Annotated in this window: 49 protein-coding genes, 1 tRNA gene and 1 pseudogene (2 of these 51 only partly in view); 17 read left to right on the plus strand and 34 right to left on the minus strand. The window is 62.4% G+C overall.

Translation table 11 applies throughout. The features are described from left to right. From LIX93_RS12575 to LIX93_RS12605, 7 genes are all read left to right on the plus strand, one after another. A protein-coding gene (locus LIX93_RS12575; RefSeq protein WP_226504356.1) for an alpha/beta fold hydrolase crosses the window boundary here: on the plus strand, positions 1-532 show its 3' portion. 194 nt of this gene lie to the left of the window's left edge; the window shows 532 of its 726 coding nt (coding positions 195-726); the start codon falls outside the window, past its left edge; its stop codon occupies positions 530-532. Next, the gene (gene bioC, locus LIX93_RS12580; RefSeq protein ID WP_226504357.1) at positions 525-1,376 is read left to right on the plus strand and encodes a malonyl-ACP O-methyltransferase BioC; all 852 of its coding nucleotides are present in this window, start codon (positions 525-527) and stop codon (positions 1,374-1,376) included. The genes LIX93_RS12575 and bioC overlap by 8 nt, the downstream gene beginning before the upstream one ends. After that, positions 1,373-2,056, plus strand: coding sequence for a dethiobiotin synthase (bioD, locus tag LIX93_RS12585; RefSeq protein ID WP_226504358.1), 684 nt, complete (start codon positions 1,373-1,375; stop codon positions 2,054-2,056). Before bioC ends, bioD begins: the two co-directional genes overlap by 4 nt. A gap of 107 nt (positions 2,057-2,163) precedes the next feature. Further along, positions 2,164-2,457 (plus strand): pyrroloquinoline quinone biosynthesis protein PqqE, encoded by a 294-nt coding sequence (locus LIX93_RS12590; RefSeq protein ID WP_226504359.1) that lies wholly within the window; start codon positions 2,164-2,166, stop codon positions 2,455-2,457. Positions 2,458-2,776: 319 nt separating this feature from the next. Next, complete coding sequence (locus LIX93_RS12595; protein WP_226504360.1) at positions 2,777-4,582, plus strand: phenylacyl-CoA dehydrogenase; 1,806 nt, start codon at positions 2,777-2,779, stop codon at positions 4,580-4,582. A 229-nt stretch (positions 4,583-4,811) separates the two neighbouring features. Then, a complete protein-coding gene (locus tag LIX93_RS12600; RefSeq protein WP_226504361.1) occupies positions 4,812-6,098 on the plus strand; it encodes a GGDEF domain-containing protein in 1,287 nt (428 codons plus the stop codon). A 92-nt stretch (positions 6,099-6,190) separates the two neighbouring features. Beyond that, positions 6,191-7,969, plus strand: coding sequence for an acyl-CoA dehydrogenase C-terminal domain-containing protein (locus LIX93_RS12605; protein WP_226504362.1), 1,779 nt, complete (start codon positions 6,191-6,193; stop codon positions 7,967-7,969). A 215-nt stretch (positions 7,970-8,184) separates the two neighbouring features. Here LIX93_RS12605 and LIX93_RS12610 read toward each other — a convergent pair whose 3' ends face one another. Next, positions 8,185-8,343, minus strand: coding sequence for a YqaE/Pmp3 family membrane protein (locus LIX93_RS12610; RefSeq protein ID WP_226504363.1), 159 nt, complete (start codon positions 8,341-8,343; stop codon positions 8,185-8,187). A 320-nt stretch (positions 8,344-8,663) separates the two neighbouring features. Continuing rightward, the gene (locus LIX93_RS12615; protein WP_226504364.1) at positions 8,664-9,116 is read right to left on the minus strand and encodes a hypothetical protein; all 453 of its coding nucleotides are present in this window, start codon (positions 9,114-9,116) and stop codon (positions 8,664-8,666) included. Between the two features lie 308 nt (positions 9,117-9,424). Here LIX93_RS12615 and LIX93_RS12620 point away from each other — a divergent pair, with 308 nt between their 5' ends. Then, complete coding sequence (locus tag LIX93_RS12620) at positions 9,425-10,303, plus strand: LysR substrate-binding domain-containing protein (protein ID WP_226504365.1); 879 nt, start codon at positions 9,425-9,427, stop codon at positions 10,301-10,303. A 101-nt stretch (positions 10,304-10,404) separates the two neighbouring features. Here the strand turns inward: LIX93_RS12620 and LIX93_RS12625 are convergent, their stop codons facing one another. The 24 genes from LIX93_RS12625 to LIX93_RS12740 all read right to left on the minus strand — a co-directional run bounded on the left by LIX93_RS12625 (position 10,405) and on the right by LIX93_RS12740 (position 37,766). Next, positions 10,405-12,249 carry a prolyl oligopeptidase family serine peptidase gene (locus LIX93_RS12625; protein WP_226504366.1) on the minus strand — a complete coding sequence of 615 codons (1,845 nt, stop codon included), beginning with the start codon at positions 12,247-12,249 and terminating at the stop codon, positions 10,405-10,407. Then, the gene (gene pqqE / locus LIX93_RS12630; RefSeq protein WP_226504468.1) at positions 12,215-13,363 is read right to left on the minus strand and encodes a pyrroloquinoline quinone biosynthesis protein PqqE; all 1,149 of its coding nucleotides are present in this window, start codon (positions 13,361-13,363) and stop codon (positions 12,215-12,217) included. The genes LIX93_RS12625 and pqqE overlap by 35 nt, the downstream gene beginning before the upstream one ends. A gap of 7 nt (positions 13,364-13,370) precedes the next feature. Further along, complete coding sequence (pqqD, locus tag LIX93_RS12635) at positions 13,371-13,646, minus strand: pyrroloquinoline quinone biosynthesis peptide chaperone PqqD (RefSeq protein WP_226504367.1); 276 nt, start codon at positions 13,644-13,646, stop codon at positions 13,371-13,373. After that, positions 13,643-14,395 (minus strand): pyrroloquinoline-quinone synthase PqqC, encoded by a 753-nt coding sequence (pqqC, locus tag LIX93_RS12640; RefSeq protein ID WP_226504368.1) that lies wholly within the window; start codon positions 14,393-14,395, stop codon positions 13,643-13,645. Before pqqC ends, pqqD begins: the two co-directional genes overlap by 4 nt. A gap of 144 nt (positions 14,396-14,539) precedes the next feature. Continuing rightward, entirely contained in the window at positions 14,540-15,451 is a 912-nt protein-coding gene (gene pqqB / locus LIX93_RS12645) for a pyrroloquinoline quinone biosynthesis protein PqqB (protein WP_226504369.1), read from the minus strand. Between the two features lie 70 nt (positions 15,452-15,521). Continuing rightward, entirely contained in the window at positions 15,522-15,593 is a 72-nt protein-coding gene (pqqA, locus tag LIX93_RS12650; protein ID WP_008365141.1) for a pyrroloquinoline quinone precursor peptide PqqA, read from the minus strand. 237 nt (positions 15,594-15,830) lie between these two features. Next, positions 15,831-18,335 carry a pyrroloquinoline quinone biosynthesis protein PqqF gene (gene pqqF, locus LIX93_RS12655; protein WP_226504370.1) on the minus strand — a complete coding sequence of 835 codons (2,505 nt, stop codon included), beginning with the start codon at positions 18,333-18,335 and terminating at the stop codon, positions 15,831-15,833. 118 nt (positions 18,336-18,453) lie between these two features. After that, positions 18,454-19,533, minus strand: coding sequence for a polysaccharide biosynthesis/export family protein (locus LIX93_RS12660; protein WP_226504371.1), 1,080 nt, complete (start codon positions 19,531-19,533; stop codon positions 18,454-18,456). Positions 19,534-19,608: 75 nt separating this feature from the next. Beyond that, positions 19,609-20,820: a glycosyltransferase family 4 protein gene (locus LIX93_RS12665; RefSeq protein ID WP_226504372.1), complete on the minus strand. Its 1,212-nt coding sequence runs from the start codon at positions 20,818-20,820 to the stop codon at positions 19,609-19,611. Beyond that, positions 20,798-21,931: a glycosyltransferase family 1 protein gene (locus LIX93_RS12670; RefSeq protein WP_226504373.1), complete on the minus strand. Its 1,134-nt coding sequence runs from the start codon at positions 21,929-21,931 to the stop codon at positions 20,798-20,800. The genes LIX93_RS12665 and LIX93_RS12670 overlap by 23 nt, the downstream gene beginning before the upstream one ends. A gap of 76 nt (positions 21,932-22,007) precedes the next feature. Further along, positions 22,008-23,081, minus strand: coding sequence for a hypothetical protein (locus LIX93_RS12675; RefSeq protein WP_226504374.1), 1,074 nt, complete (start codon positions 23,079-23,081; stop codon positions 22,008-22,010). 91 nt (positions 23,082-23,172) lie between these two features. Next, positions 23,173-24,417, minus strand: a complete 1,245-nt coding sequence (locus LIX93_RS12680) for a glycosyltransferase family 4 protein (RefSeq protein WP_226504375.1) — start codon at positions 24,415-24,417, stop codon at positions 23,173-23,175. Further along, positions 24,414-25,418, minus strand: coding sequence for a glycosyltransferase (locus LIX93_RS12685; protein WP_226504376.1), 1,005 nt, complete (start codon positions 25,416-25,418; stop codon positions 24,414-24,416). The genes LIX93_RS12680 and LIX93_RS12685 overlap by 4 nt, the downstream gene beginning before the upstream one ends. Positions 25,419-25,458: 40 nt before the next feature. Further along, positions 25,459-25,974, minus strand: a complete 516-nt coding sequence (gene rfaH, locus LIX93_RS12690; protein ID WP_226504377.1) for a transcription/translation regulatory transformer protein RfaH — start codon at positions 25,972-25,974, stop codon at positions 25,459-25,461. Continuing rightward, positions 25,971-26,753 carry a WbqC family protein gene (locus LIX93_RS12695; protein WP_226504378.1) on the minus strand — a complete coding sequence of 261 codons (783 nt, stop codon included), beginning with the start codon at positions 26,751-26,753 and terminating at the stop codon, positions 25,971-25,973. Before LIX93_RS12695 ends, rfaH begins: the two co-directional genes overlap by 4 nt. Before the next feature lie 34 nt (positions 26,754-26,787). After that, positions 26,788-29,004, minus strand: coding sequence for a polysaccharide biosynthesis tyrosine autokinase (locus LIX93_RS12700; protein WP_226504379.1), 2,217 nt, complete (start codon positions 29,002-29,004; stop codon positions 26,788-26,790). Beyond that, complete coding sequence (locus LIX93_RS12705) at positions 29,001-29,444, minus strand: low molecular weight protein-tyrosine-phosphatase (RefSeq protein WP_226504380.1); 444 nt, start codon at positions 29,442-29,444, stop codon at positions 29,001-29,003. The genes LIX93_RS12700 and LIX93_RS12705 overlap by 4 nt, the downstream gene beginning before the upstream one ends. 5 nt (positions 29,445-29,449) lie before the next feature. Beyond that, entirely contained in the window at positions 29,450-30,379 is a 930-nt protein-coding gene (locus LIX93_RS12710) for a glycosyltransferase family A protein (protein WP_226504381.1), read from the minus strand. Continuing rightward, positions 30,376-31,899, minus strand: coding sequence for an oligosaccharide flippase family protein (locus LIX93_RS12715; RefSeq protein ID WP_226504382.1), 1,524 nt, complete (start codon positions 31,897-31,899; stop codon positions 30,376-30,378). Before LIX93_RS12715 ends, LIX93_RS12710 begins: the two co-directional genes overlap by 4 nt. Positions 31,900-31,921: 22 nt before the next feature. Beyond that, positions 31,922-33,034: a DegT/DnrJ/EryC1/StrS family aminotransferase gene (locus LIX93_RS12720; protein WP_226504383.1), complete on the minus strand. Its 1,113-nt coding sequence runs from the start codon at positions 33,032-33,034 to the stop codon at positions 31,922-31,924. Between the two features lie 63 nt (positions 33,035-33,097). Beyond that, a complete protein-coding gene (locus tag LIX93_RS12725; RefSeq protein ID WP_226504384.1) occupies positions 33,098-33,868 on the minus strand; it encodes a hypothetical protein in 771 nt (256 codons plus the stop codon). Between the two features lie 690 nt (positions 33,869-34,558). Beyond that, positions 34,559-35,359, minus strand: a complete 801-nt coding sequence (locus tag LIX93_RS12730; RefSeq protein ID WP_226504385.1) for a carbon-nitrogen hydrolase family protein — start codon at positions 35,357-35,359, stop codon at positions 34,559-34,561. A gap of 78 nt (positions 35,360-35,437) precedes the next feature. Next, on the minus strand, positions 35,438-37,135 hold the full coding sequence (locus tag LIX93_RS12735) for an NAD(P)/FAD-dependent oxidoreductase (RefSeq protein WP_226504386.1): 1,698 nt from the start codon (positions 37,133-37,135) through the stop codon (positions 35,438-35,440). A gap of 178 nt (positions 37,136-37,313) precedes the next feature. Further along, positions 37,314-37,766 (minus strand): Lrp/AsnC family transcriptional regulator, encoded by a 453-nt coding sequence (locus LIX93_RS12740; protein ID WP_226504387.1) that lies wholly within the window; start codon positions 37,764-37,766, stop codon positions 37,314-37,316. Positions 37,767-38,048: 282 nt separating this feature from the next. Between LIX93_RS12740 and LIX93_RS12745 the strand changes: the two genes are divergently transcribed. The 5 genes from LIX93_RS12745 to LIX93_RS12765 are packed head-to-tail and all read left to right on the plus strand — an operon-like array spanning position 38,049 to position 43,992. Beyond that, a complete protein-coding gene (locus LIX93_RS12745; RefSeq protein ID WP_226504388.1) occupies positions 38,049-39,500 on the plus strand; it encodes a UbiA family prenyltransferase in 1,452 nt (483 codons plus the stop codon). Further along, a complete protein-coding gene (locus LIX93_RS12750; protein WP_226504389.1) occupies positions 39,497-40,813 on the plus strand; it encodes an FAD-binding oxidoreductase in 1,317 nt (438 codons plus the stop codon). The genes LIX93_RS12745 and LIX93_RS12750 overlap by 4 nt, the downstream gene beginning before the upstream one ends. Continuing rightward, positions 40,810-41,550, plus strand: coding sequence for an SDR family oxidoreductase (locus LIX93_RS12755; protein WP_226504390.1), 741 nt, complete (start codon positions 40,810-40,812; stop codon positions 41,548-41,550). Before LIX93_RS12750 ends, LIX93_RS12755 begins: the two co-directional genes overlap by 4 nt. Beyond that, complete coding sequence (locus LIX93_RS12760; protein WP_226504391.1) at positions 41,547-42,509, plus strand: lysylphosphatidylglycerol synthase transmembrane domain-containing protein; 963 nt, start codon at positions 41,547-41,549, stop codon at positions 42,507-42,509. Before LIX93_RS12755 ends, LIX93_RS12760 begins: the two co-directional genes overlap by 4 nt. A gap of 25 nt (positions 42,510-42,534) precedes the next feature. Continuing rightward, entirely contained in the window at positions 42,535-43,992 is a 1,458-nt protein-coding gene (locus tag LIX93_RS12765) for a DUF2723 domain-containing protein (RefSeq protein ID WP_226504392.1), read from the plus strand. 170 nt (positions 43,993-44,162) lie between these two features. Here the strand turns inward: LIX93_RS12765 and LIX93_RS12770 are convergent, their stop codons facing one another. After that, the gene (locus LIX93_RS12770; protein WP_226504469.1) at positions 44,163-45,125 is read right to left on the minus strand and encodes a DMT family transporter; all 963 of its coding nucleotides are present in this window, start codon (positions 45,123-45,125) and stop codon (positions 44,163-44,165) included. A 164-nt stretch (positions 45,126-45,289) separates the two neighbouring features. Between LIX93_RS12770 and LIX93_RS12775 the strand changes: the two genes are divergently transcribed. Continuing rightward, complete coding sequence (locus LIX93_RS12775; RefSeq protein WP_226504393.1) at positions 45,290-46,165, plus strand: LysR family transcriptional regulator; 876 nt, start codon at positions 45,290-45,292, stop codon at positions 46,163-46,165. Between the two features lie 219 nt (positions 46,166-46,384). Here LIX93_RS12775 and LIX93_RS12780 read toward each other — a convergent pair. The 5 genes and pseudogenes from LIX93_RS12780 to rpsU form a co-directional block, all read right to left on the minus strand. Beyond that, a tRNA-Ile gene (locus LIX93_RS12780) sits at positions 46,385-46,458 on the minus strand. A gap of 15 nt (positions 46,459-46,473) precedes the next feature. Further along, a pseudogene (locus LIX93_RS12785) lies at positions 46,474-49,428 on the minus strand (EAL domain-containing protein); the annotation flags it as partial. A gap of 267 nt (positions 49,429-49,695) precedes the next feature. Then, positions 49,696-51,546, minus strand: coding sequence for an RNA polymerase sigma factor RpoD (gene rpoD / locus LIX93_RS12790; RefSeq protein WP_226504394.1), 1,851 nt, complete (start codon positions 51,544-51,546; stop codon positions 49,696-49,698). Positions 51,547-51,613: 67 nt separating this feature from the next. Further along, on the minus strand, positions 51,614-53,632 hold the full coding sequence (gene dnaG, locus LIX93_RS12795; RefSeq protein ID WP_226504395.1) for a DNA primase: 2,019 nt from the start codon (positions 53,630-53,632) through the stop codon (positions 51,614-51,616). Between the two features lie 367 nt (positions 53,633-53,999). After that, positions 54,000-54,215, minus strand: coding sequence for a 30S ribosomal protein S21 (gene rpsU / locus LIX93_RS12800; protein ID WP_002551877.1), 216 nt, complete (start codon positions 54,213-54,215; stop codon positions 54,000-54,002). A gap of 200 nt (positions 54,216-54,415) precedes the next feature. Here rpsU and tsaD point away from each other — a divergent pair, with 200 nt between their 5' ends. Next, a complete protein-coding gene (gene tsaD / locus LIX93_RS12805; protein ID WP_226504396.1) occupies positions 54,416-55,450 on the plus strand; it encodes a tRNA (adenosine(37)-N6)-threonylcarbamoyltransferase complex transferase subunit TsaD in 1,035 nt (344 codons plus the stop codon). A 135-nt stretch (positions 55,451-55,585) separates the two neighbouring features. Here the strand turns inward: tsaD and plsY are convergent, their stop codons facing one another. Next, on the minus strand, positions 55,586-56,155 hold the full coding sequence (plsY, locus tag LIX93_RS12810; RefSeq protein ID WP_226504397.1) for a glycerol-3-phosphate 1-O-acyltransferase PlsY: 570 nt from the start codon (positions 56,153-56,155) through the stop codon (positions 55,586-55,588). A gap of 74 nt (positions 56,156-56,229) precedes the next feature. Between plsY and folB the strand changes: the two genes are divergently transcribed. Both folB and folK read left to right on the plus strand, forming a co-directional pair. Beyond that, positions 56,230-56,583: a dihydroneopterin aldolase gene (folB, locus tag LIX93_RS12815; protein WP_226504398.1), complete on the plus strand. Its 354-nt coding sequence runs from the start codon at positions 56,230-56,232 to the stop codon at positions 56,581-56,583. Further along, positions 56,574-57,089, plus strand: a complete 516-nt coding sequence (gene folK, locus LIX93_RS12820) for a 2-amino-4-hydroxy-6-hydroxymethyldihydropteridine diphosphokinase (RefSeq protein WP_226504399.1) — start codon at positions 56,574-56,576, stop codon at positions 57,087-57,089. The genes folB and folK overlap by 10 nt, the downstream gene beginning before the upstream one ends. Positions 57,090-57,163: 74 nt before the next feature. On the opposite strand, the gene LIX93_RS12825 is transcribed toward folK, so the two are convergent. Next, positions 57,164-57,671 carry the final stretch of a multifunctional CCA addition/repair protein gene (locus tag LIX93_RS12825; RefSeq protein WP_226504400.1) on the minus strand. The gene runs 641 nt beyond the window's last position, so the window shows 508 of its 1,149 coding nt (coding positions 642-1,149); the start codon falls outside the window, past its right edge — the gene reads right to left on this strand; the stop codon is at positions 57,164-57,166.

The raw sequence follows: 57,671 nt of genomic DNA on the forward strand, positions 1-57,671 counted from the left end.
CGGCTGGTCGCTGGGCGGCATGCTCGCCGCCGAGCTGGCGGCGCGCCGTGGCGAGCGTTGCTGCGGGCTGCTGACGTTGGCCAGCAACGCCTGCTTTGTCGCCCGTGAAGATTGGCCCCACGCCATGAGCGGCGAGCTGTTCGAGGCGTTCTTGGCGGGCTGTCAGGAGTCGCCTCTGCAAACGCTCAAGCGCTTCAGCCTGCTGTGTGCCCAAGGCGCCGTGGACGATCCGCGCGGGCTGTCCAGGCTGTTGAGTGCCGCTGCACCGTCGGCGGCACTGGAGCCAGGGCTGCAAGTCCTCGCTCGGTTGGACACCCGCGCCGCCTTGCAGGCCTATCGTGGGCCGCAATTTCACCTGTTTGCCGGCGCCGATGCGCTGGTGCCGGCCGAAGTCGCCGGGGAGTTGCTGGCGCTGTTGCCCGACGTCGAAATCGGCCTGATCGAACAGGCCAGCCACGCGTTCGTGGTGGAAGACCCCCACGGTGTCGCGGGCGCTATTCAAGCTTTTTTACATGAGTCCGGTGATGACTGATTTGAGTGTGAGCGACGTCAACAGGGTGCAGTTGCCCGTGCCGGTGGACAGCCTGCCGGACAAACGCCAGGTGGCGGCGTCGTTTTCTCGCGCGGCGGCCAGCTATGACAGCGTCGCGCAGTTGCAACGTGATGTCGGCCAGGCCTTGCTGGCGCGTCTGCCAGCCACCCTTAGCGTAGATCGGTGGATCGATCTGGGCAGCGGCACCGGGCACTTCAGCCGGGTGCTGGCCGAGCGCTTCCCCCAGGCCGAGGGTGTGGCGGTGGATATTGCCGAAGGCATGTTGCGCCATGCGCGGGCCCTCGGTGGGGCGCAGCAGTACATCGTTGGTGATGCCGAGCAGCTGCCCCTGGCAGATGCCAGCGGCGACCTGCTGTTTTCGAGCCTGGCGGTGCAGTGGTGCGGCGACTTCGCTGCGGTGCTGGCCGAGGCCTCGCGCGTGTTGCGCCCAGGAGGCGTGATGGCGTTCGCCAGCCTGTGTGACGGTACGCTGTTCGAGCTGCGCGACAGTTGGCGCGCCGTGGATTCCAGTGTGCACGTCAATCGCTTCCGGCCGCTGACGCGCTACCAGCAGTTGTGCGCCGAGAGCGGCCTGCAGGTGTTGACGTTGGAGGCTGTGCCTCACGTGCTGCACTATGGCGACGTGCGCGACCTGACCCACGAGCTCAAGGCCCTCGGCGCGCACAATATCAACCCGGGTCGCCCTGGCGGGTTGACGGGTCGCCAGCGCATCAAAGGGCTGATCGATGCCTACGAAGGTTTGCGCCAGCCGGCCGGGCTGCCGGCGACCTATCAAGTGATCTATGGGGTGATGCACAAGCCGGCTTCGGGAGTTCGTTCATGACGGCTGCGTTTTTTATCGCCGGTACCGATACCGACGTCGGCAAGACCACGGTGGCCGCCGGCCTGTTGCACGCCGCCAGGCTCAACGGCCTCAGCACCTTGGGCGCCAAACCTGTGGCCTCGGGCTGCGACGTCACACCCAAGGGCCTGCGCAACAGCGACGCCCTGGCCCTGATTGCTGAAAGCTCGGTCAAGCTGCCCTACGAGCAGGTCAATCCCTTCGCCTTCGAGCCGGCCATCGCTCCTCATCTGGCCGCACGGGAAGCGGGCGTGGCCCTGGGTGTGCAAGGGTTGCTGGCGCCGATGCGGCATATTCTGGCCCAGCAAGCGGACTTCACCTTGATCGAAGGCGCGGGTGGCTGGCGGGTGCCGTTGTCGGACCAGGCCAATCTGTCCGATCTGGCCATGGCGCTCAAATTGCCGGTGATTCTGGTGGTGGGCGTGCGGTTGGGCTGTATCAGCCACGCGCTGCTGAGCGCCGAGGCCATCGCGCGGGACGGCTTGCATCTGGCGGGGTGGGTGGCCAATGTCATTGATTCCAAGACCTCCAGGCTAGAGGAGAACCTCGCGACTCTGGCCGAGCGTCTGCCCGCACCGTGCCTGGGGCGGGTGCCGCGCATCAGGGGCATATCGGCGGAGTTGGTAGCGGGGTATATCGAGCTGGACTTGCTGGATCTTTAGTCAGGTTTGCGGGTTGCGTCACAGACCGTCAGTCTTATTGGCGGGATTTTATTGGCGGTAGGTGGTTTACTAGTGTCTATTAGCCATCCACCCAGTGGAGTCGCGCCATGGACATCAGCTCCAGTACTTCGTACAGTTCTTACAACTCCGGCCTGTCCGCCATTCAGACAGGTCTGACGCGTCTGGACCAAGCCTCCAGCGATATCGCCAACAGCGCGTCCGCCACCAGCCAGTCGTCGAATTATCAAGCCGAGCGCCTGCGTGGCGTGGATCGTAGCCAGCTGGACCCCGCCAGCGCTGCTGTCGAAATGATCCAGGCGCAGATTCAGGTGCAGGCCGGCACCAAGGTCGAAAAGGCCGCCGATCAAGCGCTCGGGTCGTTGATCGATATATACGCCTGATCCATAGCGGTTTTGCACGTTCGCTAGGTCTATAGGCCTCTTCGCGGGCCATTTCTGCAAAATCGCAATCATCTTTCAGTGCTCATCCAATCCTCGCCGTTTGTCTGAATGTTGCGTCCATTCGAGCGGCGCGATGGCTTTGCCGTGCCCGCGACAACGTGCCTCTTGCCATCCCCCGCCGAGCGACGCTTGACAATCGGGGTAGCCGAAACGTATGTTTCAAACACCTGTTTGACCTGCGCGGAAAATATTCCCTGTCGCGCAGCGCGGCTTTCCTTGAAAAGCCATCACCCAAGTTCATCAGCAGAGGTTTATCGCTATGCCTGACTACAAGGCCCCCTTGCGTGACATTCGTTTCGTCCGTGACGAACTGCTCGGGTACGAAGCGCACTACCAGAGCCTGCCAGGCTGCGAAGACGCCACTCCGGACATGGTCTCGGCCATTCTCGAGGAAGGCGCCAAGTTCTGTGAACAGGTGCTGGGCCCGCTGAACCGCGTGGGTGATACCGAAGGCTGCACCTGGAGCGAATCCGGGGTCAAAACGCCGACCGGCTTCAAGCAAGCCTACGAGCAGTTCGTCGAAGGCGGCTGGCCGAGCCTGGCGCACGACGTTGCCCACGGCGGCCAAGGCCTGCCGGAATCCTTGGGGCTGGCAGTCAGCGAAATGGTCGGCGGCGCCAACTGGTCGTGGGGCATGTACCCCGGCCTGTCCCATGGCGCGATGAACACCATCTCCGCCCACGGCACCCCTGAACAGCAAGAGGCCTACCTGACCAAGCTGGTCTCGGGTGAGTGGACCGGCACCATGTGCCTGACCGAATCCCACTGCGGTACCGACCTGGGCATGCTGCGCACCAAGGCCGAGCCGCAGGCCGATGGGTCCTACAAGATCACCGGCACCAAGATCTTCATCTCTGCCGGTGAACACGACATGGCCGAGAACATCATCCACATCGTGCTGGCGCGCCTGCCCGATGCGCCGGCAGGCACCAAGGGGATCTCGCTGTTCATCGTGCCGAAGATCCTGCCGAGCATCGAAGGCAGCCTGGGCGAACGCAACGCGGTCACCTGTGGCTCCATCGAACACAAGATGGGCATCCACGGCAACGCCACCTGCGTGATGAACTTCGACGCCGCCACCGGTTACTTGATCGGCCCGGCCAACAAGGGCCTGAACTGCATGTTCACGTTCATGAACACCGCGCGGTTGGGCACTGCACTGCAAGGCCTGGCACACGCCGAAGTGGCCTTCCAGGGCGGCCTCAAGTACGCCCGCGATCGCGTGCAGATGCGCTCGCTGACCGGCCCCAAGGCGCCGGACAAAGCCGCCGACCCGATCATCGTGCACCCTGATGTGCGACGCATGCTGCTGACCATGAAGGCCTTCGCCGAGGGTACTCGGGCGATGGTCTACTTCACTGCCAAGCTGGTCGACGTGGTCAAGTACAGCCAGGACGAAGAAGAGCGCAAGCGTGCCGACGCGCTGCTGGCGTTCATGACCCCGATTGCCAAGGCGTTCATGACCGAAGTCGGTTTCGAATCGGCCAACCACGGCGTGCAGATCTATGGCGGCCACGGCTTCATCGCCGAGTGGGGCATGGAGCAGAACGTGCGCGACAGCCGTATCTCGATGCTCTACGAGGGCACCACCGGCATCCAGGCGCTCGACCTGCTGGGCCGCAAAGTGCTGATGACCCAGGGCGAAGCGCTCAAGGGCTTCACCAAGATCGTCCACAAGTTCTGCCAGGCCAATGAAGGTGTCGAGGCCGTCAGCGAGTTCGTTACACCCTTGGCGCAACTGAACAAGGAGTGGGGCGAGATCACGATGAAGGTCGGCATGGCGGCGATGAAGGACCGTGAAGAGGTCGGCGCGGCGTCGGTGGATTACCTGATGTATTCCGGTTATGCCTGCCTGGCATACTTCTGGGCCGACATGGCGCGTCTGGCGGCCGAGAAACTCGCTGCCGGCACTACCGAGGAGGCGTTCTACACGGCCAAGCTGCAGACGGCGCGCTTCTACTTCCAGCGGATCCTGCCGCGCACCCGCACGCATGTGGCGGCGATGCTGTCGGGTGCGGGCAACCTGATGCAGATGGATGAAGAGGCGTTCGGCCTCTCTTACTGAGTACTGCGCATGACTTGCCGGCCCGTTCGCCGCCAAACGCGCACCCTTGCTCCCACAGTCGCGCACTGCGGGAGCAAGGGTGCGAACTCGGCAGCGAAGGGGCCCTCAAGACCACAGTCACTCACCCCCGCTACATCCCGATCCGATTAAACCCTAAACCTTTCCAACTTCCGGCCGATACAGATGCAGGCACAATGCCATGCACTGTTTGACGGCCGGAGTTTTGCCTTTGCCGCGTTTATCTGCTGCTCGAATCAGCCATTTCCTGCCCTCGCTGGTGTTGCTGCTGGCCGGGCTGGCGGCAGCCTATGTGCGCGATTTGAACGTGTTCTTCACATCGCTGTTCAACGTCCTGCCGACGCTGGTGCTACTGCTGGGGGGCGCCTATTGCGCAGTCTATCGGCGCCAGCGCGAGCTGTTCCTGATGGTCACGGTGTACATCGCCTACTATCTGCTCGATACGCAGACCGATTTCTACCGCGACAATGGCAAGCTGCGCGAAGACGCGGCGGTGGTCTTCCATCTGGTCTGTCTGATATTGCCGATGCTCTACGGACTGTTCGGCGCTTGGGCGGAACGCACTCATCTGTTTCAGGATATCGTCGCCCGCTGCGCGGTGCTGCTGGCCGTCAGCGCGGTAGCGCTGGGCCTGGAGCAGAGCTTTCCAGCGGCCTTGCTCGACTGGCTGGCGGACATCCGCTGGCCGTCGCTGCACGGCCAATGGATGAGCCTGATCCAGCTCGCCTACCCGATGTTCTTCATCGCCTTCGTGGTGCTCACGGTGCAGTACGTGCGCTTTCCACGGCCGTTGCATGCCGCGCAACTGGTGGGCCTGATCGGGATGTTCTGGGCCCTGCCGAAGACCTTCATCCTGCCCTTCACCCTGAACATTCTGTGCAGCCAGGTGATGCTGATGATCGCCGCGGCGGTGGCCCACGAGGCCTATCAGATGGCCTTTCGTGACGAGCTCACCGGGCTGCCGGGCCGCCGCGCGCTCAACGAGCGCATGCAACGCCTGGGGCGCAATTACGTGCTGGCAATGACCGACGTCGACCACTTCAAGAAATTCAACGATACCCACGGCCACGACGTCGGCGATCAGGTGCTGCGCCTGGTCGCCAGCAAGCTGTCGAAAGTCAGCGGCGGCGGGCGCGCGTATCGCTATGGCGGGGAGGAGTTCGCCCTGGTCTTCGCCGGCAAGACCCTGGAAGAGTGCATGCCGCATCTCGAAGTGATCCGCGGCGTGATTGCTGCCTACAACATTCAGCTGCGCAACCCCGATCGCCCGCAGGATGACCTGCAGGGGCGTCAGCGCCGGGCGGGTTCAGCGGCGACCAGCGTGTCGGTCACGGTGAGCATCGGCGTGTGCGAGCGGATGCCCGAGCAGCGCACCCCCGAGGAAGTCCTCAAGGCCGCCGACCAGGCGTTGTATGCCGCCAAAGGTGCCGGCCGCAATTGCGTGGTCAGCTATGGCCAGAACCGCCGTGGCGCGGTGCGTACTGCTGCGACTGCGTGACCGACCAGTCACAAGTCGACGCTATGTCTCCGAAAAGTTGTTGGGCTACACTGCCCTGATTCGACTTTTCCAGCTCTGTTCTAGAGGTTGCCATGGCTGACTACAAAGCGCCCCTGCGCGATATGCGCTTCATCCTCAACGAAGTCTTCGATGTGTCCAGCCAGTGGGCGCAGTTGCCGGCCCTTGCCGAAGTCGTGGATGCCGACACCGTCGAGGCCATTCTAGAAGAGGCGGGCAAAGTCACCAGCAAAGGCATCGCGCCGCTGAGCCGAGCGGCCGATGAAGAAGGCTGCCACTGGCACGACGGCGCAGTCACCACCCCGGCTGGCTTCCTCCAGGCCTATCGCACCTACGCCGAGGGCGGCTGGGTAGGTGTTGGCGGCGACCCGCAATTCGGCGGCATGGGCATGCCCAAGGTGGTGTCGGCCCAAGTCGAGGAAATGGTCAACTCCGCCAGCCTGTCGTTCGGCCTGTACCCGATGCTCACCGCTGGCGCCTGCCTGTCGATCCTCGCTCACGCCAGCGAAGCGCTCAAACAGGCGTATCTGCCCAATATGTACGCGGGCGTGTGGGCCGGCTCCATGTGCCTCACCGAAGCTCATGCGGGGACCGATCTGGGCATCATCCGCACCAAGGCCGAACCCCAGGCCAATGGCAGCTACAAGGTCAGCGGCACCAAGATCTTCATCACCGGCGGTGAGCACGACCTCACCGAAAACATCATCCACCTGGTACTGGCCAAGCTACCCGATGCGCCGGCGGGGCCCAAGGGCATCTCGTTGTTCCTGGTGCCCAAGTTTCTGGTCAACGCCGATGGCAGCCTGGGTGAGCGCAATCCGGTGACCTGCGGCTCCATCGAGCACAAGATGGGCATCCAGGCCTCGGCCACGTGTGTGATGAACTTCGACGCCGCCGAAGGTTATATCGTCGGCGAGCCGAACAAGGGCCTGGCGGCGATGTTCACCATGATGAACTACGAGCGCCTCGGCGTTGGTATTCAGGGCCTGGCGTCGGGCGAGCGCTCGTACCAGAACGCCGTGGACTACGCTCGCGATCGCCTGCAGAGCCGGTCGCCCACTGGCGCGCAAGCCAAGGACAAAGTCGCCGACCCGATCATCGTCCACCCCGATGTGCGGCGCATGCTGCTGACCATGAAGGCTAGCAACGAAGGCGGCCGGGCCTTCTCCTCGTACGTGGCGCTGCAACTCGACCGCGCCAAGTTCAGCGAAGAGGCCACCGAGCGCAAACGTGCCGAAGACTTGGTGGCCTTGCTGACGCCGGTCGCCAAGGCGTTCCTGACGGACCTGGGCCTGGAAACCACCGTGCATGGCCAGCAGATTTTCGGCGGCCACGGCTACATCCGCGAATGGGGCCAGGAACAACTGGTGCGCGACGTGCGCATCACCCAGATCTACGAAGGCACCAACGGCATCCAGGCCCTCGACCTGATAGGCCGCAAGGTGGTGGGCAACGGCGGCGCGTCGTACAAGATCTTCGCTGAAGAAATCCGCTGGTTCATCGCCGATACCGGCGGCGCCATGGCCGAGTTCACCAAGCCGTTGGGCGCTGCACTGGACAACCTCGATCAGCTGACCACCTGGGTCATCGACAAGGCACTGCACAATCCCCAGGAAATCGGCGCTGCCTCGGTGGAATACCTGCAAGTGTTCGGCTACACCGCCTATGCCTATATGTGGGCATTGATGGCCCAGGCGGCGCTGGGCAAGGAAGATCAGGAGGCGTTCTACGCCAGCAAGCTCGGTACAGCGCGGTTCTTTTTTGCCCGCTTGCTGCCGCGCATCCATTCACTGACGGCCTCGGTCAAGGCGGGCAGCGAATCCCTGTATCTACTGGATGCCGAGCAATTCTGAGTGCTGTAAGCGTTTGCTTACAGTCTGTGGTGCCGATCGCCTATACCGCTGACAACTCGGAATCAGTATCTTTAACTCACGGATGTAGCGCAGGAAGCGCCAAGGAAATAAACGGAATCACCCGCCAGGATGGTGGGTAGAAATGGATGTCAGGGACACATACTGCAAAACCCCGCTCAGGCGGGGTTTTTCGTTTGGGCGGATTTTAGCTCACCTCAACGTTTGGCAATGATATACACCGCATGGATGATCCCTGGGATGTAGCCGCACAGAGTCAGCAGGATATTGAGCCAGAAGGCGCCGCCGAAACCGACCTGCAGGAACACGCCGACAGGGGGCAGGATAATGGCGAAGATGAGGCGAATGATGTCCATGGTATTACTCCAGAGGTCGTTAATCTAGTGACCTTTGGCGCGCGAGAAGATTCCGTCGATCACTGGCAACTCGCTGTTGCTCAACCACTTACATCGCTCAGCGCGGAAAAAGCGCCCGAGCCTAACCTGGCTGGCTCGGGACGTTGCGCGATAACGCAAGACGGTATTTTTACCTGGCCGAATGTAGAACCAGGATTTTGCTGCGGACATGATGGTGCGGCGGCTGGCGTGTGTATGTCGCACGACTGTTAGGGCAAGGCTTGCTCGCGAAAGCACCGGTCGCGTCGATCCCATTTTTTAAGGTGAACCACAGAGTCTCGCTACCCGCGAAAACGCGCCAGCGCTTCCAGGCCATCGGTGTAGGTGCGCACCAAAAAAGCCGGCTGCAGGAAGCCATGATCGCGATCGTGGTCGACAATGACGATGTCGGCATCGATGCCCCAGTCGCGTTCTTTCGCCAGCGGCGGATGCTCAGCGTTGCCATCGATGATCAGCAGGATATGCAGGTCGCGGCACAATCTCGACGCAGCCTGACAGTACTCGACGGTCATGTCCTTACAATCGGCCTGCAGCACGATGGCTGCGGTGTTCGCATCCACGGCAGCATGCAGCGCAGCCTGATCGTTGGCCCGCAGGTGTGCCGGATGATCACCGATAAGCAGGATGCCGCTGTCGCGGCGCTTGCTTTGCCCCCAGCGGCGCGCCAGATCAAGGGCGGCCTGGCGCGCGGCGGCGAGGCTGGGTCGCGGCCAGATGAGGGTATTGCCTGGCATCGTGGTGATTTCTTCGCGGCCGGAGCCCACTCCCGCACGGGGGACAAGGTGTACGGTCGGTTTGAATGCGGCAGGTGAATGGTTGTCAAGCTGACCAGACGCCGCAGGCGCGTCAAATTCCGCTGTGAAACGACGCAAACTGAATAGACTCATTCGCTCAGGCCTATCTAAATGCTAAACGGCAAAGGCGCAGGAAACTCCTCGCGCGGGGCCTTTGTGTGTCTGCACCCCTTTGATTGCGGATAGACTAGGCCGCTGCCGGGGACGGCTCCATTTCGATTTAACAGTATTTTTGATAAGTGATGCTTATGGATTTCAAGCAGCTGCGGTATTTCGTCGCGGTCTATGAAGAGGGCCACGTCGGCCGCGCCGCCGAGCGCCTGGCGCTGTCGCAACCGGCGCTGTCGCAACAGATCAGGCAGCTGGAGCACAACCTCGATGTGAGCCTGTTCGAGCGCAGCAACAAACGCCTGCTGCCGACCCTGGCCGCCCACACGCTGTACAACCACGCCGTGCCCCTGCTCGACGGGCTGCAGCGGGCGCGCGAGGCACTGGGCAATTTCAAGGGCCAGGCGGTGCGCACGCTGGCCATCGGCGTGCTGCAAACCGTGCACCCGAGCCTGGTGCCGCAGTTGCTTGAGGGTGTGCGCAAGGCACAGCCCCATCTGGTAGTGCAGATCTACGAGTTGTCGGGGCTGGAGATCGAGCGGCGGTTGCTCAGCGGTGTGCTGGATATCGGCATCGGCTATCTGCCGCCGCGCCAGCCCGGGCTGCATGGGGTGCTGCTTTATGAGGACGAGTTGCAGGTGGTGATCCCCACGGAGCACCCGCTGCGCGCGTTCAAGAGGGTCTCGCTGGTACAGGCAGCGGACTTGCAAATGCTGTTGCTGGGTGAGGAGTTTCAGCTGCGGCAGATCTGGCAGGGGCAACTGGCCAATCTGGGCCGACGCCCGCAGGTGCAGGCCGAGCTCAACACCATGGCGGCGATCCTCGACAGCTTGCCCGGTACGGCGTTGGCCACGGTGCTGCCTGGACGAGCGCGGGTGGTTGGGGATGATGCCGGATTGCTATGGAAGCCCCTGAGTGAACCGCGGGTACCGCTCAAGGTGGGGCTGGTGTTCCGGGATGCGCAGCGCCAGCAGGCGTCGGTGGAGTTGTTGCAACGGGTGCTGGAATCGAGGGCGTAATCACGGGCCTCTCCGCCGGCAGAGCCCGCTCCCAAAGGGTACGCCTAACGCTGTGGGAGCGAGCTCTGCGCACGAAGAGGCCCTTGGGTTCACCGCAAAAATCAGCCCATTACCCGACCGTAAAACTTCCACTCCTCCTCCAGCGCATGCGCCAGGTTCGCCGCCTGGCGAAAGCCGTGTCGTTCCTCAGGATAAAAATGCCCTTCAGCCGACAAGCCATTACGCTGCAACGCCTCGAGCATGCTGCGGGTCTGCTGCGGCACCACCACCGCGTCCAGCTCGCCCTGAAAGAAGATCACCGGCACCTTGATGCGCTCGGCATGCAGCAGCGGCGTGCGTGCTTCATAACGCGCATGATCCGCGTCAGGGTCGCCGATCAGCCAGTCCAGATAGTCGCTCTCGAACTTGTGCGTATCGCGGGCCAGCGCCGCCGGGTCGCTTACCCCATACAAGCTGGCGCCGCCGCGAAATACATCGCGAAACGCCAAGGCGCATAACGTCGTGTAACCGCCGGCGCTGCTGCCGCGAATGAATGCCCGCTGCGCATCGATCAGCCCCTGCGCCGCCAGGTGCTCGACCGCCGCGCAGGCATCGTCGACATCGCTGACACCCCAATTGCCCTGCAATGCCTGGCGATATTCGCGGCCGTAGCAGGTACTGCCGCGATAGTTGATGTCCGCTACGGCAAAGCCGCGCTGCGTCCAGTACTGGATGCGCGGCTCGAACACCGGGTAGCAACTGGACGTCGGCCCGCCATGGATGAACACCAGCAACGGTGGCGGTAACTGCGGGTTGGCCGGTGGATAGAAAAAACAATGCGCCTGGCCGTCGCCACTGGCATAGCTGTGCGGATGCGGCAGGCTGATGTGCTCGGCGGCCAAGGGCGCTTCGCCGCCGGCCAGGACTTGCACCTCGTGGCTGCGCCGATCGATGGCGATCACGGCCGAGGGGCAGGTCGGCGAGGCGGCGATGGCATAGAAGCAAGCGTTGTCGGCCGCCAGGTTGCGGAAACGGCTGAACTCGCCGGTGTAGTCGAGCGTGGAGCCATCGGCGTCGTTGCACAGTCCGAGTTTGGCGAAGCCGTCTTCGAACCAGGTGGCCAGGTAGGTATGGTCCACGAGCGGCAGCCAACTGCTGGCCCCCAGTTGCCAGGGCGCTCCTGCATGATCGGCGGCCTTGGCGGGCAGCGCGTGCCAGCCGGCGGTGCTTTCTCGCCAGGGCTGCCAAAAGCCGTTGCGATCGGACAGGCACTGCACGCGGCCCTGTTCGTCGATACGCGGCTGTTGCAGTGACTCAGGCTGCACGCCATCGCCGGCCAGGCAATACGGCTTGTGCCAGCCGCGGCCATCCAGGGTGCGCTCGGCACACATCAGCCGGGTCGCGGTCCAGGGTTGTTCGGGGTGCGACCACTCGATCCAGGCCAGCCGCGAGCCATCCGGGCACAGCACCGGGGCGGCATAGAAGTCGGCGCCTTCGGCCAGCACCCGACGCGCGCCATCCTCGGCATCGATAGCCACCAGCCGGTGGATCGGATAAGGCGCGCCGGGCTCTTCTTCCACCGCCAGCACCTGGCCGTCGGCGAAGCTCAGGTCTCCGTAGCGGCGCACGTCGTGGGTGAGGGGATGAGGGGCGCTGCCGTCCAGTGCCTGAAGATACAGTTGCTGGTCGCGCTCGTTGACGAACACCAGGCCGTCGTCCACCAAACAGAACGAACCGCCGCCGTATTCGTACACGCGGCTGCGCACGCTGAAACCGTCGGGGGTCAGGCAGCGCGCCCGACCGTCTTGCCATTGCCAGATGCGGCTGGCGGCGTCGCTGGGGCGGTATTCGCTCCAGAAGACCCCGGCGGCACCGATGCGCAATTCGGCGAAATCGGTGGCGGCCGCGACCGCTTGTACGGCGCTGAACGGCTCAGCTTTTTGCGATGAGACGGGAGTTTCGTTCATTGCGGAAGGCCAGTTGGTCGATAGTCGCAGTCGCGTGTTCGGCCTCCTCCCGCGCCCGCAGAATGATGCCGTGATCGACTGATTTGCTGCACACCGGGTCGGCGTTGCTGGCGTCACCCGTGAGCATGAACGCTTGGCAGCGACAGCCGCCGAAGTCCTTTTCTTTTTCATCACAGGAGCGGCACGGCTCGGGCATCCAGTCGTAGCCGCGAAAACGGTTGAAACCGAACGAATCGTACCAAATGTGCTGCATGCTGTGGTCACGCACATTGGGGAATTCGACCGGCATCTGCCGCGCGCCATGGCAAGGCAGGGCGGTGCCGTCGGGCGTGACGGTGAGGAATACGCTGCCCCAGCCGTTCATGCAGGCCTTGGGGCGCTCTTCATAGTAGTCCGGGGTGACGAAAATCAGCTTGCACGGATTACCGGCCGCCGCCAGGCGCTCGCGGTATTCGTTGGTGATGCGTTCGGCACGCACCAGTTGTTCCTTGGTCGGCAGCAAGCCGACGCGGTTGAGCTCGGCCCAGCCGTAGAACTGGCAGGTGGCGAGCTCGACGAAGTCGGCTTCCAGGGCGATGCACAGCTCGATGATCTGGTCGATCTTGTCGATGTTGTGCCGGTGGGTGACGAAGTTGAGCACCATCGGATAACCATGGGCCTTGACCGCCCGGGCCATTTCGAGCTTTTGCGCGAAGGCCTTTTTCGAGCCGGCGAGCATATTGTTGACCTGCTCGTCGCTGGCCTGAAAGCTGATCTGGATGTGGTCCAGGCCGGCTTTTTTGAAGTCGCTGATCTTCTGCTCGGTGAGACCGATGCCGGAGGTAATCAGGTTGGTGTAGTAGCCCAGCTGCCGCGCTTCGCCGATCAGTTCGGCGAGGTCCTGGCGCACCAGCGGTTCGCCACCGGAAAAACCTAGCTGCGCCGCGCCCATCTCCCGCGCTTCGCGCATGACCTTGATCCACTGTTCGGTGCTCAGCTCCTTGCCCTGCTGGGCAAAATCCAGTGGGTTGGAGCAATACGGGCACTGCAGCGGGCAGCGGTAGGTCAGCTCGGCGAGCAACCACAGCGGCAGGCCGACGGGCGGCGTCGGCGGAATAAAGGGCTGATGAGGCATATGAGACTCAGCCAAGCTCGATCCAGTGCTCTGCACGAGCGACCTCCATGAATTGCTCGATGTCGGTGCCCAGTTCCGGAACGTCCGGGAACTGCGCTGCCAACGTCGCGATAATGGCGGCAACGTCGCGCTCACCGTCGATCAGACCACCGATCAGGGCTGCGCTTTCGTTGAGTTTGATCATGCCTTCGGGGTACAGCAGTACATGGCCCTTTTGCGCCGGTTCGTACTGGTAACGATAGCCTTGGCGCCATGTGGGCGTCTTGCTGCGATCGAAGCTCATAGAGGGATGCCTTTGTGCCAGACGCGTTGGTCGGTGACGCTGTGATAGGGCGGGCGGTGCAGTTCATAGGCCATGCTCATGGCGTCCAGCATGCTCCAGAGTATGTCCAGTTTGAACTGCAGGATTTCCAGCATGCGCTGCTGGCCGGCTGCGGTGGTGTAGTGCTCGAGCGTGATCGCCAGGCCGTGCTCGACATCGCGGCGCGCCTGGCCTAGGCGGGTGCGAAAGTACTCGTAGCCGGCCGGGTCGATCCACGGGTAGTGCTGGGGCCAGCTGTCGAGACGCGATTGGTGGATCTGCGGCGCGAACAGTTCGGTAAGCGAACTGCTGGCGGCTTCCTGCCAGCTGGCGCGGCGGGCGAAGTTCACATAGGCGTCGACGGCGAAGCGCACACCGGGCAGCACCAGTTCCTGGGAGCGCAGTTGCTCCGGGTCGAGGCCCACGGCTTGGCCCAGGCGCAGCCAGGCTTCGATGCCGCCGTCTTCGCCAGGAGCGCCGTCGTGGTCGAGCAGGCGCTGGATCCACTCGCGGCGGATCTCGCGATCGGGGCAGTTGGCGAGGATGGCCGCGTCCTTCAGGGGGATGTTGACCTGATAGTAGAAGCGGTTGGCGACCCAGCCCTGGATCTGCTCGCGGGTCGCGCGGCCTTCGTACATGGCCACGTGATAGGGGTGATAGATGTGGTAGAACGCGCCCTTGGCGCGCAGGGCCTGCTCGAACTCGGCCGGGGACATCGGTGTGTCGGTCATGCTGTTCTCCCTCGTTCAAGGTGGAGTCTGATGCTTTTTTGTGCAGGCGGGGCTGGCCCCTTCGCGGGCAAGCCCTGCTCCCACAGGTGTACGCCTGTGGCAGAAAGGCTTGCCCGCGAAGCGCCAGCCGCCGTCACACCTTGTTCAGAGCTCGATACTCATCCCATCGAACGCGACTTCCACGCCGTGGCGGATCAGTTGGGCGCGTTCGGCGGAGTCTTCGTCGAGGATCGGGTTGGTGTTGTTGATGTGGATCAGCACCTTGCGCGGTTTGCTCAGGCCGTCCAGCACCTCGAGCATGCCGCCGGGGCCATTCTGTGCCAGGTGGCCCATCTCCCGGCCGGTGCGCGTGCCAACGCCGCGGCGCTGCATTTCGTCGTCTTCCCACAGAGTGCCATCTACCAGCAGGCAATCGGCGGCGCCCATGCGTTCCAGCAATGGCCCGTCGACCTTGCCCAGGCCCGGCGCATAGAACAGCGTGCCGCCGGTGTTCAGGTCTTCGACGATGAGGCCGATGTTGTCACCGGGGTGCGGGTCGAAGCGGTGCGGCGAGTAGGGCGGCGCGGCGCTGCGCAGCGGTAACGGGGTGAAGCGCAGATTGGGGCAGGCGTCGATGACGAAGCTGCCTTCGAGCTCGATGCGCCGCCGGTCCAGGCCGCCGTTCCAGTGGGTCAGCATGTTGAACACCGGGAAGCCGGTGGTCAGGTCCTGGTGGACCATGTCGGTGCACCAGACTTGATGCGGGCAGCCTTCGCGCAGGCTCAGCAGACCTGTGGTGTGGTCGATCTGGCTGTCGAGCAGGATGATTGCATTAATGCCCGTGTCGCGCAGGGCCCGGGCCGGTTGCAGCGCCGGGAAGCTTTGCAGCTGCGCGCGGATGTCTGGGGATGCGTTGCACAGGATCCAGTGCACGCCGTCGTCGGACAGGGCAATGGACGACTGCGTGCGGGGCAGGGCGCGCAGGGTGCCGTCGCGCAAGCCCTTGCAGTTCACGCAATTGCAGTTCCATTGTGGAAAACCACCGCCGGCGGCGGACCCTAGAATCTGGACGTACATGGCAACTCCATCGCGAAGGCCGAAAATGAAAACGCCCCGGCGAACCGAGGCGTGGTGCAGCGCTTGCTGATCAACGGCTAGCGAAATACATGGTGACTTCGAAGCCGATACGCAGGTCAGTGTAAGCAGGTTTGGTCCACATAGGAGTACTCCTTCCGGGTTGTCAGAGCGGTCGCTCGTTACACTTTAGTCTGTCGTGGTGGACGGACGTTCAGCGGCATGAGGGTCATGTTACTTAATTTACCTTCGCGCAGATGCCCCCGATCGTGCGAAAGGCTTTTGCATCAGGTGTAATTATCCGGTCGGTACATTTTGTGGGGCAAGTGACAGATGATTAATTCAGCTGGGCGGCGAAGAGCCCATCAGCCCCACCATCAATTCAAGACATTTGCGCATCCCGCACTTCACTCACATTACGCCACTGCGCCCCCGGCGCGGCCTCGTTGGCCAGGCATAGCCAGCCGCCGCGTGCTTCCTGCAACTGGCGCACGGCATCGAGCAACTGCGCCGGCTGAATGATCTGCAACGCCTGCTGCAACTGGCGCAGATAACTGCCGGGGTAAGCGCCCAGATGCGCCTGCCAGAGGGTGTCGGCCAGGGCGCCGGTCTCCATCTCTTCCACGCTCGACCGGGCGCTCAGTGCCTGGCTCTGATGGTGCAGGCCCTGGGGCCCTTGGCTGGCGATGAGTTTGGGCAGGCCCTCCAGAAAAGCCTCGATGTGCCCCAGCAACTCTGCGCAGCCGGTGGCGGGCGACTGCACGCCAAACACCAGGCCTGCGCGCCCGGCGATCTGCCGGAAGCTGCTGAACACCGCATAGCCCAACTGCAGCTCGACCCGCAGACGCTGATAAAAGGGCATCTGGCACAAATGGGCGATCATCCGCCAGAGCGCCTCGTCGGCGATGGTTTGTGTGGGTGTCGGGCAAAACAGCACCAGGGCGTGCTCGCTGGAATCGGTCGGGACCTGGCTCCACAAGCGTTCGCGCAGGGGCTCGAGGCGGGTGGAAAGGCTGCGGTCCGGCGCGCCGGGCAAGCGATGCAATGCGGCATTGAGGGCGCTGCGGGTGGCTTCACCGATGCCCAGGGCCATGCCGTCCCAACGCGCCTGCGACCAGAGCTTCTGCAATTTGAGCGGTTTGATGTCTTCGTGGGCGAAGCGCACCGGCGTCTGATAGTGCCCCAGGCAGTGTTCAGGCAACTGCTTGAGCAAATGCCGGATGGGCATCGCCTCTGCCGGAGCCGCATCGCGGGGCAAACGCCACACTTCAGGCGCTGGCGCCGTGAGGCATTCCAGTGCGTGCTCGAGAATCGCCGGCATCGGTTCTTCGACACCGCTCAGGCGCAACTGCCAGTCATCGCCCAGGCTGCTGAACGTCAGCTTCACCCCGGCCTGCAGGGCCTCGTCGGTGAGGCGGCGCAAACTGTGTTCGATCAGGGTCCACAGGCCGGTCTGGCGTGAGGCGTTGAGGCGCCAGCGCAGGGTGAGCACGGCATCGAGGCCGCTCTGGTCGACGGTGCCGAGGTAGATCATCGAGCGGGGATCGGCGATGGGTTGATCCGGGCGGCGGCTGGGGCGCAGGAAACGATTGCGCTGCGCCAGGCGCCAATGCACCACCGGCGCGGCGGTGGTCTTTACCAGCACGCTGGGCAGGGGGTGCAGTTGCCTGTCCGGTTTGAGCTGCGTGAGCAGCACGCGCAATGCCTGCAGGCCATCGTCGCCAAGGCCGTGGGCCTGGTCGTCGGCACCATTGCTGTAGTGGCGGGCGAGGTCCAGCGCACCGTGGGACTGGCGCTGGCGTTTGTCCAGCAGTGCATATTCCTCGCGCAGGCCGCACCAATCGTCATGGGCCTCGAAAAACTCCAGCCAGTCGAAGCACAGCTCGCGGATCAGCGCCGTGGCGTGCTGGCCGGCGTCGGTCAGCTTGAATTCGATATTGATCAGCGCCTGCTCGGCATGCCGATAAAAGGCCCCCAGGCTGAGGCTTTCGACCAGCCCGCGACGGCGCAGCTCCACCAGCAGGCCGCCGGGTTGGCTGCTGGCGAACCATGTGCCCAGGAACGCCACGGCCTGGTCCACCGCCGGCGGCAATTGCTCGCAGGCGAACACCAGGTTCAGCCGCTCGCCCGGCGCCTGGGCGACGATGGCCTGGTCTTCGGCGGCGCTGGCCATGGCGGCATCCGCGAGCAGCGCGGGTGGCACCGCCAGCGGCAGCCGGCTACCGCGGTGCAGGCATTGCCCGGCACGTTGCGCCAGGTTGAGCATCTGTTCAGCGCTTTGCGGGCCGACCAGGCACAGGGTCATCTGCCCGGCGTTGTAATGCTTGCGGTGAAAGTCCAGCAGGCCCTGCTGAAACTCCGGGCGCGCCACCGGCAGGCTGTAGCGATTGCCGGCATGAAAGGCCCGCAGCGGGTGCTGCGCCGACAACGGGCTGACCATCCAGAACTCATGCTGCGCCTGCGGGTCGCGCGACCAGGCGACGAACTCGGCGTGCAGGACTTCACGCTCGCGGCGCTGGTCGGCGGCACTCATGCGCGGGCGCGCGAGCATGTCGCACAGCCGCTCCAGTGCGCTGGACAGCGCCTGAGGCGGTACTTCGAAAAAATAATCGGTGTGGCGTTCCGACGTACGGGCATTGAGCTGCCCGCCCTGACGCTGCACATAGGCCATCAGCGTCTGGTCGTCGGTGAAGCGCTCGGTCCCCAGAAACAGCAAGTGCTCGAGAAAATGTGCCAGCCCAGGCCAGGCATTGGGCACATCGTGGCTGCCGGCGTGAACGCGCAGATAGGCCGCGCTGCGTTTGAGCCGCGGGTCGTGCCAGGCGCGCACCGTGAGCCCGTTCTCGAGCACCCGCTGATCGCGGGGTGAAGAGATTGCATCTTGCATGGAGGGTTCCGCAGTGGTGGTCAGGACAAGGCCTAATCCTAGCGGATAAAGATCACCAGGCAAAAAGCAAAAAACCGCGCAGGGCGCGAGCCTTGCACGGTTTCTGTACAGCGATTGATCAGTTCTTGAACGCCGCCGAGGTGGTGACGATCCCTGCCGACGGCAGCAACTGGCTGATGAAGCGGTTCCAGCGGGTGATATTGGCCGGCCCGACGAACACCACGTCCGAGGCTTGCAGGTCGAACTGCCGGGCGAGGATGAACGCGGTAGGCTTCTTGGCATCGAGGTAGAACACGGTCGCGGGTTGCTTGACGGTATTCTGTGCGCCGCGAATCACGTACACGGCTTCGGCGTTGGCGGTGTCCTGATTCAGGCCACCGGCATTGCCCAGCGCTTCCATCAGGTTGAAGGTGCTGGTGCCGTAGTTCATCACCTGCGGCGCCGCCACTTCACCCAGCACGTAGATGCGATTGGCGCGGTTGTTACCCAGGTGCAACTGGTCGCCTTCCTTGAGGTAGATCTGGTTGAGCACCGAGTCCTTGCGGTTGAGGCTGTCGATGTCCAGCTGGTATTCCTTGCCGTCGCGCTTGAGCAGCAGACCGGCCAGGTTGGCGTCACCGGCATCGCCACCGGCGCGGCTGATGGCATCGACCAGGGTCACCGGCACGTTGTTGAGCACCTGCGGCCCTGGGGTCTTGAATGCCCCGGACAGAATCACCCGGTGGCTGTTGAAGTCCTGCACCTTGACGTCCACCTGCACGCCGGTCAGGTACTTGGACAGTTTTTCGCGCAACTCCTCGCGCAACTCGGAGGTGGTCTTGCCGCCCGCCTTGACCGAATCGATGTAGGGGTAATACAGCGTGCCGTCATCGCGCACGATGCGCGAACTGGCGCTGCCGGTGTCCTGATTGGCCGGCGAGTTGAGCTCCATGTGATCCCACACGGTGATCAGCAGGCCATCCCCTGGCCCGATGCGGTATTCCTCAGGCACATAGCGGGTCAACTCGGCCGGCACCGGGGGCGCCTGGTAGATCACCCGTTGCTGGCTGACGGTCTGGTTGGTGATTTGCACCACATTGACCGGGCCAACGAGGCCATCGTCGCTGGCGTCGGAGGGGGTCATGTGTTGACCGGGGGCGAAAACACAACCCTGCAGTACGGCACTGGCGAGCAGGACAACAAATACATTTCGCTTCATTGCATGGTTTCCTTGGAGAATCGGGCTTCTCACACGGCACAGGTTCAAGAATCGGGTTTTTTTCGCGCCGGCCGGCTACACCGACGTCACCGAGACGACGATGGCGGGTTTGGTCGGTGCCAGCGCCAGGCGCGGAGCGGGCGGGGCGGGCGGGGCGGGCTGGCCGATATTGGCTTCGGCACAGCGCGCCTCGACGAACAGGCGCATTTGCCGCTCGAAATTCTTTTCCGAGAACTGCTCGGCATTCTCGCGGCAGGCCTGCGGGCTGATGCGGTGGTGTTCGGCTTCGAACAACTGCACGGCGGCCATCAGCGCGCCGATGCTTTGCTCGTGATAGAACACCCCGGTGGGCGCGCTGTCATCCAGCCCGCGCACGGTCTCCAGAGTGCCGCCACGGCCAAAGGCGATCACCGGCGTACCGCAGGCCTGGGCCTCGACGGGGCTGATGCCGAAGTCTTCTTCGGCGGCGAACACAAAGGCCCGGGCGTTCTGCATGTGGCTGCGCAGTACTTCGAAACTCTGGTAGCCGAGCAGCGTGACGTTGGGGCCGGCCAGGGCCTTGGCCTTGTCGAATTCCGGCCCTTCGCCGATGACGATCAGTTTTTTGTCCGGCATGGCCGTGAACGCCTCGACGATCATCGGCATTTTCTTGTAGGGCACCATGCGCGAGGCGGTCAGGTAGTAGTCCTGCTTCTCGATCTGCAGGTTGAAGCCCTTGGTGTCCACGGGCGGATAGATGACCGTGGAGGGGCGGCGGTAGGCTTTTTCGATGCGCCGGGCGATGAAGTGCGAGTTGGCGACGAACTGGTCGACCGCCGCCGCCGTGCGCTGATCCCACATGCGGATGTAGTGCAGGATCATCCGCGCCAGTTTGCCCTTGAGGCCGAAGCGCATGCCGCTCTCGTTGAGGTACTGGTGCTGCAGGTCCCAGGCGTAGCGAATCGGTGAATGCACGTAGCTGATGTGCAGGGTGTTGGGGCCGGTGAGCACGCCCTTGGCCACCGCGTGGCTGCTGGAAATCACCAAGTCGTAGGCCGACAGATCCATCTGCTCGATGGCCAGCGGCATCAGCGGCAGGTATTTCTGGTAACGGGTCCTAGCCTTGGGCAAGCGCTGGATAAAGGTGGTTTGCGCACGTTTGCCGCCCAGCTTGGCGCGGTCTGCATCACTGAGGAAGTCGATCACGGAAAACAGGTCCGCCTGAGGCCAGATCTTCAGCAAGGCGGACAGCACGCGTTCGGCACCGGCGTAAGTCACGAGCCAGTCATGGACGATTGCGATTTTCATGGATGCTCCTTGGCGCGAGCGAACGCGCTTGGGTAGTCGCTGACGTTGATTGTTTTTGGAGGGTCAACGAATCAATGCGGTCGCTGATCAGCTGGGCTGACTCTTCCCAGCTGAAGCGCGACACGTTTTGCAGACCGAGGGTGCGCAGGTGTTGGCGGATAGTCAGGTTGTTGAGGGCCAGAGACATGGCTCTGGAGATGTGTTCGGTGTCCAGCGGGTCGAAATACAGCGCGCTGGATTGCAGCACTTCCGGGATCGACGCCGCGTTGGCCGCCAATACCGGGCACCCGCAAGCCTGGGCTTCCAGGGGCGGGATACCAAAGCCTTCATACAACGAAGGAAACACGAACGCGGCGGCGTTCTGGTACTGATCGATCAGTGCCTCATCGCTGAGGCGGCCGAGAAACTTGATGCGCCGGTCAGTGCTGGCGAGCTGTTCAAGGCTGGGGTCGGAAAAAATCGCACCGCCACCGCCGACGATCCGCAGCTCGACCTGATCATGGCCCTTGAGCGCCAGAAACGCCTGGATCATGCGGCTGAAATTCTTGTGCGCGCTGGGCGACGACACCGCCAGCAGGTACTGGCGCTCGTTGCGCAGCGGCGCGCCGGGCTGGAATTCGTCGCTCACGGCATTGGGCACCACCAGCACCTGATCGGCGGGGAAACCGTAAAATGTCGAGATCTCGCGCTTGGAAAACTGGCTGACGGTGATCAGGGTCTTGATGTGCCTGAGCAGCAGTGGGGTCATGACCCGGTAGGCGGTGCGAAATTTCCAGCTGTAGCTTTCGGGATGGCGCACATAGGTGATGTCGTGGTGGGTGGCGATCTGGTTGTTGTAGAACAATGGCGCGGTAGCACCCAGCGACACCAGCAGCGGTTTGTCCTGGCTGTTCAGGTAGCGGGGCAGGTCCAGTTGCTCCCAGAGATGACCACGGCGTTTGCCGACCGTGATGGCGCCGAGCGCGCGGGCGGATTCATGCATTTTGATGTCGGGTGGACACACGAACAGCAGGTCATTGCGCAACGTCTTCAGGGCCAGGCAGATCTGCTCGGCAAAGCGTTGTACGCCTCTTAGCTCCTGGGTCAGGAATCGCGCATTGAGGACAATCATCGAAACATCCTTGGCATGGCCTCAGTCGATTGAAGGGTGCGGTTGTTCCGCAGATGAACAGTCAGCGGACGAACAGTCATCGGGTGAACAGCCAGCTGGGTTTGCCGAGCGAAATGATCTGCGGAAATTCGCTCAGGGTAATGACGGCGGTGCAGCGGTGTTCCTGGCAGACCCACCGGCTATCGCTGTCGAACCGTCCCCGGCGCGGTTGGCGGGTATCGATCAACTGCACCGGGCCCTGGACGTCATTGCGGGTTTCGACCCTGATCTGTCGCGCCTGGCCGATCGCCCAGGCGACCAGCACGTGGTCGTCGTCCGTGGTGAAATCCATGAGGTAGAGGTTGTTGCGGCCCAGGGGCGAATGGGTATTCACACTCAGGCTTGAATCCGCGCTATAGCGGTAGCGGGTCACCAGCGGGGTGATGACCTTGAGTACGTCAGACGCTGGTTTTTCACTGTGGTCGCTGTGCGACAGGCCAAGATGCTGCGGGTGCTGCGAGACGTCGCCGTCGGCCTGTTCGTACCACCACATGCCCTTGATGTCCGGGCGGCTGCGCGCCAGCAGAAAACTGCGCGCGAGGAACGCTGCCTGGGTGTTTTCACTGACGCCGCAGTTGTCCTGGCTGCTGGGCCAGCCCATGGCCGTCAGGTACAGCGGCACCGGGTGGCCAGCCTGGGCGGTGAGGCGTTTTTCGACCTCGTCCAGCCAGCGAATCCAGCTTTCCGGGGTGTAGACCCCCAACGCCGTGCGGCACGCCACGAATGGCCGTATCGACAGGCCGTCGACGCTGTCCAGCAGTCCGGCCTCGATCAACTGCTTGGCCACGCCTTGATCCAGCGCATCGCTGCCGAGCGCCCCGGCGAGGATTTTCGCCAGCGGATCGTCGCGCCGCAGTTGCGCGGCGCTGTCCTTGACGCGCTGCACGTAGGCTTCGATGCCATTCGGCTGGCTGGCCCAGTCGTTGTCCAGTTCGTAAAGCCGCGGGGGCTCGGCCAACGGCCCACCGTGGTCCAGCACGTTGGTGGTGACGCCGACGATGAAATCCTGATCCCCGCGCGTCTGCGTGGCGCACAACAAGCTGAGCAACAGCACGGCAAAACGCGGATAGCGCCTGCGCGTCGGCACAGCGGTGAGCTGGGGAATCGTCAAGTTTGAGTCTCAGGGTGGGCGGGGCAAGCATTGCGTGGCGGCGAAGGGGCTATTTGCGGGCAGGGCCCGCTCTCACAGGGATGTGAGGGCTTTACGGATGTTGCAGAACGTAATCGTTGCCACGCTGGGTGGTCTTTTGGGTAAGCACTTGGTGGAACAGTTGCTGGTAGCTGTCAAGCATGCGCTCCTGGTCCAGCAGGTGTTCGACGCTGACCCGGGTTTGCGCGGCCAGCCGTTCACGCAGCCCGACTTCGACATGCATGCGCTGCATGGCGCGGCCCAGTGAGTGGGGGTCGGCCGGATCGCACAGCAGGCCGTTGACCCCGTCTTCGATGATTTCCGGCAGGCCGCCACGGTTGCTGGCGATCACCGGCACCGAGTGTGCACAGGCTTCGACGGCCACCATGCCGAAGGGCTCGTTCCAGATCGACGGCACCACCGAGACGTCGATCTGCTGGTAGAAGCTTTCGGGCGACTGATAGCCGACGAACTCGATGCGCGGCGAGTTGGCGAACTGCTTGAGCTCAGCCTCGTAGTCGGTCTGCCCGCGCCCGGCGATCTGCAGTGTGGCGTCGAACGGCAGCGCCTTGAACTGCTCGATCAGCCAGCGCAGGCCTTTTTGATCCGACAGCGTACCGATATAGCCGAAGCGCAGCGGCTCGGGGCGTGCCCAGGAGGCCTTGAAATAGCGCTCGTTGTTTTCTTCGATATCTGGGCTGCTGTTGTAGATGACATGGCTGCTGGCGTTGCGAAAGTATTTGGCCGAGGTCAGCTTGTCCAACAGGAAGCGGCTCACGCCCACCACTGCGTCGACCTTGGCCGAGCGCTCGGCGTGGCCCTGGCGAAAATGCTTGCACAGGGTGCAGGGCGTCTTGCAGGCCGCGCCTTTCTTGAACATGTTGCTGCCGGGGCACAGCAGGTACATGTCGTGCAGCACCTGCACGATCGGGATCCCGGCCTGGGCAATCTCGTCCCACACGGCCGCCGACCAACCGCTGAGGTTGTGGCACACCACCAGGTCGATCTTCTGCTGCTCGATCACTTCGCGGATGTACTGGCGCATGCCCGAGTTGTAGCGGTCGCGCAGGTGCCAGCCCAGTCGAGCGAGGGCGCCGGGGCGTTGTTCGCTGAAGTGCCAGTAGGTGTTGAGCAGTCCCGCGCGGTACACCTTGATGCCGCGCACCAGGCTGAAATTCAGCCCAGGCTGAGGCCCGGTGGTCAGCACGGTGACGTCTTCACCGCGCTGATGCAGGCCTTCGACCGTGCGCTGCAAGACGATCTCGGCACCGCCACCGATATGTGGCGAGTACAGACTATTGAGGAACAGTAATTTCATAGGGGGTACGACTCGTGGATGCCCAAGCGCCCGGATTCACCGTCGCGAATGGCCTGTTCGATCAGGCTCAGGCGCTGGCTGGAGCCACTTCGTCGAGCGACGTAGCGCAACAGCAGCAAGAACACCGAGCGATTCAAGTGGTACTGCCAGGCCGACTTCGCCCAGACGAACTTGTCGAACCAGGCCTGGTTGCGCGCCGTGTAATACGCGCGTAGATCGGAATTGCCGAGCAAGAAACTCTCGTAGATGTTGTTGGTGCGTGACTTGATGTTCCAGGAGTCTTCGAGATCATCGAGCAGGGCTTCGGTGACCAGGAAAATCTGCCCACCCGTGGCCGTGATCCGCCAGGTGTATTCGGTGTCGTCGGCATACAGCAACAACTCCCCCAGCGGCAGCCCGATACGTTCGTACAGGCTGCGATGGGCGAGCAGGCCGCCATAGGTGGTGAAGGGCAGTTTGACCAGCGGTTGCTTGTTGTTCGGGCGCGGCCGCGGCTTGCCCCAAGGCAGGCGCCGCCAGAGTTTGTAGGGCAGTTGCGCGACATGAAAACCAAAACAGCTGGAGCGCCATTGCACGGCGAAGCGTTCTGGTACACCGGCGGCCAGGTCGGCCTGATGGCCGGGCCTGAAGCCCATCACCGCCGCCTTGCCGCGGCCCATCTGCTGCTCGCATTCGGCCAGGCGCTGATGCAAGGTATCGATGGCCCCCAGCGTCGGGGCGTTGTCGTCGTCCATGAGCCAGATGTATTCGGCGCCGCAGTTCAAGGCAGCTTCGATGCCGACCTTGTAACCGTTGGCTGACCCGGTGTTGCTGGGCAGGTCGATCAGCTCGATCTGTTGCGGCCAGGCGGCGCGCAGTGAGGCCAGATCGGCCATCGAGGCATTGTTGACGATGATTACCCGTTCGATCAGCTCGCTTGCCAGTGAACGGTTGACCAGTGCCTTGAGGTAGCAAAGGCGATTGCCGTAGGTCAACGTAACCAGTGTCGTTCTTGTGCTCATCGGACTCCCTCCTGTCATCCTTGAAGCCTGCCCGTTGCTGTCAGCAGGCGTGTGCGACCTCGCGCATCAGGCTGCTGCGGGGCAATGTGACGCGTTGTTCGCGTTGCATCAGGTTCAGCAGGATCACGGCACGCTCTTCGCCGTCATTGCTGAGGAAAATCGCTTGCAAGTCGCTGTTGCCGGTCTTCACCAGCACGCGTTCGCCTTGCACGAAAGGGGTCATGGCGGCGGCCACCGGCACGCGCACGCGCTGCTGGATCTGTTCGATCAGGGCGTCGGGCACCGGGCACGGGGTGTTGCCGAACGAGACGATGCGCGACACGCCGCGGGTCGAGCGAATCGGATACCAGCTGTGGCTCAGGTCCATGCGGATGAACAGGTAGCCTGGGAACAGCGCTTCGTCGACGATACGCCGGGTCTTGCTGGTCACCGCTTGTGGTTGCACGGGGCGGTAGCATTCGAACTGCTGGCGCAGCAGGTGCTCTTCGGCACGGGCCTCTTGCCGCGGTTTGGTCTGAATCAGATACCAGGTGGCGTTGTCGGCGAAATCAGTCATGAGTACATCTCCATAAACGTAGGCTGGGCGGCGTTGGGCGTGCTGACAGCGGGAACAGTGGCGGCGTGTGGCAGTTCGCAGGTGAACAGGGGCAGCCATTGGCGTACCTGATCCACCGGGTTGAACATCAACACGTCGATAATCGACAGGTTGGCCACGAACGGGCCCTTGAATTGCGGATAGCTCAGTGCCGACATGCGGTGGAACCGCAGTTCGATACCGTTGCGCTTGAATCGCTCGTCCTCGTACAGGTCGAGCCCGCCAATCGGGTTGAGGAAGCGCTCCCCACCCAGCTTTTTCATGGTCTTGATGACACGGTCTTGCTTGTCCTCGACAGCGCCGATGGCCAGTTCCGAGGCGCGCAGGATCGGCGTGTCTATGCGCAGATAAGCGCACAGTTCGCGGATCGAATACTCAAGGGCTCGGGCCAGGTTGCGCTCAGGGTACCGCATAATCCTTTCCAATAGTGGCAAGATGACATCGGAGTGCGGCGCCCTCGAGTAGTTCAAGGCCAGGGTCTTTAATAATTTGCCGTTCGTCTGGGCAAATTCGTCCGCGATCTGCCGCTGATCGATATGCAGGCCATGTGCCGCCTTTTTCAGCGGAAGGCTGACCATCCGGGCCTCTGAGGCAACCAGGATCCGGTTGCGATTGATCCAGCCATCCTTGATGTACTGCAGGTCGTCGCCGAGCACGAACACATCCGCGGCGGCGATCAGCTGGAAGTACCCCAGGTAGGGGAACCAGTACGGCTGCATCATGGCAATGGTCTTGGTCATCGGTTGCATCCTTGGCCTGCGCCGGTCAGTCGAGTCACTTCTTGGCGGGGCTGTAGTCGTAGCCGTAGGCCGCGCAGTCGTAGTCGGCGGTGGAGGCCTTGCGGATCGTGGCGTTGAAGATCGCGCCCTTGATCAGCACGCCGTTCTGCGCGAGCCGCCGCTTGGAGGTTTCAATTTCCTTGACCGAGCTCTGGCCGAAGCGCGCCACCAGCAGGGTGGTGCCCGCCTGGCGACCGACCAGCGAGGCATCGGTCACGGCCATGATCGGCGGGGTGTCGATGATCACCAGGTCGTAGTTGGGCGCAAGTTCGCGCAGCAGCTTGTTGAAATTGTCGTGCATCAACAGCTCCGAGGGGTTCGGCGCCGCGAAGCCGCAGGCGATCAGGTCGAGGTTGTCGACGGAGGTGGTGTTGATCACTTCCTGGGTGCTCACGCGGTTGGCCAGGGCATCGGACAGACCATGCGCTGGCGCCGGCGACAGGCCGAACGACTTGTGCAGGTAGCCCTTGCGCATGTCAGCGTCGATCAGCAGGACCTTCTTGCCGGTCTGGGCGATGATCACCGCCAGGTTGCCGCAGACGAAGGACTTGCCCACGCCCGGCGTCGGGCTGGTGATCATCAGGATGTTGTTGCGCGACTCGAGCATGGCGAAGTGCAGGCTGGTGCGCAGGCTGCGCAGCGCTTCGATGGCAAGCTCGGTAGGCGCGGCGACGCTGAGCAGCTTCGATTCGCCAGGGGCGCTCTTGCGGCCCTTTTTCAGCCGTTCCTGCAAGCGCGACATCGGCAGCGAGGCATACACCGGCATGCCCAGGTTTTCGATCACGTCCGGGTTCTCGACACCGCGGTAGAACGCCTGGCGCAAAAAGATGATCGCAATGGCGAGCAGAGCACCGAGCAGCATGGCGATGGCGACGATCAGCGCGCGCATCGGCTTGACCGGCTCTTCGACGTTGACGTCGGCGTTGTCGATGATGCGCACGTTGCCGATGTTGCCGGCGCGGATGATGTCCTGCTCCTGGCTTTTGTTCAGCACCAGGGTGTAGGTCTGGCTGCTGACCTGCATGTCGCGGGTCAGGCGCAGCAGTTCTTGCTGGGTTTCTGGCAGGGCCTTGATCTTGTTCTGCAGCGCGGCCTTGAGACCTTCGACCTGGCTGATCTGGTTGGACAGCGCGATGGACGCCGGGTGTTGACGGGTGTAAAGGCGGTCGAGGTCGGTACGCTTGAGACGCAGCTCCGACAGTTGCGTGTCGTAGGCCACGGACTGGTCGAGCACGGCTTTGGTTTCGAGGCTCACGTCCACCGACTTGGTGCGCATCTGGAAGGTGTGCAGGGCGTCTTCGGCTTTTTCCAGCTCCTTGCGCACCAGCGGCAGTTGCGAGCGCAGGAACTCCAGGCGCTGGGCCGCTTCGGCGGAACTGCGCTCGACGTTCTGGCGCACGTAGCGGCGGCTGACTTCGTTGAGTACGCGTTTGGCCTGATCGGGGTCGGCGTCCTGGATGGCCAGGTAGATGATGCCCGAGTCCTTGCCGGCTTCGGACACCTTGAGGCGATCCTGATATTCCAGCGCGGTGCTCAGCTCGCGGTTGCGCGCCAGGCGAAACTCGGTGCCGGGGCGGGCCTGCAGCGCTTCGACCTGAATGGACACGCCGTTGCCGGTGCTGACTTCACCGACCTTGCCTTGCAGCAGTTGGGCACCGGTGCTGTCGACCAGGGTGTAGGTGCCGTCGGTGCCGGCGGTCAGCACCAGGCGTTTGCCCAGCAGGGCGTCGGGTACGTCCAGCGAGTAGACGTCGAGTTTTTCGCCGCCCCAGGCGAAAGCGCCCATGCCGAACAGCGGCGCCGCCAACGGCTTGTCGTTGGTAGGCTTGAACTGGCGCGCCAGCCACTGGCCGAACACCGGGAAGTACCGCGGGCGTTCGACCACGTCGAGCTTGAGGTCGGAGACCACTTTGCCAAGCACGGTGCGCGACTTGATCAGCTCGATCTCGGTGACCGCTTCGGAGACCGATGTCGGCTTGCTGCTGACCTGCGGGGTAGCGTCCAGGCCGACCTTTTTCGGTTCGATCTGGATCATCGCGTTGGCCTGGTAGATCGGCTGCGCGAGCACGGCATACACCAGCCCGAGCACGGTGAATACGCCGACGATCGAGGCGATCATGCCTTTGTGGTCAAACAGCGTGCGCAGGAGGGTCGCCATGTCGACCTGGGTATCCTGGTAGTAGTCGACGTTGGAGCGGCTCATTGCTGTCATTTTTTATCTTCCTCGTGACTTAGATGCGGCAACCAGTCATCGACGCAGCGCGAGAGATGATCGTAGGTTTGTTGAAAGGCCTTTTTGGGCCGCCGATATGGATCGGCGATTTCCAGGCCTTGCCATTTGCCAATCAGAAAACTCTTGCCGCGCACTTCAGGAGCGATCTCGACGACCTTTTGCATCTGGCGCTCATCCATCAGCAGGATCAGCTCGGCCCAATGCAGCATGTCGGTGTCGACCTGGCGGGCGTGGTGCTTGCGAACCTCGAGCTTGGCGTCGTGCAGCACCGCCTGCGCGAGGGGATCCATGTCCTGACCGACACAGGCGCGCAGTCCGGCCGACGTCACCTGCACGTTCGAGCGCTGGCGCAACAGCTCTGCGGCCATGGGGCTGCGGCAGATGTTGCCGATGCACAGGACCAAAACCTTGCTGAACATGGCGCTTAACCCCTCGAGGCCGACAGGGTCAGGCGCTTGAACAGATTGGCGCTGACATTGCGGGCCACCAGCAGCAGCGCGTTGAGCTTTTGCAGCGGCGAGATCGCCGACAACGACAGGCCGAAGACCTGCACCAGGTAGTACTCGTACAGCGGCTGATCGCCTTGGCGCTGGTAGTAGTTGGCCAGGCACGCGTAGGTCTGCAGCGACATGTGCAACTTCTGCTTGCCAGCGCGCATCGAGAACAGCCCGCCGTTGTGCACGCGGTAGGCGCCGGGGGCGATCTCGGGCATGTACTTGCCCTTGCCGTGAGCACCGAGCATCGACCACCAGCACACGTCCAGCAGTGGTGCTTGTTCGAGCTCGCGGGGGAGTTCGTGCAACACGTTGCGAAAGCAGGTGGTCAGGGTCGAGATGCGCCGGCCGCGCAGCAGCTCCATGCGGTTGGCGTCGCGCTGCCATTCACCGGTCAGTTGCACGCCGTGGGTGCCTTTTTCATCGGTGATCAGCGCGTCGTGGTAGGTGATCACGTAGTCCGGATTGGCTTCGAGGAAGTCCACCTGCTTTTGCAGCTTGAGCGGGTCGGTCCAGTAGTCGTCGCCGTCGCAGTAGGCCAGGTACTTGCCCTGCGCCCGGTTGAACAGGTCGGGGAAGAACAGCTTGCCTTGCTGGTACTGGTTCTCGGCGTGCAGGATCGGCCGGATGATGTTCGGGTAGCGCTGCGCGTAGTCGGCGATGATGGCCGCAGTGCCGTCCGTGGAGGCGTCGTCGTTGACCAGGATTTCGAACGCGAAGCTCGTCTGCTGGGCCAGGAAGCTGTCCAGCGTCTGGGCGATGTAGGCTTTCTGGTTGTACGCCGGGCACAGGATGCTCAACAGCGGCGCGTGGGCCGGTGTCCAGTGCTGACGTATTTGCTGTTCGGTTCTGTTGCTCATTGTCCGGTGCTCGGTTTGCTCAACATAAGAAGGATCTTGGTGGCCAGCGGCTTGTGGCTGCCGGCCACCAGCACCAGGGTCAGCAGGCCGCTGACGGCCAGGCCCACGAGAATGCTGATGCGGTCTTCGCCGGCGATGGCGTTGAACAGGGGTTGGGTGACCAGCACGCCGATGGCAGTCATCAGGCTGATGCGCAGGATGTCGTGCAGCCAGGTGCCATGAATGTTGCGAGCCAGGTTGCGGTGAACGATCTGCGGCCAGATGGCGAACGACACCAGGCGCAGCACGAACCAGGCGACGGCGGCGCCCAGTGCGCCTTTGTGCTGTACCGCGAAGAACATCACCGGCACGGTGATCACCGCGGACGCTAACGAGTACCAGACATGCAGGCGGAACTGGCCATGGGCGTACTGCAGGTGGTACTGGAAGGCGCTGACCGACATGATCGCCGTGCCCAGTGCGTACCAGAGCAGGATCGGCTGGCACCAGGCGGCCGCCGCGCGGTCACCGCTCCAGGCGTAGATGAGTTCGCCGGAATGCATGGCGATGATCGCTGCCAGCGGGAACAGAAAGGTGCAGGCCAGGCGGCTCGCGCCCAGATACAGCAGCTGCATGTCGTGCTCGCGACCTTCGGCCATCAGCACGGTCATGCGCGGCAGCAGGGTCTGCACCATCGGGTTGATCAGCATCAGGATGCCGGTGGTCATCAGCGCCACCAGCGAGAAGTAGCCGTACTCGGTGAGCAGCAGTTGCTCGGACAGCAGCATCTTGTCGAGCTGGGTGAGGATGATCCACAGGATCGAGGTGCCGCTGATGCTCAACGCGAACGGCACGATCGGCTTGACCAGCGCCCAGTTGAAACCGCTCGACCACTGCGGCGTTGGCAAGCGCTCGTAGGCCTTGAAGGCGAAGATCAGGGTTTCGATCACCGCCACCATCAGCTGGAATTCGAAGAACACCAGTGCGCTCTGCGAGACTTCGGCCACCAGGAACAGACCGCCGAAGTAGCGCAGGGTGGCGATCACCACATTGGCGCCGTTGAGCCAGGCGTGCATTTCCAGGCCCTGCAGGCCGCTCTTGTAGAGCGTTGCATACAGGCGCAAGGCAACCATTACGCCCATCAAGGTGATGCATTTGACCAGGGTGCCGGTGTCCAGCGCCTGGGCATTGAGCCAATGCTCGGCCAGCCACGGGCTGATCAGCCAGACCGCCAGGCAGGTGATTAGGGTCAGCGGCAAAAAGATCACTTCGAACGAGCGCATCAGCCAGCCGCCGTCGCGCTGGCCGTCTTGCGCCTGGCTCTGGTGGTGAGCGATCTGTCGTACCAGGGAGGGTGACAGTCCCACGTCCAAGAGCATCAGCCAGGCTTGCAGCACGGCATAAAAGCCGATCAGGCCGTATACCTCGGCGCCCAGATGAACGAGGTAGAAGGGCATGATCAAAATGCCGACCAGCAGCGCGTACGCCTGACCGGCGTAGCTGAGCAGTGTGTTCTGGACGACTGAAAGCTTTTTGCTCATTGGAACTACCTGAGAACGTCCGTTAGACAACTTTGGCCAGGGTGGCGTGGGCACTGGCGGGCTCGCTTTCGCTGAGCAGGGTTTCAACGATCCGGTCCTGGACTTCGCGGGGCAGGCCCGGATAGATCGGCAGACACAGGATGCGTTGGCTGAGGCTTTGTGAATGAGGTTGCGGGGCTTGCGGTTGCAGGTAGTCGACGGTGTCGAGCGACGGATAGAAGTAGCGCCGCGGGTTGATGTCGTGAGCCTGCAAGGCGGCGCGGGCGCTGAGCATGTGAGCGTTGTCGCGCAGCGCTACAGGGAAGTAGCTGTGGTTGACCTCGCTGAGCTCGCTGGCTTGCTGCAGGTCCATGTGGCCGCCCAGCGCCTGGGTGTAGCGGTGGGCAATGTCGGCACGCTGCTCGAGGATGAGGTCCATGTCATCGAGGATGCACAGGCCCATGGCTGCCGAGAATTCGTTGAGCTTGGCGTTGATGCCCAGGCCTTCGATGGTCTCGAAGTCGGCGATGCCGAAGTTGCCCAGCAGCCGTGCCCGCTCGGCCACATCGGCATCATTGGTGACGATGGCGCCGCCTTCGATGGTGTGGAACAGCTTGGTGGCGTGGAAGCTCAGGGTGGTGGCGTCGCCCCAGTTGAGCACCGATTGCCCGGCATGGCGGGCGGCGAATGCATGGGCGCCGTCGTACACCACCTTGAGGTTGTGCGCGCGGGCGACCTGTTGGATGCGCTCCACCGCGCACGGGTTGCCGAACACGTGGGTGGCGACGATGGCGCTGGTGTCGGCGCACAGGTTGCGGCTGATCTGCTCGGGGTCGAGGTTCCAGGTGCGCGGATCGATGTCGGCGAACACTGGGCGGATCTTTTCCCACTGCAGCGTGCTGCTGGTGGCGATGAAGCTGAACGGGGTGGTGATCGCGCTGCCGCTCAGGCCCAGGGCGCGATAGGCGATCTGCAGCGCGAGGGTGCCGTTGTTGGTGAGGATGATGTGCCGTACGCCCAGATAATCCTTGAGGCGCTCTTCGAGCTCGCAGCTGAGCGGGCCATGGTTGGTGAGCCACCGCGAGGCGTAGATCGAGTCAACGTACGCCTTGAATTTCTTGATGTTGCCCATGTAGGACTTGGTGACGTTGATCATGCAACCTTCCTCGCGCAAGCCTTGCGCTGTGGTGAGCTTCACTGGGGGCCAGGGCCGTTCAGGTCAGGACACAGTGGTTTTGGTTCGGGCCACTGCCTTGCGCGCCCGGTGCTGGTTCAACTTCAGGATCAAGCGGGTGGCCAGGCTGCCGGCGTGCGGGTCGCCGTAATGCATGAGTGCGGTGGCGCGGCAGAATTGCGGGCTGCACGGCTCGTTGGCATGCAGCGAGCGGTAACCCCAGAACAGGTACACGTTGCCCGGTACGATGCGCAGGGTGGTGGGCTTGAACCACTGGTGCCGGATGCCCCACGTCAGCAAGCGGCGGGTGAATTTATTCTGCAGCACCGCCTTTTCGACGATGTTGAACAGCACGCTGCCGCGCACCCGGCGCAGGTTGGGGAACATCACCAGGTCGCCGCGCTGTTCGCCTTCGGTGGGGGTGAAGATCGGGATCAGCATCGTGATCAGCGTGGCGTCGTAGTGGTAGGCGTTGGATTCCTTCTGCCCCGAGCCGCCCTGTACGCAGCGCAGCACCGGGAATACCTGGCGGCTGGCAGGTGCATGGCCGGTGGCCAACTGGTGCAGGCGGCCAAGGCTGGCGATGAAGTCCGGGGATTTGCCCAGCGCGGCCAGGGCGCTGCCTTCCAGCGCCTGATAGCCGTGGTAGGCGAAATACTGGTTGTTGTGACGGGCCGCCTGGGCGTCGACGTAGGCACGCAACTCAGCAAGCGCATCGCTGCTCAGGGCGCCTTCGATCATCCCGTGGCCTTGGGCATCCATGTCGGCGACCAGGCGTTTGGCGGTAGCGTCGTCAATATTCAACAAGTGCGACATGAAGGGTGAACTCTGTGGTGTTAATTGAAGGTGTGGCTCAGGTAGTCCGTGACGCCAAGTTCAACTTTTCAATTGGCAAAGCTACCGCCCATTCCCAACTTTCTTGGGTTCTGAAAGTTACCGTTGCCGGTAACGCTTGTTGCACTTTCTGTTACAAACACGCTACCGCCAAGTTGCGCGTTAATGACGGCAACTTGAATAACAGACAAAACTCTCCCGCACGCCCGAAATAACCGGGAATCAAATCAAGGGGCGAGCAGTCCGCTACAAATTTTTGGTATCGAATAAGGTGTTGACGGTGCGCCAGGTTCGGAAGCCTCGGCTGCGGCCACGCCAGCTCTCATCAAGGAGTCGCCGTGGATGGGAGATATATCGTCCTCGCGGGGGTGGGCTGTCAATCGCTTTCGTCAAAAAAAGTGAGACGGGGTGATTTTCTGAGCCGTATTTTAGGTAACTTACTGATTTATATGATAATTAAAACTTGACGCTGGCATTGTGCTGGTTTTTTGCGGGGAATGGTGGCGTTTTGATCGCTTTTTGCCTTCAGACACGCCTAAGCCCCAGTATTCAATGGGTTTAGGCGATTTTGGTGCGCCACAGGCGAGGATTCATAGCAGATTTGGTACGCGCTTTCCGTCGCCAAAAAAACGGCGACGGCGGATTTTGAAATGCTTTGTGCCGAAATATTGACTATTTACTGAGAGGTAGGCGGTAGGTCTCGGGGCGCAAATCATCCAGATAGCGGTTGAACTGGCGGGCAGTGTCAAACGCAGGGCGGTCTATGTCGGCCATCAGCACTGATTCCTGGGTCCCGGCGGCGCCCAGAACGCTACCGTCCCCGGCCGCGACGCTGCTCAGCCCACAGTATTGGATGGCGCCCTCGCTGCCAGCGTAGTTGGCATACGCCACGACGCACTGATTTTCGAAGGCACGGCTGCGCACCGTGATTTGCGCTACGAACTCGTAGGGCAGCATGTTGGCGGTCGGCACCAGGATCAGCTCGGCCCCGGCCTGTGCCAGTTGGCGGGTGTTTTCCGGGAATTCGAGGTCGTAGCAGATCAGCAAGCCGATGGTCCAGCCGTCCAGGGTGAGCAGGGCGCTGGGCGCGACGCCGGGGCTGAACATGGCCTGGTCCAGCTCGCCGAACAGGTGGGTCTTGCGGTAGTTGCCCAGGCGCGTGCCATGGCGATCGATGAGCTGCACGGCGTTGAACAGCTGGCCATCGGTGGCGCGCTCGGGGTAGCCGTACAGGATGGCAATGCCGTGGCGGCGAGCGATGGCGGCGATGCGCTGGGCGCTGCGGCCGTCGGCGGCTTCGGCCAGGCGGGCGACGGCCTGGGCGCCAATGTTGTAGCCGCTAAGGAACATTTCCGGGGTGATCAGCAGGTTGGCACCGGCTGCGGCGCAGGTGCTGGCTTGTTGTTCGAGGCGTTGCAGGTTGGCTTCGGTGTCCAGTGGCAGGGGGTGGCATTGGTAGAGGGCCAGGCGCATGGTGGGGTTTCCTTGAATATTTTGGGTGTGCTTTCGGGCCCCTTTGCTAGCAAAGGGGTCGGCAGGCCTGGCACCAAATCAATCCGGCAACGCAATCGGCCCGATCTCGTCGAATACATCTCCCGGGCCGGGGTTGCTCGGCAGCGAGTGGCCGCCGAAGTGTTTCATGATGCCCCAAACCGCGTTCAGCGAGGTCTGCACGGCGCCTTCGACCCAGGCCGGCGTCCAGGACACGTCGTCGCCGGCGATGAAGATGCCGCGGTGTTCATCGGCCATGTTCTGCTGCATGAAGTGCCCGTACATCCGCTGGTTATAGCGGTAATGGCCAGGCAGCGCGCCCTTGAAGGCCCCGAGGAAATGCGGGTCGGCCTCCCAGGAAATAGTGATCGGGTCGCCAATCACGTGGCCGGCGATATCGACCTTGGGGTAGATCTTCTTCAGCGCATCGAGGGCCAGCTTGACGCGCTTCTCCACCGGGTGGGGGAGCATTTTCAGGGCATCGCTCATCCACGAGTACGACAGGCAGATCACCCCCGGCTTGTCGTCGCCGTTGGCGAACGTGCCGTTATCGAACAGATACGTGCCGCGGGTCAGGCGGTCGGTCAGGGTCATGCTCATCAGGTCGCGGCCGGTCTCCGGGTCCTTGTCCTTCCAGAACGGCCGGTCGACCATGACGAAGGTCTTCGACGCCTGCATATAGCGGGTGCGGTCCAAGGCCATCCACATCTTTTGCGAGAACAGCGACTCTTCGACATCTATCTGCGTGGTGAGCAGCCAGCTCTGGCAGGTGACCAGCACGGCGGCATACTGGCGCTCGTCGCCCCAATTGTCGGTGACGCTGAAGCGGCCGTCACTGGCCCGGGCGATCTTCTTCACGCCGCTGCGGGTCGCGCCGCGGTGCAGGCCGCTGAGGCTGGTGCCCGCAGGCCAGTGCACGCAGCGCTCGGGCACGTGCCGCCAGATGCCTAGCGGCACCTGGGACACGCCACCGACCACCAAATGCTGGTGGTCATCGCAGTTGGTCATCACCACGCGGAAGATTTCGAGCATCGAGTTGGGGAAGTCCGAATCCCAGCCGCCGGTGCCGAAACCCACCTGGCCGAAGATCTCGCGGTGCTGGAACGACAGCTTGGCGAAGGCTTTGGAGGTGGCGACGAAGTCATAGAAGGTGCGGTCGTCCCACAGCGGTACCAGGGTGTTCCACAAGGCCTTGAGGCGTGGTACGTCGCGGTCGCGGATGGCTTGCTGGATATCGCCGAAGCGCGCGCCGTCTTCGAGGGCGTCGGCCCAGGCGTCCGCCACTTCCTGGAACAGCGCGGGCAGGTCCGCCAGTTTTTCGGCGTAGTAGGTCTGGCCTTCGAGGTCGACCACGGTGCTGCCAGAGGCGCCGGTCAGCGGGTTGGGGAATGGTTTGGTCTCGAGGCCGAGCTTGTCGACGTAGTGATAGAACGCGGTCGAGGACACTGGAAAGCGCATGCCGCCCAGTTCGGCGATGATGCCGTCGGTGCCTTCGAAGGTCTGGGAGCGCAGGCGCCCGCCCATTTTCGAAGCTTCGTAGATGACGGGCTTGAGGCCCAGCTTCATCAGTTCGTAGGCCGCCACCATGCCGGCGATGCCAGCGCCGACGATCGCCACCTCGGCGCCATGGCTCTCGGTGGGCAGGACGCCCAGGCCGTCCGGGTGTTCGATCCAGTCATCGAAGGCGAAGGGAAAGTCCGGACCGTAGACCGTGATGGGCGGCTTGCCGTCGGCAGGGTGGCGGTTCGGTGTGCGCATGATGGCCTCGCGGGGAAGGGCTGGGGGTGGAGAGTATAGAAGCCCGTCATTCTAGAGAGCGTGGGGTACGGTATTAAGAGGCAGAGTGGTGTCTTTTTGATGCTCCAGCGGTCGTTATGGTTGCCAATATGGTCACTATGATGCGTTTGATCCCTGTGGGAGCGGGTCGTTATCGCCGTTAAACCGGGGTGCCGCGGTCGATCTTGCTGCTGAGGATGATCGAGGTGGTGGTCTTCTCCACGCCTTCGACGCTGCCGATCTGATCGAGCAGTTGATCCAGCTGCTCCGGCGAGTCGCTGCGCAGCCACGCCACATAGTCGAACTCGCCACTCACCGCGCACAGCTGCTGCACCTGGGCCATGGCCGTCAGGCGCTTGACCACGTCCTTGCCGGAGCGCGGTTGCACGGTGATCCCCACATATGCTTGCAGGCCGCCGTCCACCAGGCGTTGGCTCAGGCGTACGCCGTAGCCGGTAATGGCACCACTGCTTTCGAGGCGGGCCAGGCGCGCGGTCACCGTGGTGCGCGCGATCCCCAGCTTGCGGGCCAGCACGGCGATGCTTTCACGGGCATTGACCTGCAGAGCAGCAATGAGTTGACGGTCGATGCCGTCGAGGTGGGCAGTGGACATGGCAGGCGGACTCAGGGCAAAAATATCGAACACGCGGAAAACAAGCTTGCCCAAGGTACCGTTTTGCGCCGGGATATCAACACATGGGCGCTTTTTACCAGCGCTTTGTTGGCGAAACGCCATTAGCCAGTTTTTTTGACGCCGTGCTATGGCAACTGGCTATCAAATTTTCTTTTCTGGCGTCAAACCGTCGCCGAGCATGCACAGTTGAATTAATTTAATTGAAGTTGTTTTTTTAAAATACTGGTTATAGTCGCGAGCAAGTCGCAGGAGTAAATAGACATGGCCAGTGTTCATGGAAAAGTTATCGAAGTGCTGCCGCCGTTAGTTGTCGATCTGGACGGCACCTTATTACGTTCGGATTTACTTCTGGAAACCGCCATGGCGTTCGTGCGCTCGCAGCCGACGCAAGTATTCAACATGCTGCTGTGGTTGCTCAAAGGCAAAGCGGCACTCAAGGAAGGGCTGGCTCTGGCCACCGACGTGGACGTCACGGTGCTGCCTTACGACCCGGTCGTGCTCGAGCGCATCGATGCCGCCCGTGCGGCCGGGCGCATGGTGGTGCTGGCCACCGCCAGCCACCACAGCCTGGCCGAGCGTATCGCCGATCACCTCGGGGTGTTCGACGAGGTGTACGCAAGCGACGCCAAGCGCAACCTCAGCGCGCATCGCAAGCGCGACCTGCTGGTGGCCAGCTATGGCGAAGGCGGTTTCGACTATATGGGCAATTCCCAGGACGACCTGTCGATCTGGCAGGCCTCGCGCCAGGCCATCGTGGTCAACCCCGAGGCCGGGGTCGAAAGCCGGGCCAAGGCCTATGGCAACGTCGAAGAAGTGATCCGCTCCAATCCGAGCGGGGTCAAGGTGTGGCTCAAGGCGCTGCGCATTCACCAGTGGATGAAAAACGCGCTGATCTTCGTGCCGCTGCTGGCCGCGCATCAGATCAATCGCCCCGATCAAGTGCTCAACGGGGTGCTGGCATTTCTGTTTTTCGGCCTGTGCGCCTCCAGTGTCTACCTGCTCAACGACCTGCTCGACCTGGCCGATGATCGTCATCACAAGAGCAAGTGCAAGCGCCCATTCGCCAGCGGCCGACTGTCGATCCAGACCGGGCTGATCGTGGTGCCGTCGCTGCTGATCATGTCGTTTACGGGCGCGGCGTTGTGGCTGCCCTGGCAATTCAGCGCTGTGCTGGCGGCCTACTACGTGCTGACGCTGGGCTACTCGCTCTACCTCAAGCGGCAGATGACCTTCGACGTGATCGCCCTGGCCATGCTCTACACCGCTCGGATCCTCGCCGGGGTCGCCGCCTTCAGCGTGCCGCTGACGTTCTGGATTCTGGCGTTTTCGATGTTCATGTTTCTCAGCCTGGCGCTGGTCAAACGCTATGCCGAGCTGCGCGATGCACGCTCTCGCGATGTGCTCGGGCAGACCCGCGGCCGCGGCTACTTTCCCGGTGACCTGGACATGATCGCCTCGCTGGGTGCGTCCTCCGGCTACTTGGCCGTGATGGTGCTGGCGCTGTACATCCACGACACCACCACCGCTGCGCAATACACCTTGCCCCACGTGATCTGGCTGGCGTGCCCGATGCTGCTGTTCTGGATCACCCGGGTATGGATGCTCACCCACCGCGGGCTGATGAACGACGACCCGGTGGTGTTCGCCATCCGCGACCGCATCAGTCAGGTCATCGGCGCCATGCTGTGCCTGGTTTTCTGGATCGCAGCATGAGCGCCGACCTGTATTCGTGGGGGCGTTTCCCGCTGCTGCCGCAACGGGGCCATAGCGTCAGTTGGCGTGACGAGCTGCCCGCGCAGCTCGAGCGGGTCGTGGCCCAGCACCGTATGACCCTACCGTACGGCAATGGTCGCAGCTATGGCGACAGCTGCCTGGCATCCAGCAACGAGGTGCTGCAGATACGCTCCCTCGATCGCCTGATCGAGGCGGACTGGAGCCAGGGCGAGGTCTTGGTGGAAGCGGGCATGACCCTCGCCGAGCTGCTGGCGCTGGCGATCCCGCGCGGCTGGTTTTTGCCGGTGACGCCCGGCACCCAGTTCGCCACCGTCGGTGGCGCTATCGCCAACGACGTGCATGGCAAGAACCACCACCGGCGCGGCACCTTCGCCCATTACGTGGCGAGCTTCGGCCTGCTGCGCCACGGCGAAGCACCGCTGCAGTGTTCGCTGGAGGAGAACGCCGAGTTGTTCGCCGCCACCCTCGGCGGCCTCGGCCTGACCGGGCTGGTGAGCTGGGCCAGGCTGCGGTTGATGCCGATCAAGGCCAGCCAGATCGACACCACCGTGGTGCGCTTCGCCAACCTCGACGAGTTCTTCGCGTTGTCCAATGAACTCGACGAGGCGCACGAATACAGCGTGGCCTGGATCGACTGCCTGGCCAAGGGCAAGGACACCGGCCGCGGTGTGTTCATCGTCGGCGACCATGCCCGTTACGGGTCTTTGGAGGTCAGTAGTCGCCCGCGCCTGCAGGTGCCGCTGACGCCACCGGTTTCGCTGATCAACAACCTGTCGCTGCGCGCGTTCAACTCGCTGTACTGGCGCGTGCATCCGCAACAGCGCACGCAACGGCGCAGCGCCTACGAGCCGTTCTTCTATCCGCTGGACCGGCTGCTGAACTGGAACCGCATCTACGGGCGCAAGGGTTTTCAGCAGTACCAATGCGTTATCCCCGATGCCGACGCCCGCGATGGCATGGCCGAGTTGTTGGCGGCCATCGCGGCGGCGGGGCAGGGCTCGTTCCTGGCGGTGCTCAAACGCTGCGGCGATATGCCGTCGCCCGGGCTGCTGTCGTTTCCCATGGCCGGGACTTCGCTGGCGCTGGATTTTCCTCAGTCGGACGCGCTTGAACAGCAGCTGTTTCCGCGTCTGGATGCCATCGTCCGCCAGGCTGGCGGACGCCTGTATCCAGCCAAGGACGCGCACATGAGCGGCAGCGATTTTCGTCATGCCTACCCCGCGTGGGAGCGCCTCGAAGCGCTGCGCGACCCCACTTTGATGTCCCGTTTCTGGAAGAGAGTCATCTTATGAAAAAGGTCCTGATCATCGGCGCTACCTCTGCCATAGCGGCGTCGTGTGCGCGCCTGTGGGCTGGGGAGGGCAGCGAGTTTTTCCTGGTGGCGCGCAGTGCCGACAAGCTCCAGCAGACCGCCGCCGACCTGGCCGCGCGTGGCGCCGGGAGCATCCACCAGCATTTGATGGACGCCACCGATTACAGCGCTCATCCGCAGATGCTGGCCGACTGCATGGCCGCGCTGGGGCAGATCGACATCGCCCTGATCGCCCACGGCACTTTGCCCGATCAGCAGGCCTGCGAGCGTGACGTGCAAGTGGCCCTGCAGGAGTTCGCCAACAACGGCACCTCGGTGATCGCGCTGCTGACCCTTATCGCCAATCAGCTGGAAATTCAGCGGTGCGGCACTCTGGCAGTGATCTCTTCGGTGGCGGGCGATCGCGGGCGGCCTTCGAACTATCTCTACGGTACCGCCAAGGCGGCGGTGTCGACGTTCTGTGAAGGCCTGCGCGCGCGGCTGTACAAGGTCGGCGTGCATGTGATCACCATCAAGCCAGGCTTCGTCGACACGCCGATGACTCAGGGGCTGCCGTTGCCGGCGCTGCTGGTGGCACGCCCGGCCGCAGTCGCCAAGCGCATCGTCGCCGGCATCACCAGCAAGGTCGCGACCCTGTATACCCCCGGCTTTTGGGCGCTGATCATGCTGATCATCCGCGCCATCCCGCAACCGGTGTTCAAGAGGCTCAAGCTATGACCCAGGCGTCCTACCTGTCGGGTTGGCGCTATCGGGCGGTGCTGCTCTCGGTGGTCGGCTCGGCGATCGGTTACCTGGCGTTCTCGCTGTGGGGTGGCTGGGCTGCAGTGAGTGCTGCGGTGGGCAAGGTCGGGCTCGGCGGTATTGTCATTGCGCTGCTGATGTCGTCGATCAACTACCTGCTGCGCTTCGGTCGCTGGCAGATCTACCTGGGCGTGATGGGCCACAAGATTCCCTGGCGCCCCAGCCTGCGCATTTATCTGGCGGGCTTCGCGCTCACCACCACGCCGGGCAAGGCCGGTGAGGCGCTGCGTGGGGTGTTGCTGAAGAGTTGGGGCGTGCCCTATCCGAAGAGCTTCGCGGCGTTCTTCAGCGAGCGGCTGTCGGACCTGTTCGCGGTCGTGCTGTTGACCCTGTTCGGGCTGACGCTGTACCCGGACGCACGGCCGATGATTTTTGTCGGCGTGGGCCTGGTGCTGGTGGGCTTCGCGGTGTTGTCGCAGCGTCGGCTGCTGGAGTCGGTCAAGCCACTGCTGGCGATGAGCGCGGGCAAGCTGGCGACCACGTTGCAGCACCTGCTGGAGATTCTGCTGGAGGCGCAACGCTGCCATCGCCTGAGCATTCTGCTGGGCGTGACCTGCCTCAGCGTGGTGGCCTGGAGCGCCGAGGCCGTGGCCTTTCATTGGCTGCTGCAATGGATGGGCGCCGATGTGCCGCTGGCCTTCGCAGTGTTCGTTTATGCCCTGGCGATGCTGGCGGGCGCGATCAGTTTCATGCCCGGCGGGCTGGGCGGTGCCGAGGCGGTAATGGTCGCGCTGCTGATGTGGAAAGGCATGAGCGGCGCCGACGCGGTGGCGGCCACGGTGCTGATTCGCCTGGCGACGCTGTGGTTCGCCGTGGCGATCGGGGCATTGATGTTGTTCAGGTTCAAGACGACGGCGCAGTTGCAGCAATCGTGATCATCAATCGTTGGAGGAGGCCGTGATGGTCCCAGATAAGAGCAGGTATTTTTCGGGGCCCGTGCCCCTGTTATTGCTGGCTGCAGTGATTCTCGCAAGCTTCCTCGCGTCCAGCGGGCCGATCCAGTGGATGGACAACGGCATGTTCCTGGCCGATGCCACTACCGGGCAGTATTTCGCCCAATCGTTGGGCCCGCTCGATCATCCGCTGTACCAGTTTTTCAATACCGTCTTCTATAAGGTTTTCGGCTCCTCGCAGTTGCTGAGCCTGCTCAATTCGATGTTGCTGATTCCAGTGGCGGCGTCGATCTTCTGGTTGAGCCGCAGCCTGGGAGCGTCGCGCAACCTGGCCTTGCTGGCGGGAGCGGTGACCGTGACCGCCCATGGCGTGTTCTGGATCTCGACCAAGGCCGAGGTTTACATCTTTCACATGCTCTTCGTGCTGCTGGCCTACGGCGTGGCGTTCGACCTGCGCCTCAAGGTCAGCGACTACACACGCCTGGGCATCATCGGCCTGCTGACCGGCATGGCCGGCAGCATTCATCAGTTGACCTTTATTGTGTTGCTGCCTCTGTACGTGCAGTTGCTGATGCAGTACCGCGGCCGCACCCTGATGACCGTGCCGGGCTTTGCCATCGGTTTTTTCAGCGCCTATCCGGGCATGCTCCATGACCTCGGCTCGGGCATGAACCTGATCGAGATCGTACGCCACTACCTGACCGGCGCCGAGGCGAGCAAAGCCGACGTCAATTGGGAAGGCAGCATGTTTCGGTTCGACGAAATGTGGCACGAGAAAAACTCGGTGATGATCCTCCTCCTGTCGCTGATAGGCCCGCAGCTGCTGGGGCTGGTGATGATGCCCAAAGACCGTCGCCAGCGCGTGCTGTGGGCGGCGGTGCTGTTGAACTTCATCTTTGCGGTGCCCTATAACGTCACCGACCGTTTTACCTTCTTTTTGCCGGGCATTGCCTTGGCCGCGATCCTGGGGGTGATGCGTTTGAAGGAATTGCTGCCGGAGCGTCGCGTCAGTGCGACCGTGCTCAATCTGTCGGTGTTTACCTGCCCGGCCGCCTTGTTGTTCGCCTGGGTGCTGTATGACGGTGGCCTGATCAAGTTGCCGGTGCATACCGAGGCGCTACCGTACCGCAACGACATTCACTACTTCATGGTGCCCTACCTGCGCGATCGGTCGGCGCAGCAGTTTGTCGAGCAATACGAAGTCACGGCGCCTGCCGGTGCGCTGATCGTCTCCGACTGGACGCCCATGGGCGCGCTGCGTTCCGCCCAGGCGGCCGGCCAGTTGCAGGGCCGCACGCTGGCATCCTGCGAAACCAACGAGGACATGAGCCGCTTCGTCAATGGCGCCGGGGCGTTTTTGCCGCGCACCAGTTATTGCGAGAAGGTGCTGGCCAAGTACGCGCTGGACAAGCGCGAGGTGGGCTACCGGTTGCAGGACAAGACTGTGGTGGTGCAAAACCCTTAGGCTGGCGCCAGCCGGTAACGGGTGCTGCGTCTGCCGCCGGGCAGGCGCAGTAGGCCAATTGGGATGTTGCCAGATCAAGTCTGGGAGCAGCATTGCAGGTCACTCTGAGGGGACTGAGCCGATTGTAGGTTTATTCGGCTCACCTGCTGCACAGCTATCATTGTTGCTGGTCACTGCACGCGAGCGGACGCGGTCTTGAGAGAGTATTGAGCGGTGATCGGCCTGTTGCAGATGATGATGCCCGCAATAATCAGCGCGCCCCCCATAACGGTGGCTGCGTTGACTCGCTCACCGAGCAATAGCGCGCCCAGCAGTACCGCCGTTAGCGGGTTGAGCGCAATGAACACCCCGGCGCGGGTGGCGCCAATCTGTTCAATGCCCTTGTAATACCAGATGTATGCCAATGCTGAACCGACCGCCCCCAGATACAACAGACTGGCAAATTCGCTCGACGTCAGCATGCGTAACGACACTTCATTTAATTGACCCGTGACGATAGCGGTCGCGGTGAGCATGGCAGCTCCGGCAAAGATGGAATAGGTCACTGTATGCAATGCGCCGATATCCTTGACGACCGACTTCCCAAATACGCTGAAGGCCACCCAGCTGAGCACGCAGCCAAAAATCAACAGGTCACCACGCCAATCGCTTTTATCCACAACCAGCGTGCTGGAAGACTTGTTGAGAATCACTACAGCGGCGCCTATCAGGCAAAGCGCGATGCCTGCGGATTTCAAGGCAGGCAGCTTCTCCCGAAAAAATAGATAAGAGAACAGAGCCATGACGGCAGGGTTCAGCGCGACGATCAGCGACGCGCGGGAGGCCGCTGTGTAATGCAGCCCGTAAAAGAAACACAAGTTGTAGGTATAAATCCCACAAAATCCCAGCCCGATGATTTTGATCAGTTGCGGCCGATTCAGCTTTACGAAGCCCTTCCTGGTGACCACCAAAAACACAGCGAGCGTGATTCCAGCAAGCATGAATCTGAGACTGGCAGCCAACAGCGCAGGTGTGTCCGCAGAGAGATAACGGCCAGCCACAAAGGTACCGCCCCAAATCATGGCAACGAGAGAAAGCTTGAGGTAGGTGAGGCTCGCGGATGTGGGAACTCCGCGCGATGGCTTGGCTGTCATGTTGGCCACAGTGCCGAAATGCCGTCGGTCATCCATTGAGTAACCATAAACTTCCTCTGATCTAAGCGAGCTAGCGGAGCAGGCCTGTTTCGTTATGCCTGTTTCATCTATGCTTACGCACATTCATGGTCATACGGAAATGAGTGATTACTCATGGTTAAGCAATGACGCTGACCCAACTGGAAATTTTTGTAGCCGTCGCGCAGCGTCGTGGTTTTACGCTCGCGGCCGCACACCTGAAGATATCCCAGTCGGCGGTTTCCCATGCTATCAAGGCACTCGAGCTGGAGTGGGGAGTCGAGTTGCTGCGCCGGCATCACGGTCAGATCGAATTGACCGATATCGGGGCGCGTTTGCTTCAACGCGTGCAACCGATGCTGGGGCTAGCGGATGCCATCGTGCAGGATGCCAGCGATGCTCGCAGTATGAAGCTCGGCACTCTGCGTATCGGTTCATTTGGTCCGACCTCGTCGCAACGCCTACTGCCGCGGATTCTCGCGGATTACCGTCATCTATATCCCGGTATTGAAATCCATGTGAGCGAAGGGCCTGATCGTCAGGTGATCGAGTGGCTGTTGGACAGAGAGGTGGATGTAGGCTTTGTTACTTTGCCCGAAACACAGTTTGACACTTGGCCGTTGATCGAGGACCAAATGGTCGCTTTGCTGCCAACTGCACATCCGCACGCAGCTCAACAAAGCGTCACGTTGGACGACTTGTGTGTCGATCCCTTTGTGCTCACTGAGGCCGGTTCTTCAGAGCTCGTTTCCCGGCTCTTTGCTGCCGCCAAGCTGGAACCCCGTGTCCGTTACCGCACCTCTCAGCTGATGAGTACCTTGGCTGCGGTCACGCGTGGGGATGGAGTGACGATCGTGGCCGAGTCCTCTTTGCCTGAAGACCGTGACGCGCCTTACTTGGTCAAACCGCTGAATCCTCCGATTAAACGTCAGGTAGGAATAGCGGTGCTGGATCGGAGCCAGACTAGCGCTGCCACTGAAATATTCATTGGGTTGGCGCTGAAGCTCTTTGCGCAGCCCTGAGTGGATACCACTCAGGGAGGTCTTTCGTGAGCGAAAGGTGCCCGTAGGTACAATCGTCAGCTTAAGGGCGCGAGGTGGCTTATATGCACGTAACTTTCTGGGGCAGACTGCACTGCATGAAGAAGTCAGGACGGCTCCCGGAAATACCGAAGGATGTCACCGCGGCAGGATCAACAGAAAAGCAAAAAAAACCGCGCAATTGCGCGGCTTTGGAGATAGTGGGCCCAGTAGGACTCGAACCTACGACCAAGGGATTATGAGTCCCCTGCTCTAACCAACTGAGCTATAGGCCCCCAGTAGGTCGCGGATTATAACGATGGTTTGCCAACTGCGCCATCCGAAAAGTCTGAAACCAGCGAGCGCAGGAAGGTGGCAGCGAATTCCTCCGCCGACAGCGGCAGGCTGACGATGTAGCCCTGGATCTGTTCGCATCCCTCGCGGGCCAGGAATTGCTGCTGATCCTGGTTCTCTACGCCCTCGGCAATCACGGTGAGTTGCATGCTGCGGCCCAGGGCGATGATGGCGCGCACGATTGCGGCGTCGTGGGGGTCGTGGGGCAGGCCGCGGACGAAGGATTGGTCGATCTTGAGCGTGTGCAGCGGCAGGCGCTTGAGGTAGCTCAGGGACGAGTAGCCGGTGCCGAAGTCGTCGATGGCCAGTTGGATGCCCAGGCTCTTGAGTTGGTGCAGCACCAGCAGGGCTTCTTCGGCCTGGCTCATGATGAAGTTTTCGGTGATTTCCAGCTGCAGGCAATCGGGCTGCAGGTGGTGGTCTTGCAGCAGGCGTTGGATGCGTGCGAAGAGGTCGGGCTGGCGCAGTTGAGCGCCGGCCAGGTTCACCGACAGCGGGCCGAAGGCCTGGTATTGCTGCTGCCAGGTTCGCATCTGCTGGCAGGCATTTTCGAGCACCCATTCGCCCAGCGGCAGGATCATGCCGTTCTCTTCGGCCAGGGCGATGAAGCGCTCCGGCGGGACTTCGCCGAAGGTCGGGTGCGTCCAGCGGATCAACGCTTCGGCGCCGACCAGGCGCTGGGTCTTGAGGCTGAACTTGGGCTGGTAGGACAGGCTCAGTTCGTTGCGTTCGATGGCGCGGCGCAGTTCGTGTTCCAGGGCGACGCGGGCGCTGGCCTGGGTGGTGAGGTCGCGGGTGTAGGATTCGACGCGGTTGCGGCCCTTGGCCTTGGAGCGGTACATCGCGGCGTCGGCGTTTTTCACCAGGGTGGCGACATCGCCGCCGTCCTGCGGGTACAGGCTGGCGCCGATGCTGGCGCTGGTGAAGAACTCGTGCTCGCCGGCCTGGAACGGCGCGGCGAAGCAGGCCAGCACCTTGTTGGCGATGATTTCGGCGTCGCCGCTGGTTTGCAGCCCCGGCAGGAGGATGATGAACTCGTCGCCGCCCAGCCGCGCCACGGTGTCGATATCGCGTACTTGCTCGCGCAGGCGGTTGGCGATGCCCTTGAGCAGCAGGTCGCCGACCGGGTGGCCGAGGCTGTCGTTGATGTGCTTGAAGCGGTCGAGGTCGAGGAACAGCACAGCGCCCTGGCCGGCATCATCGGTGTGGCTGTTGAGCGAGGCTTGCAGGCGACTTTCGAAGAGGGTGCGGTTGGGCAGGCCGGTCAGGGGGTCGTGGTGGGCCTGATAGTCGAGGCGCGCTTCGGCCTGCTTGAGGCTGGAGATGTCGGCGAATACCGCGACGAAATGGGTGATGACGTCTTCGTTGTTGCGCACTGAACTGATGGTCAGCCAGCTCGGGTAGGTCTCACCGTTCTTGCGGCGGTTGTAGATTTCGCCCTGCCAGTGGCCATGGGCGGCGAGTTGATGCCACATATCGATGAAAAAGGCGTGGTCGTGGCGCCCGGAGGCCAGCAGGCGCGGGGTTTGCCCCAAGGCTTCGGTCTCGCTGTAACCGGTGATTTCACTAAAAGCGCGGTTGACTGCGCTGATGCGCTGGCGGGTGTCGGTAATCAGCACGCCTTCAGCCGTGCTCTCGAACACCGTGGCGGCGAGCAGGAGCTTTTCCTGCATGAGGTGCCGCTCGGTGATGTCCCGCGCCATGATCAGCATGCAGGCATCGCCACCGAACTGCATCGGGCTGGCGCCAAGCTCGCAGAGGCGAATTTCGCCGTCGGCGCGGCGGATCAAACAGGCGAAATCCTTGACCAGCCCTTCGCGCTGGAGAATCTCCAGCATGCGGTTGCGGTCGTTGAGGTCGACCCAGATGCCCAGATCCAGCGTCGAGCGATCGACCACTTCGTACAGCGGGTAGCCCGTCAGGCGGCTGAAGCCTTCGTTGACCTCCAGCATCATGCCGTCGACCTGGCGAGTGAGCAGCAGGCCGTCGGGGGAGGCGTGGAAGGCCTTGGCGAATTTCTCTTCGGATATCTGCAGGCGCTGCTGGGTTTCCTTCAGCGGGCTGATGTCCCGCACCACGACGACCAGCGCCGGGGTGGTGTCGAGGTCGAAGGGTTCGGCCGACATCAAGCCGGTAAAAATCTGCCCGTTGCTGCGCTTGAAGGGCATCTCGAGGTTGCGGATGCGGCTGCTCTTGACGCGCTCCAGCAGGCCGGCGCCCACGCCCTCGATGCCCCAGATGTCCATTTTGGTAGCGTTTTTACCGATGACATCGCAGGCCTTGAGGCCCATCTGTGTTTCAAATGCGGAGTTGACCTCCAGCAGGCAGCCGTCGCTCAGGCGGGCGATGACCAGGATGTCGGGGCACTGCTGGAATACCGACGCGAACTTCTGCTCGGACAGGCGCAGCGCCTCCTCGGTTTTTTTGGTTTCGCTGATGTCGATCATCAGGCCGCGCATGATGGTTTCGTTGCCCTGATCGATCAGGCTGACGATATCGCGGACCCAGACGCTACGACCGTCGGCGGCGATGACTCGGTAATCGAGGCTGTGATCGCGGCCAGCGGCGGTCTCGGCGTCGCAATAGGCTTGGGCCCAGAGGGCATCTACCGGGTGTAGCACGCTGCGCCAGAAGCCGGGCCTGCGCCAATGAGCCAGTGGATAACCCAGCAGGTCTTCGGCGTGCGGGGAAACGTAGCTGTAGCTGTAGTCCTGGGAATTGGCCTCCCAGGCGATGGCGGATTGGCTTTCGACCAGGCCGCGGTAGTGGTATTCACTGGTGCGCAGCTCTTGCTCGAGCGCTACGCGGCGAGCGATTTCCGAACTCAGGCGACGGTTGATGCGCATCAGCACGGCGGCAACCGCCATCAGGAACAGAATCGCCGGCAGGCCATAGACCATCAGGTCGGACCACAGACGATCGGCGTGCACAATTTGGCCCGGCAAATTAGCGTCGGTCATGGCTTCAGCCGTTGCCCATTCCGAAAACGGAAAGAGCAAGACAAGGGCCGATAGTCTTGGCATAGCGGCCTCTTTTCACTCGCACACAAAGACTGGAGTGTAGACGGGCGACAGGCGCTACGGGAAGCGGTGGAGGAGCGCTAATCGAGCAAAAAGCAAAACCCCCAGACGGGCTGGGGGTTGCTTGTGCATCAGCGGTGCGTCAGGCGCAGGCCAGGATCACTCGTCGAGGAACGAGCGCAGATGCTCGCTACGGGTCGGGTGACGCAGTTTGCGCAAGGCCTTGGCCTCGATCTGACGGATACGCTCACGGGTCACATCGAACTGCTTGCCGACTTCCTCGAGGGTGTGGTCGGTATTCATGTCGATGCCGAAGCGCATACGCAGTACCTTGGCCTCGCGCGCGGTCAGTCCGGAGAGGACTTCACGCGTAGCTTCCTTGAGGCTTTCTACCGTGGCGACATCGATCGGCGACTGCATGGTGGAGTCTTCGATGAAGTCACCCAGATGGGAGTCTTCGTCGTCACCGATCGGCGTCTCCATGGAGATCGGCTCTTTGGCGATCTTGAGTACCTTGCGGATCTTGTCCTCAGGCATCTCCATGCGCTCGCCCAGCTCTTCCGGCGTCGGTTCACGACCCATTTCCTGCAACATCTGCCGGGAAATACGGTTGAGCTTGTTGATCGTCTCGATCATGTGCACCGGAATACGGATGGTGCGCGCCTGGTCGGCGATCGAACGGGTAATGGCCTGACGGATCCACCAAGTGGCGTACGTCGAGAACTTGTACCCGCGACGGTATTCGAACTTGTCCACTGCCTTCATCAAGCCGATGTTGCCTTCCTGGATCAGATCGAGGAATTGCAGGCCACGGTTGGTGTACTTCTTGGCGATCGAGATCACCAGACGCAGGTTGGCTTCGACCATCTCTTTCTTCGCGCGGCGGGCCTTGGCCTCACCGATCGACATGCGACGGTTGATGTCCTTGATTTCCGCGACGGTCAAGCCGGTTTCGGCTTCGAGCGCGACCAATTTCTTCTGGCACTTGACGATATCGTCCTGCACGCGACCAATGGCTTCGGCATATTTGCTCTTGCCTTTGGCCAGGCCATCGCTCCAGCTTTGATCGATTTCGTTGCCCGGGAACTGGCGCAGGAAATCGGCACGCGGCATACGGGCATCACGCACGCACAACTGCATGATGGCGCGCTCTTGCTGACGCAGGCGGTCGAGAGCGCCACGGACGCGCTCCACCAAGCCTTCGAACTGCTTGGGCACCAGCTTGATCGGCATGAACAGCTCGGCCAGGACGAGCATTTCGTCGACGCCTTGCTTGCTGTGACGACCGTGCTTTTTCAGGGCCTTGAGCGTGACCGCGAGTTGGTCCTGGACGGCACCGAAACGCTGGGCCGCGATGACGGGGTCAGGACCGCTTTCGGTCTCTTCTTCGTCGTCGCTGCTTTCTGCGGTTTCTTCCTCGTCATCGTCCTTGGCGTCCGCCGCCTTGTCGGTTTTCTCGACAGGGGGCGGCACCTCGGCCGGCGGCGCAATGCCGTCGTCCGGATCGATGTAGCCGCTCAGTACGTCGGACAGGCGACCGCCTTCCGTCGTGACGCGATCGTATTCGCTGAGGATGTGATCAACCGTGCCAGGGAAGTGCGAAATCGCACCCATGACTTCGCGGATACCCTCTTCGATACGCTTGGCGATCTCGATCTCGCCTTCGCGAGTGAGCAGCTCGACGGTGCCCATTTCACGCATGTACATGCGCACTGGGTCCGTGGTGCGGCCAATGTCGGTTTCCACAGCCGCCAACGCAGCGGCAGCTTCTTCGGCTGCAGCTTCATCGGTATCGGCTTCGGCCAACAAAAGGGCATCCGCATCCGGAGCACTCTCGAATACGTTGATCCCCATGTCGTTGATCATGCGGATGATGTCTTCCACCTGCTCTGGATCTGAAATATCCTCAGGCAGGTGGTCGTTGACCTCCGCGTAAGTCAGGTAACCCTGCTCACGACCGCGGGTGATCAACTCTTTGATGCGAGACTGCTGTTGCGCTTTTCCGGACATAACACCCTATCCACTGAAGGTCTTGGCGGGCAAAAAACAAGCCGAGGATTATACCCGAGCTGTGACCTCACGCGCCAGTTGAGGTCGGGGTTTGAGCGTGAAGATTGCGACTTAAAAGCTCGCGCAGCTGATTTTTCTCGTCTGCGCTGAGTTCTTCCTGCCTTGCTTTGCGGAGCAAATGCTCCAGGTTTCGCTCGCGTTGGCGAGCGGATAAACTAGTAATGGTGTCGAAAAACTGTTGTTCAAGGTTATCGGCATCGATCAGCCACTCCTTTTCTGCCAAAGCCTGCAGCAAGCGGCCTTGATCGGTACCGTGCCAGCGGGCGATCAACTGTAATGAGCGTAGCCCAGGATTCTTTTGCAGTGCGCCCAGCAGGGCGACCAGCAATTGTGTATAGACATGTCCTTCATCGGCAAAGTGACTGACATCTTCAACTTTTTCCGCCAGATGGGGATGGTGCAGCAAAGTTCGCAATGCACTCAGCGTCGGTGGTTCGACGCTGGTCGGGACGCGCGGGGCACGTGACTCGAAATCCTGGCCCTTGCCCTTGCGATCCCATGGCTTGCCTTTTTTGTCCCAGGGCTTGTCCTGCCACTTTTTCTGCCCGCCCTGCTTGAGCGCCCAGGCCTGTTGTGGCGGCTGCTGGGCGTAGGTATCGCTTGGGTGACCCTGCTGAAAGTCCCCGTAATCGTGCTGGCTGTAATCGGCGCTGTGATCGGGGATCTGATCGTAATTGATGCCGGGGTCGTATTCAGGCGTTGCCTGGGCTGGCGCCGGCGCGCTGCGTGCCATCTGATTCATGGCTTCGCCGCTGAGGCCGGTGATTTCGGTCAGGCGGTTGCGCATCAAGGCGCGCAGATTGTTGCCGGGCACCTTGTCGATCAGCGGGGCGGCGAGGGTGACCATATGGGCCTTGCCTTCCAGCGAGCGCGGGTCGGCCTCTTCGGTCAGTTGCTGGAAGAAGTAGTCGGCCAGCGGCTGGGCCATCTGGTGAATTCGGGCCTGAAACGCATCGGTGCCTTCAGCGCGGACCAGGCTATCCGGGTCCTCGCCTTCGGGCAGGAACAAAAAGCGTGCGCGCCGGCCGTCCTGCAGGCAGGGCAGGGCCGCTTCGAGCGCGCGCCACGCGGCCTTGCGCCCAGCCTGGTCGCCGTCGAAGCAGAACAGCACGCTGGGGACTACCCGAAACAGGCGCTTGAGGTGCTCTTCGCTGGTGGCGGTGCCCAGGGTAGCGACGGCATTGCGCAGGCCTTGCTGGGCCAGGGCGATGACGTCCATGTAGCCCTCGACCACGATGATCTCGTCGAGGTTGCGGTTGTTCTTGCGCGCCTCGAACAGCCCGTACAGTTCCTGGCCCTTGTGGAACACCGGGGTCTCGGGGGAGTTCAGGTACTTGGGCTTGTCGTCGCCCAGCACGCGGCCGCCAAAGGCGATGATGCGCCCGCGGCTGTCGCGGATCGGGAACATCACGCGGTCGCGGAAGCGGTCGTAGCGCTTGCCGGTTTCGGCGTTTTCGATCAGCAGGCCAGCGTCGATCATCGCCTTTTGCCCGAGGGTGTCGGTGCCCATGTGCTTGAGCAGGTTGTCCCAGCCCGGCGGCGCGAAACCCAGGCCGAAGTCGCGGGCGATCTCGCCGGACAGGCCGCGGCCCTTGAGGTAGTCGACCGCGGCGCGGCGCGACGGATGGGCCTTGAGCGCCTGGCGGAAAAAGTCGGCGGCGGCGGTCAGTAGCGGATAGAGCGGTGAGTCCGTGGGCTGGCGTGGTTTGTTCTGGCGGCCGCCTTCTTCGCGGGGCACTTCCATGCCGGCGGATTTGGCCAGGTCCTCGATGGCCTGGGGGAAGTCCAGGTTGTCGTGGTCCATGAGGAAGCCCAGGGCGTTACCGCCAGCGCCGCAACCGAAGCAGTAATAGAACTGCTTGTCGGGGCTGACCGTGAACGATGGGGTCTTTTCCTTGTGGAACGGGCAGCATGCCGAGTAGTTCTTGCCGGCCTTTTTGAGCGACACGCGCGAACTCACCACGTCGACGATGTCGGTGCGGTTCAGCAGATCGTCAATGAAGCTCTGGGGTATCAGCCCGGCCATGGGGTTCTCGTCATCAAACAGGGAAACACTGCAGGAGTGTATCTACTGAGCGCCGATCAGGGGTGCCTTTGCGGTACTGATTTTGTATCGGCAACACTTACAACTTCGACAGTGCCACAGGGCATCGAAGCAGAGAAGAATGGTGCGGAAGGGTGTGCTCGTCTGCAGCCTTGCAAGGCTCGTCAGGGTGACGTGCACAGCTGGCGTATGAAGGCCAGTTCTGACGTTTTAGGCAGCCGCTCTTGACCTGGGTCAGGAGTGGAATTGCGGTGAAGCACCATCGGTGTAGCAACTGCGTAAAGCCACCACTGCCGGCAGCCCAGCGGTTAGCCGGGCGAGGCAGAAGCTTGCAGCGAACGTCTGTGTATTAGTACAGACGAACGGCGCGGCGCTGTTCGCGCTGAACTTTCTTGGCGTGGCGTTTGACAGCGGCTGCTGCCTTGCGCTTACGCTCGGAAGTTGGCTTCTCGTAAAATTCGCGGCTACGAACTTCAGCCAGTACACCGGCTTTTTCGCAGGAGCGCTTGAAACGACGCAGAGCTACGTCGAAGGGTTCGTTCTCTTTTACTTTGACGGCTGGCATCCAGAGCTACCTTCTTTCATTACCGGGGTCAACGTACTCCTGCGGAAAATCGCGCTCGGGATACGTCGGTTTTTAAGGGTTGCGGATGTTAACCCTATGACGACAGGAATGCAAAGCCTCTGATCGAAAACCGCTGGTCGGAGCGCTGAGCGGCGACTATCATGCGCGCCTTTGAAGCCAGCCTCAACAAGGCGAGACCCATGTTAGTACTGGGATTGGAAACCTCCTGCGACGAAACCGGCGTCGCGTTATACGACAGCGAGCTGGGCCTGCTGGGCGATGCGCTGTTCAGTCAGATCGACCTGCACCGCGCCTATGGCGGTGTGGTGCCCGAACTCGCCTCGCGCGATCACGTCAAGCGCATGCTGCCGTTGATCCGCGAAGTACTGGCCCAGGCCGAGCGCGCGCCGGCCGATATCGATGCCATCGCTTACACCGCCGGGCCCGGCCTCGTGGGGGCGCTGCTGGTGGGCGCTGCCTGCGCGCAGGCGTTGGCCTTCGCGTGGGACGTGCCGGCATTGGGCGTACACCACATGGAAGGACATTTGCTGGCGCCGATGCTTGAAAAGCAGCCGCCGCAATTTCCGTTCGTCGCTTTGTTGGTGTCTGGCGGCCATACGCAGCTGGTGCGGGTCGATGGTATCGGTCAGTACGAGCTGCTGGGCGAGACCCTCGACGATGCCGCCGGTGAAGCGTTCGACAAGACCGCCAAGATGATGGGTCTCAATTATCCGGGCGGCCCGGAGATCGCCAAGCTGGCGGAGCTGGGCACCGCAGGGCGCTTTACCTTCCCGCGGCCGATGACCGACCGTCCGGGGCTGGCATTCAGCTTCAGCGGCCTGAAAACGTCCGCTCTGAACACCTGGCAGCAGTGCCAGAGCGCTGGGGACGACGGTGAGCAAACCCGTTGCGACATCGCACTGGCCTTCCAGCAGGCGGTGGTGGAGACTCTGACCATCAAGTGCAAGCGCGCCCTCAAGCAGACTCACCTCAAGCGTCTGGTGATCGCTGGCGGCGTCAGTGCCAACCGCGCGCTGCGCCAGTCACTGGAAAAAATGCTCGGCGAGATCAACGGCAATGTTTTCTATGCGCGGCCGCAGTTCTGCACCGATAACGGCGCGATGATCGCTTATGCGGGTTGTCAGCGGTTGATGGCAGGGCAGCGCAATGATCTGGCGATCAACGTGCAGGCGCGTTGGCCGATGGAGCAGTTGACGGTGCCGACGGTCGTGTAAGGCTTGTGGGCCCCCGTGCCGCCAAACGCGCACCCTTGCTCCCACAGTGCGCAGTCGTATACCTGTGGGAGCAAGGCTTGCTTGCGAACAGGCCGGTATGGCTTGCCCAAGATGAGCCGATTTCATCCCGGCGAATCAGAAATGCCGTTCGCGTCCTGCCAGCAGGTCGCGTAGATTGCCGCGATGGCGCCACACGATCAACAGGGTCAGCACGCACATCGGCAGCAATGCCTGGGGGGCCTGCCAGGCCAGCAAGGGCAGGGTCAGTGGCGTGGCGATCAGGGAGGCGAGCGAACTGGTGCGGGTGAGGGCGAAAACCACCGCCCAGGCGACCACCGCCAGCAAGGCCGCAGGCACATACAGCCCCAGTAATACGCCGGCAGCGGTGGCGACACCCTTGCCGCCCTTGAAGCGGAAGTACAGCGGGAACAGATGGCCCAGCACCGCGCACAGCCCGATCCAGGCCTGTTGTTGCAGGTCCAGACCCACAGCCAGAGCGACCAGCACCGGCAGCAGGCCTTTGCAAAGGTCGCCGAGCAGGGTCAGGATGGCAAGCTTGCGCCCAGCCAGGCGCAGCATGTTGGTGGCGCCCGCGTTGCCTGAGCCGTTCATGCGCGGGTCCGGCAGGCCGGTGCCGCGGCTGATGAGGATAGCGAAGGACAGCGAGCCCAGCAGGTAGGCGAGTGACGCCAGTAACCAAAACATGCGAACTATTCCGGGCGAGGACGTCCTGATTCTAACGGCGCATCGCGCCCTTGTCGTGCAGTGGAGAAAAGTGCTTGGACAGAGTGTTTATCGAGGGGCTGGAAGTCGACACCGTGATCGGTGCCTACGACTGGGAGCGGGACATTCGCCAATGCCTGCGCCTGGACCTGCGCTTCGCCTGGGATAACCGTCCGGCCGCTGCCGGCGACGACCTGAGCCTGGCCCTGGACTACGCCAGTGTGTCCGCGCGTATTCAGGCATTCGCCGAAGTTGCACGCTTCGAATTGGTGGAAACCTTCGCCGAGCGTCTGGCCGAAGTGCTCATGAGCGAATTCCACATTCCCTGGCTGTCTCTCAAATTGACCAAGCCGGGCGCCGTCGCGGCGGCCAAGGGTGTGGGCGTGGAGATCGAGCGCGGATGCCTCTGACCCGAATCTACCTCGGCCTCGGTAGCAATATCGAGCGCGAGTCGCACCTGTGCGCCGGCCTCGATGCGCTGGCGCTGTTTGTCCAGGACATGCAGTGTTCGTCGGTGTTCGAAAGCGCGGCGGTGGGCATCAAGAGCGGTCCGTTCTTCAACCTGGTGGTGACCGGCCTGACCGACTTGCCACTGATGGAGCTGGATCGGCGCCTCAAGTTCATCGAGGCCGATAACGGCCGCTACGCACCGGATCGCAAGGGCCTGCCTTTGGATATCGACGTGTTGCTGTATGGCCAGCAGGCGGGCAATTTCGATGGTTTGATTCTGCCGCGCGCGGAAATCCTCAAGAATGCGTTTGTGCTGTGGCCACTCGCGCTGTTGGCGCCGGATGAGCAGCACCCTGGTGTGCAGCGCTCGTTCGCCGAGTTGTGGTGCGATGCGCAGATCGACCAGCAATTGGCCCCCGTACCGTTCACCTGGCGGGATCGGCAACTGACCGATCTGTCCCTGTAGCGAGGGCGCTTGCCCCCGAAAGAATATGCCGACTGCCGGGGTGTGGCTGATGGGGAGGCGGGGACAGCCCCCCGCTACAGGGAGGAGCCATTTGCGGTCTGGTAATCGGTCAAGGCGCGCAGCCGCTCGCGCTTGATCGCTTCCCCCAGCGCTTGGCCGTTATAGCCTTGAGCGACCAGGGGCTGCACCGCCACTGAGCGTGCGGCCTCGGCGGCACCTCGCAGGTACCCAGCTTGTGGATAGTTGGCCAAAGCGCACGCGCGAGCGTCCAGTTCGCAGACTTCCAGGAACTCTTCGAACCGCTGCGGCCGACGGTACACATCGAAGCGCTGCAGCAGCTCCAGCAAGGTTGCGGGTTCAATCTCCAGTGCCTCATGGCCCTGGCCGCGGTATTGCCCGACGAGCACCGCCAATTCCAGACAGTCTCGCGGCACCTTGAAGCGCTCGCTGACGGCCTTGATCTGCTTCACGGCCAGATACTGCAGCAAGCAGGCCCAGCGTACTGTCAACGGCTGGTGACGCCGCGCCGCGTGCTGCAAGACTTCAAGGGTGTGGCCGGCGTGGAGCGCTTGCGGGCCGCTG

Source organism: Pseudomonas sp. MWU16-30317, from assembly GCF_020515695.1.
Classification (GTDB): domain Bacteria; phylum Pseudomonadota; class Gammaproteobacteria; order Pseudomonadales; family Pseudomonadaceae; genus Aquipseudomonas.

Coding starts and splice junctions, on each gene's coding strand:
- bioC (WP_226504357.1), top strand. CDS start 525: ATGACTGATTTGAGTGTGAGCGACGTCAACAGGGTGCAGTTGCCCGTG.
- bioD (WP_226504358.1), top strand. CDS start 1,373: ATGACGGCTGCGTTTTTTATCGCCGGTACCGATACCGACGTCGGCAAG.
- LIX93_RS12590 (WP_226504359.1), top strand. CDS start 2,164: ATGGACATCAGCTCCAGTACTTCGTACAGTTCTTACAACTCCGGCCTG.
- LIX93_RS12595 (WP_226504360.1), top strand. CDS start 2,777: ATGCCTGACTACAAGGCCCCCTTGCGTGACATTCGTTTCGTCCGTGAC.
- LIX93_RS12605 (WP_226504362.1), top strand. CDS start 6,191: ATGGCTGACTACAAAGCGCCCCTGCGCGATATGCGCTTCATCCTCAAC.
- LIX93_RS12610 (WP_226504363.1), bottom strand. CDS start 8,343: ATGGACATCATTCGCCTCATCTTCGCCATTATCCTGCCCCCTGTCGGC.
- LIX93_RS12615 (WP_226504364.1), bottom strand. CDS start 9,116: ATGCCAGGCAATACCCTCATCTGGCCGCGACCCAGCCTCGCCGCCGCG.
- LIX93_RS12620 (WP_226504365.1), top strand. CDS start 9,425: ATGGATTTCAAGCAGCTGCGGTATTTCGTCGCGGTCTATGAAGAGGGC.
- LIX93_RS12625 (WP_226504366.1), bottom strand. CDS start 12,249: ATGAACGAAACTCCCGTCTCATCGCAAAAAGCTGAGCCGTTCAGCGCC.
- pqqE (WP_226504468.1), bottom strand. CDS start 13,363: ATGCCTCATCAGCCCTTTATTCCGCCGACGCCGCCCGTCGGCCTGCCG.
- pqqD (WP_226504367.1), bottom strand. CDS start 13,646: ATGAGCTTCGATCGCAGCAAGACGCCCACATGGCGCCAAGGCTATCGT.
- pqqC (WP_226504368.1), bottom strand. CDS start 14,395: ATGACCGACACACCGATGTCCCCGGCCGAGTTCGAGCAGGCCCTGCGC.
- pqqB (WP_226504369.1), bottom strand. CDS start 15,451: ATGTACGTCCAGATTCTAGGGTCCGCCGCCGGCGGTGGTTTTCCACAA.
- pqqF (WP_226504370.1), bottom strand. CDS start 18,335: ATGCAAGATGCAATCTCTTCACCCCGCGATCAGCGGGTGCTCGAGAAC.
- LIX93_RS12660 (WP_226504371.1), bottom strand. CDS start 19,533: ATGAAGCGAAATGTATTTGTTGTCCTGCTCGCCAGTGCCGTACTGCAG.
- LIX93_RS12665 (WP_226504372.1), bottom strand. CDS start 20,820: ATGAAAATCGCAATCGTCCATGACTGGCTCGTGACTTACGCCGGTGCC.
- LIX93_RS12670 (WP_226504373.1), bottom strand. CDS start 21,931: ATGATTGTCCTCAATGCGCGATTCCTGACCCAGGAGCTAAGAGGCGTA.
- LIX93_RS12680 (WP_226504375.1), bottom strand. CDS start 24,417: ATGAAATTACTGTTCCTCAATAGTCTGTACTCGCCACATATCGGTGGC.
- LIX93_RS12685 (WP_226504376.1), bottom strand. CDS start 25,418: ATGAGCACAAGAACGACACTGGTTACGTTGACCTACGGCAATCGCCTT.
- rfaH (WP_226504377.1), bottom strand. CDS start 25,974: ATGACTGATTTCGCCGACAACGCCACCTGGTATCTGATTCAGACCAAA.
- LIX93_RS12695 (WP_226504378.1), bottom strand. CDS start 26,753: ATGACCAAGACCATTGCCATGATGCAGCCGTACTGGTTCCCCTACCTG.
- LIX93_RS12700 (WP_226504379.1), bottom strand. CDS start 29,004: ATGACAGCAATGAGCCGCTCCAACGTCGACTACTACCAGGATACCCAG.
- LIX93_RS12705 (WP_226504380.1), bottom strand. CDS start 29,444: ATGTTCAGCAAGGTTTTGGTCCTGTGCATCGGCAACATCTGCCGCAGC.
- LIX93_RS12710 (WP_226504381.1), bottom strand. CDS start 30,379: ATGAGCAACAGAACCGAACAGCAAATACGTCAGCACTGGACACCGGCC.
- LIX93_RS12715 (WP_226504382.1), bottom strand. CDS start 31,899: ATGAGCAAAAAGCTTTCAGTCGTCCAGAACACACTGCTCAGCTACGCC.
- LIX93_RS12720 (WP_226504383.1), bottom strand. CDS start 33,034: ATGATCAACGTCACCAAGTCCTACATGGGCAACATCAAGAAATTCAAG.
- LIX93_RS12725 (WP_226504384.1), bottom strand. CDS start 33,868: ATGTCGCACTTGTTGAATATTGACGACGCTACCGCCAAACGCCTGGTC.
- LIX93_RS12730 (WP_226504385.1), bottom strand. CDS start 35,359: ATGCGCCTGGCCCTCTACCAATGCCACCCCCTGCCACTGGACACCGAA.
- LIX93_RS12735 (WP_226504386.1), bottom strand. CDS start 37,135: ATGCGCACACCGAACCGCCACCCTGCCGACGGCAAGCCGCCCATCACG.
- LIX93_RS12740 (WP_226504387.1), bottom strand. CDS start 37,766: ATGTCCACTGCCCACCTCGACGGCATCGACCGTCAACTCATTGCTGCT.
- LIX93_RS12745 (WP_226504388.1), top strand. CDS start 38,049: ATGGCCAGTGTTCATGGAAAAGTTATCGAAGTGCTGCCGCCGTTAGTT.
- LIX93_RS12750 (WP_226504389.1), top strand. CDS start 39,497: ATGAGCGCCGACCTGTATTCGTGGGGGCGTTTCCCGCTGCTGCCGCAA.
- LIX93_RS12755 (WP_226504390.1), top strand. CDS start 40,810: ATGAAAAAGGTCCTGATCATCGGCGCTACCTCTGCCATAGCGGCGTCG.
- LIX93_RS12760 (WP_226504391.1), top strand. CDS start 41,547: ATGACCCAGGCGTCCTACCTGTCGGGTTGGCGCTATCGGGCGGTGCTG.
- LIX93_RS12765 (WP_226504392.1), top strand. CDS start 42,535: ATGGTCCCAGATAAGAGCAGGTATTTTTCGGGGCCCGTGCCCCTGTTA.
- LIX93_RS12770 (WP_226504469.1), bottom strand. CDS start 45,125: ATGACAGCCAAGCCATCGCGCGGAGTTCCCACATCCGCGAGCCTCACC.
- LIX93_RS12775 (WP_226504393.1), top strand. CDS start 45,290: ATGACGCTGACCCAACTGGAAATTTTTGTAGCCGTCGCGCAGCGTCGT.
- rpoD (WP_226504394.1), bottom strand. CDS start 51,546: ATGTCCGGAAAAGCGCAACAGCAGTCTCGCATCAAAGAGTTGATCACC.
- dnaG (WP_226504395.1), bottom strand. CDS start 53,632: ATGGCCGGGCTGATACCCCAGAGCTTCATTGACGATCTGCTGAACCGC.
- rpsU (WP_002551877.1), bottom strand. CDS start 54,215: ATGCCAGCCGTCAAAGTAAAAGAGAACGAACCCTTCGACGTAGCTCTG.
- tsaD (WP_226504396.1), top strand. CDS start 54,416: ATGTTAGTACTGGGATTGGAAACCTCCTGCGACGAAACCGGCGTCGCG.
- plsY (WP_226504397.1), bottom strand. CDS start 56,155: ATGTTTTGGTTACTGGCGTCACTCGCCTACCTGCTGGGCTCGCTGTCC.
- folK (WP_226504399.1), top strand. CDS start 56,574: ATGCCTCTGACCCGAATCTACCTCGGCCTCGGTAGCAATATCGAGCGC.